This is a genomic window from Brassicibacter mesophilus (genome assembly GCF_050433385.1).
In the GTDB taxonomy this organism is placed as follows: Bacteria; Bacillota; Clostridia; order Tissierellales; family Proteiniboraceae; genus Brassicibacter; species Brassicibacter mesophilus.
Window position 1 is genome coordinate 141,422 of sequence record NZ_JBNPXI010000003.1, and the last position, 57,671, is coordinate 199,092.

Annotated in this window: 55 protein-coding genes and 1 riboswitch (1 of these 56 cut by a window edge); of the genes, 54 read left to right on the plus strand and 1 reads right to left on the minus strand. The window is 32.8% G+C overall.

Annotated elements, in window-relative coordinates:
* From cbiB to HNR33_RS05830, 39 genes are all read left to right on the plus strand, one after another.
* Window positions 1-607, plus strand: the 3' portion of a protein-coding gene (gene cbiB, locus HNR33_RS05640; protein WP_429081038.1) for an adenosylcobinamide-phosphate synthase CbiB. Its footprint begins 359 nt before the window's first position; 607 of the gene's 966 nt are visible here — the last part of the coding sequence; its start codon lies off the left edge, out of view; it ends in the stop codon at window positions 605-607.
* A 43-nt stretch (window positions 608-650) separates the two neighbouring features.
* Window positions 651-1,694 (plus strand): threonine-phosphate decarboxylase CobD, encoded by a 1,044-nt coding sequence (cobD, locus tag HNR33_RS05645; RefSeq protein ID WP_429081040.1) that lies wholly within the window; start codon window positions 651-653, stop codon window positions 1,692-1,694.
* Window positions 1,695-1,725: 31 nt separating this feature from the next.
* Window positions 1,726-2,967: a helical backbone metal receptor gene (locus tag HNR33_RS05650; RefSeq protein WP_429081043.1), complete on the plus strand. Its 1,242-nt coding sequence runs from the start codon at window positions 1,726-1,728 to the stop codon at window positions 2,965-2,967.
* Between the two features lie 21 nt (window positions 2,968-2,988).
* The gene (locus HNR33_RS05655) at window positions 2,989-4,029 is read left to right on the plus strand and encodes a FecCD family ABC transporter permease (protein WP_429081045.1); all 1,041 of its coding nucleotides are present in this window, start codon (window positions 2,989-2,991) and stop codon (window positions 4,027-4,029) included.
* A gap of 12 nt (window positions 4,030-4,041) precedes the next feature.
* On the plus strand, window positions 4,042-4,836 hold the full coding sequence (locus HNR33_RS05660; protein WP_429081047.1) for an ABC transporter ATP-binding protein: 795 nt from the start codon (window positions 4,042-4,044) through the stop codon (window positions 4,834-4,836).
* Window positions 4,837-4,859: 23 nt separating this feature from the next.
* Complete coding sequence (gene cobU / locus HNR33_RS05665; RefSeq protein ID WP_429081049.1) at window positions 4,860-5,420, plus strand: bifunctional adenosylcobinamide kinase/adenosylcobinamide-phosphate guanylyltransferase; 561 nt, start codon at window positions 4,860-4,862, stop codon at window positions 5,418-5,420.
* Window positions 5,421-5,427: 7 nt separating this feature from the next.
* Window positions 5,428-6,162, plus strand: a complete 735-nt coding sequence (cobS, locus tag HNR33_RS05670; protein ID WP_429081051.1) for an adenosylcobinamide-GDP ribazoletransferase — start codon at window positions 5,428-5,430, stop codon at window positions 6,160-6,162.
* Window positions 6,159-6,749 (plus strand): histidine phosphatase family protein, encoded by a 591-nt coding sequence (locus tag HNR33_RS05675; protein ID WP_429081054.1) that lies wholly within the window; start codon window positions 6,159-6,161, stop codon window positions 6,747-6,749. Before cobS ends, HNR33_RS05675 begins: the two co-directional genes overlap by 4 nt.
* An 11-nt stretch (window positions 6,750-6,760) precedes the next feature.
* Window positions 6,761-8,125: a cobyrinic acid a,c-diamide synthase CobB gene (locus HNR33_RS05680; RefSeq protein WP_429081056.1), complete on the plus strand. Its 1,365-nt coding sequence runs from the start codon at window positions 6,761-6,763 to the stop codon at window positions 8,123-8,125.
* A 95-nt stretch (window positions 8,126-8,220) separates the two neighbouring features.
* The gene (locus HNR33_RS05685; protein ID WP_429081059.1) at window positions 8,221-8,733 is read left to right on the plus strand and encodes an ECF transporter S component; all 513 of its coding nucleotides are present in this window, start codon (window positions 8,221-8,223) and stop codon (window positions 8,731-8,733) included.
* 12 nt (window positions 8,734-8,745) lie between these two features.
* The gene (locus tag HNR33_RS05690; protein WP_429081061.1) at window positions 8,746-9,492 is read left to right on the plus strand and encodes an AIR synthase related protein; all 747 of its coding nucleotides are present in this window, start codon (window positions 8,746-8,748) and stop codon (window positions 9,490-9,492) included.
* A gap of 53 nt (window positions 9,493-9,545) precedes the next feature.
* On the plus strand, window positions 9,546-10,172 hold the full coding sequence (locus tag HNR33_RS05695) for a precorrin-8X methylmutase (RefSeq protein WP_429081063.1): 627 nt from the start codon (window positions 9,546-9,548) through the stop codon (window positions 10,170-10,172).
* A 1-nt stretch (window position 10,173) separates the two neighbouring features.
* Complete coding sequence (gene cbiD, locus HNR33_RS05700) at window positions 10,174-11,292, plus strand: cobalt-precorrin-5B (C(1))-methyltransferase CbiD (RefSeq protein WP_429081066.1); 1,119 nt, start codon at window positions 10,174-10,176, stop codon at window positions 11,290-11,292.
* Window positions 11,285-11,908 (plus strand): precorrin-6y C5,15-methyltransferase (decarboxylating) subunit CbiE, encoded by a 624-nt coding sequence (gene cbiE / locus HNR33_RS05705; protein WP_429081068.1) that lies wholly within the window; start codon window positions 11,285-11,287, stop codon window positions 11,906-11,908. Before cbiD ends, cbiE begins: the two co-directional genes overlap by 8 nt.
* The gene (gene cbiT / locus HNR33_RS05710; protein WP_429081069.1) at window positions 11,898-12,491 is read left to right on the plus strand and encodes a precorrin-6Y C5,15-methyltransferase (decarboxylating) subunit CbiT; all 594 of its coding nucleotides are present in this window, start codon (window positions 11,898-11,900) and stop codon (window positions 12,489-12,491) included. The genes cbiE and cbiT overlap by 11 nt, the downstream gene beginning before the upstream one ends.
* A 4-nt stretch (window positions 12,492-12,495) precedes the next feature.
* Complete coding sequence (gene cobI, locus HNR33_RS05715; RefSeq protein ID WP_429081071.1) at window positions 12,496-13,203, plus strand: precorrin-2 C(20)-methyltransferase; 708 nt, start codon at window positions 12,496-12,498, stop codon at window positions 13,201-13,203.
* Window positions 13,200-13,958: a precorrin-4 C(11)-methyltransferase gene (gene cobM, locus HNR33_RS05720; RefSeq protein WP_429081073.1), complete on the plus strand. Its 759-nt coding sequence runs from the start codon at window positions 13,200-13,202 to the stop codon at window positions 13,956-13,958. Before cobI ends, cobM begins: the two co-directional genes overlap by 4 nt.
* Window positions 13,955-14,983: a cobalt-precorrin 5A hydrolase gene (cbiG, locus tag HNR33_RS05725; RefSeq protein WP_429081075.1), complete on the plus strand. Its 1,029-nt coding sequence runs from the start codon at window positions 13,955-13,957 to the stop codon at window positions 14,981-14,983. Before cobM ends, cbiG begins: the two co-directional genes overlap by 4 nt.
* Window positions 14,976-15,716 (plus strand): precorrin-3B C(17)-methyltransferase, encoded by a 741-nt coding sequence (cobJ, locus tag HNR33_RS05730; RefSeq protein ID WP_429081078.1) that lies wholly within the window; start codon window positions 14,976-14,978, stop codon window positions 15,714-15,716. The genes cbiG and cobJ overlap by 8 nt, the downstream gene beginning before the upstream one ends.
* Complete coding sequence (locus tag HNR33_RS05735; RefSeq protein WP_429081080.1) at window positions 15,713-16,465, plus strand: cobalt-precorrin-6A reductase; 753 nt, start codon at window positions 15,713-15,715, stop codon at window positions 16,463-16,465. Before cobJ ends, HNR33_RS05735 begins: the two co-directional genes overlap by 4 nt.
* Window positions 16,466-16,480: 15 nt before the next feature.
* Window positions 16,481-16,846 carry a sirohydrochlorin chelatase gene (locus tag HNR33_RS05740; RefSeq protein WP_429081083.1) on the plus strand — a complete coding sequence of 122 codons (366 nt, stop codon included), beginning with the start codon at window positions 16,481-16,483 and terminating at the stop codon, window positions 16,844-16,846.
* A gap of 41 nt (window positions 16,847-16,887) precedes the next feature.
* Window positions 16,888-17,075: riboswitch (cobalamin riboswitch) on the plus strand.
* A gap of 99 nt (window positions 17,076-17,174) precedes the next feature.
* Window positions 17,175-18,188, plus strand: coding sequence for an ABC transporter substrate-binding protein (locus tag HNR33_RS05745; RefSeq protein WP_429081086.1), 1,014 nt, complete (start codon window positions 17,175-17,177; stop codon window positions 18,186-18,188).
* Window positions 18,189-18,221: 33 nt separating this feature from the next.
* The gene (locus HNR33_RS05750; protein WP_429081088.1) at window positions 18,222-19,304 is read left to right on the plus strand and encodes a FecCD family ABC transporter permease; all 1,083 of its coding nucleotides are present in this window, start codon (window positions 18,222-18,224) and stop codon (window positions 19,302-19,304) included.
* Complete coding sequence (locus HNR33_RS05755; RefSeq protein ID WP_429081091.1) at window positions 19,304-20,089, plus strand: ABC transporter ATP-binding protein; 786 nt, start codon at window positions 19,304-19,306, stop codon at window positions 20,087-20,089. The genes HNR33_RS05750 and HNR33_RS05755 overlap by 1 nt, the downstream gene beginning before the upstream one ends.
* A gap of 12 nt (window positions 20,090-20,101) precedes the next feature.
* Window positions 20,102-20,941: an ABC transporter ATP-binding protein gene (locus HNR33_RS05760; RefSeq protein ID WP_429081093.1), complete on the plus strand. Its 840-nt coding sequence runs from the start codon at window positions 20,102-20,104 to the stop codon at window positions 20,939-20,941.
* 1 nt (window position 20,942) lies between these two features.
* A complete protein-coding gene (locus HNR33_RS05765) occupies window positions 20,943-21,677 on the plus strand; it encodes an ABC transporter permease (protein ID WP_429081096.1) in 735 nt (244 codons plus the stop codon).
* A 61-nt stretch (window positions 21,678-21,738) separates the two neighbouring features.
* Entirely contained in the window at window positions 21,739-22,470 is a 732-nt protein-coding gene (locus HNR33_RS05770; protein ID WP_429081098.1) for an energy-coupling factor ABC transporter permease, read from the plus strand.
* Window positions 22,454-22,744, plus strand: a complete 291-nt coding sequence (locus HNR33_RS05775) for an energy-coupling factor ABC transporter substrate-binding protein (protein ID WP_429081099.1) — start codon at window positions 22,454-22,456, stop codon at window positions 22,742-22,744. Before HNR33_RS05770 ends, HNR33_RS05775 begins: the two co-directional genes overlap by 17 nt.
* Window positions 22,728-23,408 (plus strand): cobalt ECF transporter T component CbiQ, encoded by a 681-nt coding sequence (cbiQ, locus tag HNR33_RS05780; protein WP_429081102.1) that lies wholly within the window; start codon window positions 22,728-22,730, stop codon window positions 23,406-23,408. Before HNR33_RS05775 ends, cbiQ begins: the two co-directional genes overlap by 17 nt.
* Entirely contained in the window at window positions 23,389-24,249 is an 861-nt protein-coding gene (locus tag HNR33_RS05785; protein WP_429081104.1) for an energy-coupling factor ABC transporter ATP-binding protein, read from the plus strand. Before cbiQ ends, HNR33_RS05785 begins: the two co-directional genes overlap by 20 nt.
* The gene (gene hemA, locus HNR33_RS05790; RefSeq protein ID WP_429081107.1) at window positions 24,218-25,468 is read left to right on the plus strand and encodes a glutamyl-tRNA reductase; all 1,251 of its coding nucleotides are present in this window, start codon (window positions 24,218-24,220) and stop codon (window positions 25,466-25,468) included. Before HNR33_RS05785 ends, hemA begins: the two co-directional genes overlap by 32 nt.
* Window positions 25,455-26,075 carry a precorrin-2 dehydrogenase/sirohydrochlorin ferrochelatase family protein gene (locus HNR33_RS05795; RefSeq protein WP_429081109.1) on the plus strand — a complete coding sequence of 207 codons (621 nt, stop codon included), beginning with the start codon at window positions 25,455-25,457 and terminating at the stop codon, window positions 26,073-26,075. Before hemA ends, HNR33_RS05795 begins: the two co-directional genes overlap by 14 nt.
* Window positions 26,053-26,958, plus strand: coding sequence for a hydroxymethylbilane synthase (gene hemC, locus HNR33_RS05800; RefSeq protein ID WP_429081112.1), 906 nt, complete (start codon window positions 26,053-26,055; stop codon window positions 26,956-26,958). Before HNR33_RS05795 ends, hemC begins: the two co-directional genes overlap by 23 nt.
* Window positions 26,948-28,477 (plus strand): uroporphyrinogen-III C-methyltransferase, encoded by a 1,530-nt coding sequence (cobA, locus tag HNR33_RS05805; RefSeq protein WP_429081115.1) that lies wholly within the window; start codon window positions 26,948-26,950, stop codon window positions 28,475-28,477. The genes hemC and cobA overlap by 11 nt, the downstream gene beginning before the upstream one ends.
* Window positions 28,455-29,438: a porphobilinogen synthase gene (gene hemB, locus HNR33_RS05810; protein ID WP_429081117.1), complete on the plus strand. Its 984-nt coding sequence runs from the start codon at window positions 28,455-28,457 to the stop codon at window positions 29,436-29,438. Before cobA ends, hemB begins: the two co-directional genes overlap by 23 nt.
* The gene (gene hemL / locus HNR33_RS05815; RefSeq protein ID WP_429081120.1) at window positions 29,438-30,739 is read left to right on the plus strand and encodes a glutamate-1-semialdehyde 2,1-aminomutase; all 1,302 of its coding nucleotides are present in this window, start codon (window positions 29,438-29,440) and stop codon (window positions 30,737-30,739) included. Before hemB ends, hemL begins: the two co-directional genes overlap by 1 nt.
* A 104-nt stretch (window positions 30,740-30,843) precedes the next feature.
* Complete coding sequence (locus tag HNR33_RS05820; protein WP_429081123.1) at window positions 30,844-31,290, plus strand: NUDIX hydrolase; 447 nt, start codon at window positions 30,844-30,846, stop codon at window positions 31,288-31,290.
* A 193-nt stretch (window positions 31,291-31,483) separates the two neighbouring features.
* Window positions 31,484-32,557, plus strand: coding sequence for an ArsR/SmtB family transcription factor (locus tag HNR33_RS05825; protein ID WP_429081125.1), 1,074 nt, complete (start codon window positions 31,484-31,486; stop codon window positions 32,555-32,557).
* Between the two features lie 36 nt (window positions 32,558-32,593).
* Entirely contained in the window at window positions 32,594-33,898 is a 1,305-nt protein-coding gene (locus HNR33_RS05830; RefSeq protein ID WP_429081127.1) for an MFS transporter, read from the plus strand.
* Window positions 33,899-34,003: 105 nt separating this feature from the next.
* On the opposite strand, the gene HNR33_RS05835 is transcribed toward HNR33_RS05830, so the two are convergent.
* Window positions 34,004-34,378: a metal-dependent transcriptional regulator gene (locus HNR33_RS05835; RefSeq protein ID WP_429081128.1), complete on the minus strand. Its 375-nt coding sequence runs from the start codon at window positions 34,376-34,378 to the stop codon at window positions 34,004-34,006.
* A gap of 301 nt (window positions 34,379-34,679) precedes the next feature.
* Here HNR33_RS05835 and HNR33_RS05840 point away from each other — a divergent pair, with 301 nt between their 5' ends.
* The 15 genes from HNR33_RS05840 (at window position 34,680) to HNR33_RS05910 (ending at window position 56,895) form a co-directional block, all read left to right on the plus strand.
* Window positions 34,680-35,627, plus strand: a complete 948-nt coding sequence (locus HNR33_RS05840; RefSeq protein ID WP_429081131.1) for a helix-turn-helix domain-containing protein — start codon at window positions 34,680-34,682, stop codon at window positions 35,625-35,627.
* A 443-nt stretch (window positions 35,628-36,070) separates the two neighbouring features.
* Window positions 36,071-37,888 (plus strand): ABC transporter ATP-binding protein, encoded by a 1,818-nt coding sequence (locus HNR33_RS05845; protein WP_429081134.1) that lies wholly within the window; start codon window positions 36,071-36,073, stop codon window positions 37,886-37,888.
* Complete coding sequence (locus tag HNR33_RS05850) at window positions 37,885-39,615, plus strand: ABC transporter ATP-binding protein (protein ID WP_429081135.1); 1,731 nt, start codon at window positions 37,885-37,887, stop codon at window positions 39,613-39,615. The genes HNR33_RS05845 and HNR33_RS05850 overlap by 4 nt, the downstream gene beginning before the upstream one ends.
* Window positions 39,616-39,656: 41 nt before the next feature.
* The gene (locus tag HNR33_RS05855) at window positions 39,657-41,045 is read left to right on the plus strand and encodes an MATE family efflux transporter (RefSeq protein WP_429081138.1); all 1,389 of its coding nucleotides are present in this window, start codon (window positions 39,657-39,659) and stop codon (window positions 41,043-41,045) included.
* Window positions 41,046-41,384: 339 nt separating this feature from the next.
* Window positions 41,385-43,301, plus strand: coding sequence for a YgiQ family radical SAM protein (locus HNR33_RS05860; RefSeq protein WP_429081141.1), 1,917 nt, complete (start codon window positions 41,385-41,387; stop codon window positions 43,299-43,301).
* A 180-nt stretch (window positions 43,302-43,481) separates the two neighbouring features.
* Entirely contained in the window at window positions 43,482-45,128 is a 1,647-nt protein-coding gene (locus HNR33_RS05865) for a sensor histidine kinase (protein WP_429081143.1), read from the plus strand.
* A gap of 169 nt (window positions 45,129-45,297) precedes the next feature.
* Window positions 45,298-47,121: a translational GTPase TypA gene (gene typA, locus HNR33_RS05870; protein WP_429081145.1), complete on the plus strand. Its 1,824-nt coding sequence runs from the start codon at window positions 45,298-45,300 to the stop codon at window positions 47,119-47,121.
* A gap of 175 nt (window positions 47,122-47,296) precedes the next feature.
* On the plus strand, window positions 47,297-48,985 hold the full coding sequence (locus HNR33_RS05875; RefSeq protein ID WP_429081147.1) for a M3 family oligoendopeptidase: 1,689 nt from the start codon (window positions 47,297-47,299) through the stop codon (window positions 48,983-48,985).
* Window positions 48,986-49,149: 164 nt separating this feature from the next.
* On the plus strand, window positions 49,150-49,755 hold the full coding sequence (locus tag HNR33_RS05880) for a hypothetical protein (RefSeq protein WP_429081149.1): 606 nt from the start codon (window positions 49,150-49,152) through the stop codon (window positions 49,753-49,755).
* Between the two features lie 47 nt (window positions 49,756-49,802).
* Window positions 49,803-51,233 (plus strand): flotillin family protein, encoded by a 1,431-nt coding sequence (locus HNR33_RS05885; protein WP_429081151.1) that lies wholly within the window; start codon window positions 49,803-49,805, stop codon window positions 51,231-51,233.
* A 104-nt stretch (window positions 51,234-51,337) separates the two neighbouring features.
* Window positions 51,338-52,207 (plus strand): hypothetical protein, encoded by an 870-nt coding sequence (locus tag HNR33_RS05890; RefSeq protein WP_429081154.1) that lies wholly within the window; start codon window positions 51,338-51,340, stop codon window positions 52,205-52,207.
* Window positions 52,208-52,717: 510 nt separating this feature from the next.
* Window positions 52,718-53,266: an HD domain-containing protein gene (locus tag HNR33_RS05895; RefSeq protein ID WP_429081155.1), complete on the plus strand. Its 549-nt coding sequence runs from the start codon at window positions 52,718-52,720 to the stop codon at window positions 53,264-53,266.
* A 136-nt stretch (window positions 53,267-53,402) separates the two neighbouring features.
* Complete coding sequence (locus HNR33_RS05900; RefSeq protein WP_429081157.1) at window positions 53,403-54,332, plus strand: DUF4349 domain-containing protein; 930 nt, start codon at window positions 53,403-53,405, stop codon at window positions 54,330-54,332.
* Window positions 54,333-54,412: 80 nt separating this feature from the next.
* Window positions 54,413-55,255 (plus strand): aminotransferase class IV, encoded by an 843-nt coding sequence (locus HNR33_RS05905; RefSeq protein WP_429081159.1) that lies wholly within the window; start codon window positions 54,413-54,415, stop codon window positions 55,253-55,255.
* Between the two features lie 380 nt (window positions 55,256-55,635).
* Complete coding sequence (locus HNR33_RS05910) at window positions 55,636-56,895, plus strand: dicarboxylate/amino acid:cation symporter (protein WP_429081162.1); 1,260 nt, start codon at window positions 55,636-55,638, stop codon at window positions 56,893-56,895.
* The last annotated feature ends 776 nt before the right edge of the window (window positions 56,896-57,671 follow it).

The following is a 57,671-nucleotide window of genomic DNA, read 5'->3' on the forward strand; positions in this document are numbered from 1 at the left end:
AAAAATGTTATCTTACCTCGTAGGAAGAGATACCAGCCAATTAAATGAAGGTGAAGTAATAAGAGGTGCAGTAGAAACAGTGGCTGAAAACACAATAGATGGTGTATTAGCTCCACTTTTCTATATAGCAATAGGCTTTTTTTTAGGAATACCAGTTCAAATGGCTTTTATGTATAAAGCAATAAATACATTAGATTCTATGGTTGGATATATACAAGAACCATATACAGAGATTGGTTTTGCATCTGCAAAGCTGGATGACATAGCAAACTATGTACCTGCTAGAATAGGAAGTTTTTTGATGTTGATAGCAGGTACGATCCTAGGCTATAACGGGAAAAATGGTCTAAAAATATTAAAAAGAGATAGAAAAAATCATAAAAGTCCTAATTGTGGTTACCCAGAGTCTGTAGCAGCTGGTCTGCTTCAGATACAGCTTGGCGGAACCAATACATATTTTGGACAGAGCTTATATAAGCCAACTATAGGTGATAGGATATCGGAACTAGAATCTAATCATATAACTGATGTGATAAAGGTAATGTACGGATCTGAGACTGTAGCAATTGGAGTGATTGTATTAGCAACCTTTATCTTTATTGCATGATATTTTGATATAGATTTGATATAGATTCGAAAGGAGGTAGAGTATGAATAAACACGGAGGATATTTTGGAGAAGAAAAAAATAAGGTCATAGACTTTAGTGTAAATATTAATCCACTAGGAGTACCAGAGAGATTGATATCAGAGTTAAAGGAAAGTTTAACAGAGCTGGTGCGATATCCTGAAATAGACGGAGAAAGCGCAAAGAGAACATTGGCTGAAAAGCTAAATGTAGAAAGTGAAAGCTTAATTTTAGGTAACGGAGCTACAGAACTGATATACCTTTTTGCTAGAGCGTTAAGACCAGAAAAGGTGTTGATAGTTCAACCTACATTTACTGAATATGCTAGAGCATTTGAATTAAATGGTGGTAGTGTAAGTAACTTTAATACAGAGCAGCAAAATGATTTTAATATAGATATTGATAGTTTGATAAACGAATTGAACAGAATTAGGCCTAAAGCTTTAGTAATATGTAATCCTAACAACCCGACTGGGGTATTTACAGATAAAGAAGTATTTAAGCCAGTTCTAGATGTGCTTAGAGAAATCGGAGCATGTCTTTTTATAGATGAGTCATTTATTGATTTTACAGATAAACACCCATATGCTTCGTTAGTAGATAGATATCAAATCTTCATCCTAAGATCAATGACTAAGACCTATGCTATACCTGGACTTAGACTAGGATATGGACTTGCTAGCAAAGAGATTGTAACAGAGATGAATAGATTAAAAGAGCCATGGACACTCAATAGCTTAGCTTTAAGTGCAGTACCGGTGCTTTTAGAAGATGATGAGTATATGGCTAAAATGAAAGAGTGGCATACAAAAGAAAATGAGTTTTTATACAACGAGCTTAATTCAATAAATGGGTTAAAGGTTTATAAAAGTGATGCTAATTTCTTTCTATGCAAACTCTTTTCAGCGAGTGCACAGTCTTTAAAACAATATATGCTGAACAGAAATATCTGTATAAGAACTTGCGAGGATTTTTATGGATTTAATGATGAGTATGTTAGGTTTGCAGTTAGAAGTAGAGAAGAAAACGAACTACTTATTAGGTGTTTAAAGGAGTATTTTAAATAGATTATTATAATTGAATTGGAGGGACTATGCTATGAAAAGGAAAATGAAAGTATTTGCTTTAATATTATTGATTATATCATTATTTGCAAGTACAGCATTTGCATCAGGTAATAGCTTAACAGTTGATGGAGTAGCTAAGAAGGCTGCTATGGAAGCAAAGCAGGGAAGAACATATATTGCAAGCAGCAGCTTAAAGAACTTTGGTCTTGAAGTATCTGTGAGTGGTAATACTGCAACAGTTAAAAATAGCAACGTAGTATTTAAATTTACTGTTAATACAAATAAGGTAAAGGTAAATAATTCAGATTTTACTTTAGATGCAAAATCATATAAAAAAGGTCAAGATGTATATCTTCCTTTAAGATTTGTATTTGAAACATTAGGCTATGAGATAAAATGGGACAATAGTACTAAGAGTATAAAAGCAGTAAAACAAGCTAAAATAACATATCCAGTTTCTTTTGAAAGTAATGGAATAAAATATACTGTATCAAAAGAGCCAAAAACAATAGTTTCATTAGCACCAGATGTGACAGAGACACTATATGCAATTGGAGCAGGCGATAAGCTAAAAGGAAGAACAAAATACTGCAATTATCCTGAAAAAGCAAAATCTTTAAAGGAAGTTGGAAGTATGAGAGACCCTAACATTGAGATTATAATGGATATACATCCAGAAATGGTTATAGCAGCTACTCACTATAAGGAAGAAGTACTTAATAAGCTTAAAGAAGGTAAGATATCAGTAGTTGCAAAAGAATCTCCAAATTCAATCGAAGAAATGTATGATTATACATTGAAGCTAGGAGCTATAGTTAATAAAAACTATGAAGCAAGAGCCTTAGTTTCAAGTATGAGAGCAAAAGTTTCATCAGTGAAAATGTATACTAAAAATGTAAGCAGCAGGCCATCAGCATATTACGTAGTTGGAACAGGACAACATGGCGATTATACTGCAGGAAAAGATACATTTATTGCTGAAGCTATAAGAATAGCGGGTGGAAGAAATGCTGCAGATGATGTAACAGGATGGAAGTATAGTATAGAAAAGCTTATTGATAATAACCCAGATATTATTTTTGGACCACAGCATGCATATGATACTATGACGTCAAGTGATAACTATAAGTCGTTAAAAGCTGTTAAAAACAAGAAATATATAGTTGTAAATAGAGATATTTTCAGCAGACCTTCACCTAGACTAATAAATCAAGGATTAAAGATACTTGTTGAAATGTTCCATAAAGATTTAGTTAAAGCTCTAAACTTCTAATAACTAAGGTAAGTGATAAAAATGAAAAAAATGTACAAAACAAAAGCTACAGTATTATTAATTTTTTTAATACTTTCCATAATAATATCTATAACACTTGGGGCTGTAAAAATACCTGTCATCGATACTGTGAAAATAATATTAAGCAGAATAGGCTTTTCAAGCTCTAAAATAGATGTAACAGGAATAAAGGAATCAAACATATTTATAGTGCTTAATATAAGGCTCCCGAGAATATTATTAGCGGGCTTGGTGGGAGCTATACTGTCCCTTGTAGGGACATCCTACCAAGCAATATTTAAAAATCCTATGGCAGATCCATTTGTCATGGGGGTATCTTCAGGAGCTGCATTTGGAGCAACAATAGGTATTGTTTTAGGATTAAACAAAGGCGTATTCGGGTTCGGATTTACATCTGTACTTGCTTTTATAGGAGCACTGATTACTACAGTTATTGTATATAACCTAGCAAGAACAGGAAATAAGATATCTACAACATCTATTCTTCTTGCTGGAATAGTGATGAGTTCACTCCTATCTGCTGGTATCTCACTAATGATGATATTTAATCATAACGAGTTAGAGAGTATAGTATCTTGGACTATGGGAAGCTTTAATGGAGCTAGCTGGAAACAAATATATGTGATTATTATTCCAACAATATTAGGATTAGTTTTCCTTTCGTCTTTAGCAAGAGAAATGAACGCTATAGTCATGGGAGAGGAAGATGCGCAAAATATAGGTGTAAACGTTGAGCTTGTTAAAAAGCTAATACTAATAACCGCATCACTACTTGCTGCATGTGCAGTTTCGGTAAGTGGAATAATAGGTTTTGTTGGACTTATAGTTCCACACCTATTTAGACTTTTATTTGGCTCGGACCATAGAATACTATTGCCTGTATCAGTAATAGGAGGAGCAACGTTTCTAATTATTTGTGATACCTTAGCAAGAACTGTTATGCCTAGTATGGAAATACCTGTAGGAATAATAACCTCTATTTTTGGAGGACCATTTTTCTTATATTTATTAAAAAAAGTTAAAACCAAAAAGCTAATATAGAGAGGTATAAAAATGAACTCTGTTGTTTGTATAGATAATCTAACCTTTAAATATGATCAAACCCCTATATTAGGGGATATAGACCTCAATATCGAGCAAGGAAGCTTTGTTAGCATACTTGGACCTAATGGCTCAGGAAAGACTACACTTCTCAAAAATATATGTAATCTGCTTAGCCCAGATAAAGGCGAAATACTAATTAAGAACAAAAGTGTTTCTAAAATAAAGTATAAGGAACTAGCAAAGGTTGTAGCTGTAGTTCATCAATCAAGTGAAGTACAGTTTGACTTTTCAGTCTTTGATGTAGTATTGATGGGGAGATTTCCATATCTTAATAAGTTCCAAAATGAAAGCAAAGCTGACATTGAGCTGGCTAAAGATGCTATGATAAGCACTGGTACATGGGAACTGAGAGATAAAAGTGTCAAAGAAATAAGTGGTGGAGAAAGACAAAGAGTGATGATAGCTAGAGCTCTTACACAGCAGCCAGAAATTCTAATACTTGATGAGCCAGTGTCTCATTTAGATATAAAATACCAGATAGGAATACTTAACCTTTGCAAAAAACTAAACAAAGAAAAAAAACTTACTATAATAACCACCTTACATGACATAAATCTGGCAGGAAGATATAGTGATTATATAGTACTATTAGATAAGGGGAAAATAAAGATAATGGATAGTCCTGAAAAGGTACTTACAGAAGAAAATATTGAAAAGGTATATGGAGTTCAGGTGGATGTATTAAGAAGAGATGGTGATGATACTCCATATATCATACCTAAGATGTTAGCTTGTACTATCTAAATAATACCAAAGAAGGTGAATGTATGAATAGCTTTATTTTGATTACGGGCGGTGCTAGAAGTGGAAAGAGCACTCTTGCAGAGACTAAAGCTAAGGAACTTGGGAAGAATGTTGTATATATTGCAACTGCTATTGCTTTTGATGATGGAATGAAGGACAGAATAAAAAAACATAAAGAGTCGCGTCCACAAAGCTGGGCTACTATCGAGAGGTATAAGGATTTTAGAGAAATGGACCAAAATGAAGATTTCTTGAACTCTGATATGGTTCTTTTAGACTGTATGACTCTATTAGTGTCCAATCAACTACTGGAAAGTGAAGTGGATTTTGATAAATGTCCTATGTCAGAGATAGATGCTATAGAAAAAAGAATTTTTGAACAGGTAGATGAATTGTTAAAGGTTATAGAAAAACATAATAAAAGCTTTATTGCTGTGACTAATGAAGTAGGAATGGGGCTTGTACCATCTTACAGACTAGGTAATATTTTTAGAGACATTTCAGGAAGAGTAAATCAACATCTTGCACATAAAGCAGATGAAGTATATATGACTGTTTCTGGAATACCAATAAGGATTAAGTGAGGATACTATGAAAAATTTACTATTGATGATGACATTTTTTACAAGACTACCTGTGAGATACAACTATGAATATGATGAGAAGGATTTAATAAAGGGGATTAAACTTTTTCCTATCATTGGACTAATAATAGGAGTCCTTATCTATGCTCCAACTTTGCTTAGTAGCTATGTTCATAAGCCTATATTAGTAATTGCAGTTTGGATAATATATATTTGGCTTACTGGAGGACTTCATATAGATGGATTAGCAGATACATTTGATGGAGTGTTTAGTAACAGGGACAGGGATAGAATGCTTGAAATTATGAAGGATAGTAGGATTGGGACCTTTGGTGTGCTTGGAATAATTATTTTAATAATATCTAATATTGGTTTATCCTATTATATTGATTACAAGGTATTTATACTTGTTCCTATTATCGGAAGAAGCTCTGCATTACTGTCAGCGTCTATCAGTGAATATGCCAGAAAAGAAGGTGGAATGGGAACTGCATTTATTGAAAACTGTGGTGTAAAAGAGGCTGGTATAGCTATAACGTTTAGTTTTATTATGGCTTCTGCAATTTTAGCCGTAAATGCTTTATTAAGTATATTAATCACATATATTATTGTAATCATGTTGACAAACTATATAAAAGGAAAGCTTGGCGGTATGACTGGAGATACAATGGGATTTATAATAGAACTGTCACAGACTTTCTTCATATTATTTGTTTATTTACTGAGAGGAATGATTATATGAGATTTATATTAGCTAGACATGGTGAAACTGAAGCAAATATAGGAGGAATATATAGTGGGTGGACTGATTATCCTCTTACTGATAATGGGAAAAAGCAGATAAGAAAGCTTGGAAAGGCATTAAAGACATATGAGGATATAGAGTGTATTTATTCGAGCCCTCTTCCAAGAACAATGAGTACTGCAAAAGCCATATCTAAGGTTATAGATAAGCAGATTTGTACAGTTGATTGCTTAAAAGAGATGAATTTTGGAGTATTTGATGGGAAAACTGGTGATGAAATTCAAAGTCAATATCAAACTGAGTGGAAGATGTGGACTGAAGACTATGTAAACTACAGGATACCAGAAGGCGAAAACTTGATTGATGTGTATGATAGAATCATTAAATTCGTAGATAGCCTAAAAAATAAAAAAGATACTTGCTTAATAGTAACACATGGGGGAATTATTCAAACAATAATAACCTATTTGCTTGACTTAGGCTTAGATAAGATGTGGCATTTTCAATGTCCACCAGGTGGATATGCTGAGATAGAATATAGTGACAATTTTGGATTTCTAAGAAAATTAACTACTAGTGAATAAAGGGGTAATATATGAATCGAATAGTAATAGCTGGGACTCATAGTGGCTGTGGAAAGACAACTATTAGTCTTGGAATAATGGCTGCATTAACTGAAAGAGGAAAAAGAGTAGCACCGTTTAAAGTTGGACCTGATTATATAGACCCAGGGTTTCATGCTTTTGTTACGGGAAATTCATCCCATAATCTTGATAGCTGGCTTTTATCTGAAGAAACAGTAAAATTTCTATTCCAAAGAAATATGAAAAATCATGATATAGGTGTCATTGAAGGCGTAATGGGACTATTTGATGGCTTTGGAACAGAGAAAGATCAGGGTAGTACAGCTCATGTTTCTAAGATAATAAATGCACCTGTAATATTAGTCATAGATGCTAAGGCGATGGCTTCAAGTGCAGCAGCAGTAGCACTGGGCTTTAAGCTATATGATGAAGGTGTTTCAGTAAAAGGAATAATACTCAATAGAGTTTCTGGTAAATCTCATTATGATCTATTAAAGACAGCAATAGAAAGAGATACAAAAATACCTTGCCTAGGATATTTGCCTTCAAATTTTGACATATCATTAAACAGCAGGCATTTAGGACTTATACCAGCAGAAGAAGTAGATAGCTTAAAAGAAAAAATAAAGATGCTTACTCAGATGATTGAGCAACACATAGATCTAGATATTTTTGAAGAAATAGCTGCAAGTCCACCAGTTCCTAGCAATGTGAAAAACCCTTGTGACGAAATCAAAGGAAATGGGAACGGTATAAAGCTTGGCATAGCAAGGGACAAGGCTTTTAGCTTTTATTATCAAGACAATTTGAAGCTACTAGAAGAAATAGGCGTTGAGCTTATTCCATTTAGCCCTCTTTATGATAAGGATATACCTGATGGAATACATGGGTTATACATTGGTGGAGGATTTCCAGAAATTTTTGCAAAAGAGCTCCAAGACAATGCTGAGTTTCGTAATAGTATAAGAAAATATTTAGAAAATGGTCTTCCTGCATATGCAGAATGTGGAGGACTGATGTATTTAACTGAAAGTATTGAGGACATGGGTGGAAATAATTATAATATGGTAGGATTTTTCCCTACTAAATCTAAAATGACAAAAAGACTTCAGAGATTTGGATATGTTGAAGTGCATACTGAATCAAGAGTAGAAATAAAGGGACACGAATTTCATCGTTCAATAATTGAAACTAAGCCTGAATTAAATTACTACTATGATGTTTTTAAAATAAGAAATAAAGAGATAGTTGATAGGTGGAAGGAAGGATTAATAAAGAAAAATACAGTTGCTGGATATCCACATGTTCATTTTTATAGTAACTTAGATTTTGTTATGGAGTTCATTGGCAAATGTAAGAAGCATATGGGCATATAAATTTCTCAAAAGCTTTATTGTATACTTATTCTTTTTTATTCATATTCAAATTTTGGTTTAGCATTACAAAATTATTGTTTGTTAGGAGGATAAAAATGAAAGCAAATGAAAGTATCGTAAGAAAAGGTAGTATTACTAGAATAACATACTGTGGAATGCTTATAGCGCTTTCAGCAGTAGGATCATTAATTAAAATACAAGGAACTATTGCATTTGATTCAATGCCAGGATTCTTTGCAGCATTATTCTTAGGACCAGCTGCAGGAGCATTAGTAGCAGGATTAGGTCATATTTTAACAGCAGTAACAAGTGGCTTTCCTCTTACAGTACCTATGCACATTATTGTAGCCTTAGAAATGGCTTTATTTGGTTATTTATTTGGATGGATATATATAAAGAGCAATGGGATATTAGCTTCTATAGCTGCAATTATACTGAATGGTCCTGTTGCTGCTTTGATTGCAGTACCAACATCAATTATGCTTGGATTACCGTTCAATGGTTGGGCATTATTCAGTGTGGTTATCCTTCCACTTACCATTGCATCAGCGGCAAATGTTATTTTAGCGTATGTTGTTCATAAGGTTTTAAATAAAAGAATGAGATAGGAAGCTGAGATAATGAAAATATCTAAATTTAGAGATTTAACACTGATAGACATAAACAAGGATCAGATTTTAGTTATATCATGTGATTCTTGTGGTGGGATTGGTGAAAAGGAAAGAGATATAGTTAACGCGCCACCAGATATCGTAGGGTATTTTACTACACAAGTTGCATTATCAGAAGTCTTGGCAGTAGGTGCTACCCCTGTGACAGTAGTTAATACACTTGCAGTTGAAATGAATGATACGGGAAAGAAAATCATAGATGGAGTAAAAAAAGCTTTACAGCCTTTATGCTTTGATGAAAATGATATAATTACAGGAAGCACAGAAGAGAATTTTCCAGTATGCCAAACAGCAATGGGAATTACAATCATTGGTATAGCAGATAAGAAGAATTGGAAGATACCTACTACTAAATCAGAAGAATTAGCTGTAGTGGTAGGTATACCTAAGGTTGGTAATGATGTTTTGGAGGATGGAGGTAAAGAGATTTTATCTATTCCCATATTGCAACAGTTAGTGAGTAATTCAGATGTTAGCGAAATATTGCCTGTAGGGTCAAAAGGTATTTTATATGAGCTTGAACAATTAGCGGCGACAAATAATCTAAGCTTTGAATTATTTGATAACTTAGTGGTTGATATTAAAAAGTCAGCCGGACCTGCAACATGTGCAATATGTTCGATAAATCAAAGATACTTTGATAGATTTAGAGCTTCAATAGGTATACCGGTTAATATAATTGGAAGATTTGCTTAATGATATAAAAGAAAAAATCGAATTTGTAAAATAATCAATAAGGAGGTATTCAGTTGGACTACGTTAAAGATCCTTTTGAAATTGAAACAAGAAGCTTTGAAATAATAACAGAAGAGCTTGGAGATAAAAAATTTGATGAAAAAGAAGCAAAAATTATAAAAAGAGTTATTCATACAACAGCCGATTTTGAATATGCAGACCTTATAGACATTCATCCTAATGCAATTGAAGCAGGAATAAATGCATTGCTAAAGGGAAGCTATATTTATGCAGATACGCAAATGATTTTTGGAGGAATAAACAAAAGAGTTCTAACTGAGCTTGGAGGAACGGTAATAAACCTTGTTCATGACGCTGAAGTAGCAAAAGAAGCCAAAGAAAGAGGCATAACAAGATCTATGGTTAGTATTGAAAAGGCTGCACACGACGAAAGAATAAAGATATTTGCAATAGGTAATGCCCCAACAGCACTTTTTGAACTCAAGAGACTAATAGAGCAGGAAGGAATAAAGCCTGATTTAATAATTGGAGTACCTGTTGGCTTTGTTGGAGCAAAGGAATCTAAGGATGCAATAGTTGAAACAGGTATACCTTATATCATAACTAGAGGTAGAAAAGGTGGAAGTCCAGTAGCTGCTGCTATCATAAATGCTCTCCTATACATGATAAAGAGGATATAACATGCTAAATCAGTATATAACAAAGGGTGGCAAAAAACTCCGTTACGGATATACAACGGGTTCTTGTGCTGCTGGAGCTGCTAAGGCTGCTACAATGATGCTTTTTTTACAGCGAGCAGTAACAGAAATTGAAATAGAAACCCCTAAGGGATGGGATTTAAGCCTTGACATACATGATATAGATATAGAGAAGGATTATGTTAGCTGTTGTGTAATAAAAGATAGCGGCGATGATCCAGATTCAACAGATGGAATCAGGATTTACGCTAAGGTAGAAAAGAATGAAGGAGATACAGTAGAATTAACTGGCGGAATCGGAATAGGAAAGGTTACTAAACCAGGTCTTTCAGTAGCTGTGGGAGAATATGCTATTAATCCTGTGCCTAGACAAATGATTATGAAAGAATTAAAAAAAGTACTACCTTCAAATAAAGGAATAAAAATTGAAATATTTGCTCCGGAAGGAGTAGAGTTAGCAAAAAAGACTTTTAACCCAAAGCTTGGAATTGTAGGAGGGATATCGATAATAGGCACTACAGGCATAGTAGAGCCTATGTCAGAGGAAGCATTAAAGGAGTCTCTCGCAATTGAACTTTCAATGCTCAAAGCTCAAGGAGTTAAAAGAGTTATTTTTTCACCTGGTAATTATGGACGAGATTTTGGTAGAACTATTCATATAAGAGAAGATATTTTAGTTAAAACTAGTAACTTTATTGGTTTTATGATAGATAAAGCCGTTGAATATGAATTTGAAGAGATATTGTGGGTAGGACATATTGGCAAGATGATAAAAGTGGCTTCAGGAATATTTAATACTCACAGTAAAACAGCAGACGGGCGAATGGAGGCACTTGCTGCATATTGCGCGTTGCAAGGCTGTTCGCAGAAACTAGTTGAAAGCATAATGAATAGTATCACTACAGAAGAAGCTATTGATTATGTATTATCTGACAACATGGAGAGTGTATTTACTTTTATAGCAGAAAGAATATCAGAAAGATGCGAAGATAGAGCTAGAGAAAGCTTGAAGATAGGGACGGTGTTGTTTTCTTTAAAGCATGGACTTCTTGGAGTTTGCTCAAAAGGACGTCGACTTATGGAGGAATTAAAAGATGAATAAGATATCTGTTGTAGGATTGGGACCTGGGCATCCAGATTATATTCTACCTATAGCTATAAAGATAATTAATGAAGCAGACATAATCATTGGTGGAAGTAGAAATCTACAAAGCATAGATACTAGTGGAAAAACAGTCTTCCCTATTACTGCTGACTTAAGCAAAGTTATAGATATTATAAAAGACAATCATTTAAGACATAAAATAGTTGTAGTAGTTTCAGGAGATACAGGCTTTTATAGCTTGCTTAGATATTTAAAAAAGCATTTAGACAACGATATGCTTCAAGTTATACCAGGTATTAGCTCATTACAATATATGTTTGCAAGGATAGGATATAGCTGGGAGGATGCATATATAGGAAGCCTTCATGGCAGAGAAAATGATTTTGTTGATATGGTTAAAAAATATAAGAAGGTCGGACTATTAACTGATAAAAAATGGACTCCTACAAATATTGCAAAAGAATTATTATCAAAAGGAGTATCTGACAGAACTATTTATATAGGAGAAAACCTGTCTTATGATAATGAAAGAATAACAAGAGGAAGCGTTGAACAAATAGTTGATAGTAACACATATGACATGTGTGTGGTGGTGATAGTTGATGGAAAATAAATGGAGGCATAAAACTCCTGGGATTCCTGACGAGATGTTTATACGTGGCATGGTTCCCATGACTAAAGAAGAGGTAAGAAGTATAACAATAGGGAAATTGAGAATCAATAATAACGACATAATAGTTGACATCGGTGCTGGAACTGGGTCCATATCAATTGAAGCAGCATTACAAGCCTTTAATGGAAAGATATATGCTGTTGAGAGAAACGAAGAAGCGGTACAGCTTATTATAAAAAACAAAGCTAAATTTGAAGTAAAAAACATCCAGATTATTGAAGGTGTTGCACCTAGTGCACTTGAAGTTGTTCCAACAGTAGATAAGGCAATAATCGGGGGAAGTGGAGGAAATCTAAACGGTATATTTGATTGGCTTGATATGAATTTAAAACAGAATGGTAGAGCTATAATCAATGCCATCACAATTGAAACTGTGTATAAATCATTAGATAACTTAAAAAGCAGAAATTATGATGATATTGAGGTTGTTCATGTAGCTATCTCTAAAAGTAGAAGCATAGCTAACTTGACTATGATGGAAGCTCAAAATCCAATATATATAATATCTGCAACAAAGAGGTGATAAAGTGGTTGGAAAATTTTATGGAATAGGAGTCGGTCCTGGAGATCCAGAGTTAATAACAGTCAAAGCGGTAAATATATTAAAGAATATTGATGTTGTAGTGTGTCCGGAGGGCAAAAAGGATACTGAAAGCATTGCTTTTAATATTGCAAAAGATTATCTATCGGATGATATGCAAACATTGAAGCTACATTTTCCAATGACATACAATGAAAACACACTTAATGAAAAATGGAAGGAAAATGCACAAATAATAGCAGATGTGCTACGCTCAGGCAAGAATATAGCGTTTCTTACATTGGGTGATCCAAGTGTTTACAGCACATATATGTATCTTTTGCCCTTCTTAAGAGAGCGTGATATTGACATAGAAACTATACCAGGTATCACATCATTTTGTGCTTCTGCAAGTAGGGTAAATATTCCTCTTGCAAGTGGAGATGAAACCTTGTGTATACTACCACTTAGGAGAGGACTAGATGGGTTAGATGAAATATTAGATAACTTTGATAACATAGTAATTATGAAGCCATCTCATGATAATAAAAAACTTGCTGACAAGATTAACGAAAGAAAGCTAAATGATAATTTTGTCATGATATCTAAATGTAGTAATAATGAGGAAGAAATATCTCACAGTGTTGGAAGATTAAGAGATCAGCAGGTTCCATATCTTTCAACAGTCATAATAAAGAAAGGCGGAATTAGATGAGAAAAGTATTTTTTATAGGAGCAGGCCCTGGAGATCCCGATTTGATTACAGTGAAGGGTAAAAAAATAGTAGAGCAGTCAGATGTAATTATATATGCTGGTTCGCTAGTTAATCCCATGATAATTGATTGTAGGAAAAAAGAAGCTGAAGTATATAATAGCGCTTCTATGACACTAGATGAAGTAATAGATGTGATAAGAACTAGTGTTAATGCTGGAAAATCTGTAGCAAGAGTGCATACTGGAGATCCTAGTATATATGGTGCAATAAGAGAACAGATAGATTTATTAGAGGAAATGGATATAGAATGTGAGGTAATACCTGGAGTAAGTTCATTCGTAGCTTCAGCAGCAGCGTTAAAAAAAGAATTTACATTACCAGCAGTTTCACAGACCGTGATATGTACTAGACTAGAAGGAAGAACACCTGTACCAATAGAGGAGAGCTTAGACAGTCTTGCATCACATAAAGCATCAATGGCAATTTTCCTTTCTGTGCAAATGATAGATGAAGTAGTTGAAAAGCTTAGAAAACACTATGATAAAGAAACACCTGTAGCTGTAGTGCAGAAAGCTACATGGAGTGACCAGAAAATAGTTCTAGGAACATTGATGGACATAAGTGAAAAGGTAAAAAAAGCTGGTATAAATAAAACAGCACAAATATTAGTCGGAAATTTCTTGGGAAATAAATATGAGCTTTCAAAGCTTTATGATAAAAGCTTTAGTCATGAATATAGGAGTGCGAAAGAGTGAGATGGGCTGTATTGACACTTACTAAAGGTGGATTAGAGCAGGCAAAAAGAATAAAAAGTATTATTTCAGAAGTAGATATATACACTCTTCCTAAATGGAAGGAAAGTCAAGTCTTTGAGATAGAGGGCAGGCTTGAAGATTTTGTTGGTAGTATATTTGATAAATATTCTACTTTAATTTTTATAATGGCTACAGGTATTGTAGTTAGAACTATTGCAACGCACATAAAGCATAAAGCTATAGACCCAGCAATATTAGTGATGGACGAAAAAGGTGAATTTGTAATAAGTCTTCTTTCTGGTCACTTAGGAGGAGCAAACAATGCAGCTAGATTGTTAGGTGAAAAAATAGGTGCAAAGCCTGTTATCACTACTGCTTCAGATGTAAATGACAGCATGGCAGTTGATACTATTGCTATGAAACTAAATTGTGTATTAGATAATTTTGATGAAGCAAAAAATATAACAGCATTAATAGTTAATAAAGAAAAAGTGGGGATAAAATCAGATATTCCGATATCTTTCAATCTTCCAGAAAACATCGTTAAAGCAAATGATGATTGCAAGGACATAAAAGGAGTAATATATATAACTAACAAAAAAGAATTTAGTTTTTTTTCATCTAAGGTTCAGATTATACCTAAAAATATAGTTGTGGGAATAGGGTGTAGAAAAGGAATACAGAAAGACCATATTGTTGAAGCTGTGAATAAATTTCTAGATATTAATAATATTCATCCTAAAAGTATAAGACATTTTGCAACTGTTGATATAAAGCAAAACGAACAAGGGATTATTGAAGCTTCAAGATACTTTAATGTGCCACTTAAGATTATAAGCAGAGAACAGATAAAAAAAGTAGAAGAAAGCTTTGAAACCTCTGATTTTGTTAAAAAGACTATAGGGGTAGGAGCTGTATGTGAGCCTTGTGCATATCTTTCATCAACGAAAGGACATTTTATTATGAGAAAAACTTCTGCACAAGGAGTGACAGTATGTTTATTGGAGGAAAATATATATGAATAATAAAGGTAAGATATTTGTAGTTGGAATAGGGCCTGGTGATGCCGAGCATATGACTCCGGCAGCTTTAAACGCTATAGCCCAATCTGATGTCATAGTTGGGTACAAAACGTATATAAAACTGATTGAGCATCTGATTACTGAAAAAGAAGTTGCTTCATCAGGAATGAAAAAAGAAGTGGACCGCTGTGAAGAAGCATTGAAATATGCAATTAACGGAAAAGCTGTTTCAATAGTAAGCAGTGGAGATGCAGGAGTATATGGAATGGCAGGTATAATGCTTGAGGTAGCAAATAAATATGAAAATGATGTAGAAGTCGAAATTGTACCTGGTATTACTTCATCGCATGCTGCTGCTACAAGTCTTGGAGCTCCAATTATGCATGATTACGTTGTAATAAGCTTAAGTGATTTATTAACAGATTGGGATTTGATACAGAAAAGGCTACATTGTGCTGGCGATGGAGATTTTGTGACTTGTATTTATAACCCTAAGAGTAATGGAAGACCAGAGCACATAAATGTTGCAAGAGATATACTCTTAAAATACAAATCAAAGGATACTCCAGTCGGTATAGTTAGAAATGCAAAACGAAAAGGTGAAACTACTGTTATTACAACTTTGGGAAAAATGCTTGAGAATGAGATAGATATGTTCACTATGGTGATAATAGGAAACTCGAATACTTACATTAAAAATGGCAAAATGCTTACTCCAAGGGGGTATAGATTGTGATACTTGTATTATCAGGTACCAAAGATGGTAGAATGATAATAGAGAAGTTGATTGAAAATAACTTTAAGGTATTAGCTACAACAGCTACTGAATATGGAGGCTCTTTAATAGATCAAGATATGAATGTTACTGTCATATCTCAAAAACTTACACAATCTGAAATTGAGGGAATAATAGATGAGGAAAAAATAGGATGTGTAATTGATGCTACACATCCATATGCAAAGCAGATATCAGAAAATGCCATTAATAGCTGTAATAATAAATCTATAACATACTTAAGGTATGAAAGAAGACCAACGAAAATTGATAATGTCAATAGATTTAAAACCTATGAAGAAGCTATAAAATTTCTCAACACTACACAAGGCAATATTCTTCTAACTACTGGCAGTAATAATATTAAGTGTTTTTCAGCTATTAACAGAAAGGATAGGATATATGCTAGAGTTCTACCTACAATAGAGGCTATTTCAAAATGTGGAGAAATAGGTCTTATTCCAAAGCAGATATTAGGATTGCAGGGACCATTTAGCATAGAACTGAACAAGGCAATATATAAAGAGTATAGCATAAAGCATGTTGTAACTAAAGATAGCGGCACAATAGGTGGTACAGATGAAAAAATTGCTGCGGCAATAAATCTTGGAATAAATATAGTACTGATTGAAAGACCACAAGTAGACTATACTAATACTTTTAATAATATAGAAGACCTAATTAATTATTTAAAAAAGGATAAAAACTAAAGGAGTGTGTTTACTATGAAAAGAGCAGTTCTAATAGTAGGACATGGAAGCAGATCAAAGGATGCACAGGATATTTTCAACAAAATCGTTCAGCTAGTAAAAGACAAATCAGACTACAGCATAGTAGAAGGAGCACACATGGAGATTTGTGAGCCTTCTATACCTAACGTAGTTGAAGAAATAATACAAAAACAGGTTGAAGAAATATTAGTAGTACCATATTTTCTGTATGAAGGCATACACATAAAAGAAGATATTCCAGAAATAATTGAAGAACTATCTAAAAAACATACTGGAGTAAATTTTAAAATGGCGAGACCTATAGGGGCAGAGCCTATGCTTGCAGATATATTAATTGAAAGAGCAAAAGAAATTGTTTAGATATTGACAATACCATACAATTCAAATATAATCTAATTGGTTAACAAGATAAAAGTAATAAGAAATACCTTGAAAAAAAAATAGTTATATATAGGGAAGCTGGTGAAAATCCAGCACGGGGCCGCCACTGTAAAGGAGAGCACATTGCTTATTGCCACTGGTATTAAAACCGGGAAGGTGCAATGATGCTATGAACCTGAGTCAGGATACCTATTATGTTTCATGCTTACGGAACCTGAGCATTAAAGAATAGTTATGTCTATTTTGCCTTGTATTCGTACAAGGTTTTTTTTATTGCTTAAAATTAAACAAAGGAAAGGTGAATTTTATGAAAAAAATACTTACTATTTTATTAGCTTTGTGCCTAGTTATATCAGTGTTTTCAGGGTGTAGTAAAACTAATGATCCAACTTCGGGACAGTCAACTGACCAGATCACTGATTCACAAGAAAATGCTAACAATAATGGAAAAGAAGACAATAAAAACAAGGATAGTGTAACATTTATTGATGGCTTAGGTGAGCAAGTTACTGTTAATAAAAAACCTCAAAACGTTATATGTTTATATAACTCTTACTTAGATTTATGGTATGAAGCAGGCGGAACAGTAATAGGAACAATAGAAAGTCGAGAAAAAGCTCCAGAAGGTGCAGAAAATGCTGAAATAGTAGGCACTATGACTTCACCAAATATGGAAAAAATATTATCAATGCAACCGGATTTAATTATCTTAAGACCTGGTATGAAAGGGCAAGGTGATATTATTCCGTTATTAAAGCAAAATAAAATACGTTATCTTGCAATTGAGTATGATAACTTTGAACAATATATAGAAACAATGAGAGTATTCACAGAATTAAATAAAAGACCTGATTTATTTGAAGAAAAAGCTATTGCAGTAAAAGAAAAGGTTGACGATATAATTGCAAGTGTACCGAAAGATAAAAAACCAACAGTTTTATTGATGTTTGCAACAGCTAAGGGAGTAACAGTTAAATTACCAAATAGTTTTGTTGGAGATATGCTTCAGGACTTAGGTGCTGAAAACATTGCCTATGATGCAAAGTTAACTGATGAGAAAATGGAAATTTTTAGTATGGAAAAAGTAGTAGAGAGAGATCCAGACTTTATACTTGTTCAAACGATGGGAGATATTGATGAAATAAAAGATAGACTAGTTAAGGATGTTGAGTCTAATCCAGCCTGGGGGTCACTAAGAGCTGTGAAGGAAGGAAGATATTTGTATTTACCAAAAGAATTATATCTTTACAAGCCAAATGCTTTATATGGAGAGGCTTACGAAGGATTAGCTAAAATATTATATCCTGAAACTTTTAAATAAAATAAATATCCTATTGTCTTTAGAAGCGGATATTTGATAACAAAACTACCAATAAAGGATGATAGTATGGAGCTCATTAAAAAGAGTGGGAAAAATAAAATGAAAAGCTTAGTTGATAAAGCCAACAAAACAAGTCATAAGAGAAAGATTACAATTCTGATTATACTGTTAGCGATATGCTTAGCAAGTTTTCTCATTAGCGTAAGTAAGGGCTCTTTAGACATCTCAATAAGTCAAGTAATTAAAGCCATATTTATGGAGAATGATACAGTTAATCATCAAATAATATGGAACATAAGATTTCCTAGGACCTTAGTAGCAGGCTTAGTTGGAATATGTTTAGCATTATCTGGTGCTATATTACAAGGAGTAATGAGAAATCCCCTTGCTGCACCTAATATAATTGGAGTTTCTTCTGGAGCAGGCTTAGTGGCCTATATCATCATGATACTCTTTCCAAGCTATTACTATCTTGTTCCGTTGGGAGCATTTGTTGGTGCATTATCATCAACTATTTTCATATATCTATTGGCTTGGAAAGATGGAATTAATCCTATGAGGCTAGTTCTCGCTGGTGTTGCAGTGTCTTCTTTGCTTGGAGCAGGGATTAATTCTCTTATGACGTTTTTTCCAGACCGTATAGCAGGCGTAATTGGATTTATGGTTGGAGGCCTTTCAGCTAGAACATGGCCACATTTTAATATGTTATGGCCATATGCAGCTTTAGGAATAGCAATAACATTTTTATTGCCAAAAAAACTGAATATATTGATGCTTGGTGATGAGATTGCTACAGGGTTGGGTCTTAATGTTGAAAGAACGAGATTGCTTTTTATAATACTAGCATCATTACTGGCTGCAAGTGCAGTAAGTGTTGTTGGTCTTTTAGGGTTTGTAGGACTTATTGTACCACATACCGCTAGACTTATTATAGGTTCAGATTATAGGTATCTTTTTCCTGCTACTGCAATACTTGGGGCAACAGTGGTTATGCTGTGTGATACAGTAGCTAGGCTGGTATTTGATCCAGTTGAAATTCCGGTAGGGATAGTGATGTCTATATTAGGAGCACCGTTTTTCTTGTATTTGCTAAGAGAAAGGAAGGCTATGGAATAATGGTTTTAAAAACAGAAGGATTATATTTGAGCTATGGGAAAAAAGAGATAGTGAAAAATGTTAACATTGGAGTTAATAAAGGTGAAATAGTGACGATAATAGGTCCAAATGGTTGTGGAAAATCAACTGTTCTAAAAGCTATTTCAAGATATTTAAAGCCATCAAAGGGCAGGATATTACTGGATGAAGAGGATTTACGTAAAACAGATGCTAAGAAAGTGGCAAAAAAAGTAGCTGTTTTGCCACAGATAAGAAACGTTCCAGGTGATTTTACTGTTGAAGTATTAGTAAGTTATGGGAGATATCCACATTTAGGATTTGGAAACAGATTAAAGAAAGAAGATTATCAAATTATTGATTGGGCTATTAGCAAGACAAGAATGACTGAACTAAAACACAGAGCTGTTAATACTTTATCAGGCGGAGAAAGACAGAGAGCATGGATTGCTATGGCTTTAGCTCAGAAGCCTGAGCTATTAATACTAGATGAGCCAACAACATTTTTAGATATTTCATACCAATTAGAAATTCTTGAATTGATTAAAGAACTGAATAGCACTTTAGGGCTTACAATAATAATGGTTTTACACGACTTAAATCAAGCTATTCGTTATTCTCACAAAATATATACTATTAAAGATGGTGAAATATATAAATATGGAAGCTCAAAAAGTATAATAAATAAAGATCTTTTAAACAAAGTATTTAGAATAGAAGCTGATGCTTATGAAGACTTAACTAATAAATGTCCATACTTTATTCCACAAAAGGTAACAACAGGTTAAGGAGAAAATCTTATGATACAAATAATGGAAACAACTAAGAGATTCAATGATTTTACTGCAGTAGATAATGTAAGCTTGACAATACCAGAAGGAGATTTTTTTGCGTTACTAGGACCTAATGGTGCAGGTAAAACAACATTGATCAGAATGCTGATTGGTCTTTTAAAGCCATCTAAAGGAAAAATCATTATGAATGGGTTGGAGATGAGTCGTAACAATAATGAGTTAAAGAAACAGCTAGGTATTGTGCCACAATACACAAATCTAGATAAAGAGCTTACTGTAAAAGAAAATCTTATTTTTAGTGCCAAGTTAAATAAATTAAGCAAGACAGAAACAGAAAGAAGAGTTAATGAGCTGCTAGAATTTGTTGAGCTCAAGGATGTAGAGAAGAGAGAAACTAAAAAGCTTTCAGGGGGAATGCAAAGAAAGCTTATGATAGCAAAGGCATTGATTAATAATCCTAATATATTGTTTTTAGATGAACCTACAGTCGGAATAGATTTAAATGCTAGAAGAAAAATATGGGATATCTTAAAAACTATGAAGAATAAAGGTAAAACAATTTTATTAACTACTCATTATATAGAAGAAGCAGAGTATCTATGTGACAAAGTTAGCTTAATGGATAAAGGTAAGATTTTCTATTATGATACACCTGAGAATTTAAGGAATAAGCTAGGTAAATTTACTGTGGAATATTTTGATGAACAACACAAAACTAAATATATGCATTTTAGCACGATAGAGGCTGCAAAAGCATATGCATCAGAATTAATAACAGCACATACCTTAAGAAATACAACCTTAGAGGATGTTTTCTATAACTTTACAAACAGGAAGGTAAAATAGCATGGAAGTTATGACAATTTTATGGAGAGAGATTATTTTTTTTAGAAGAAGGATTATAAAAATAACAGGTTCTGCTGTCATGAGTCCGCTTTTATATTTAATAGCATTTGGATGGGGATTGGGTGAAAATGTAGTAGTAGAAGGCTATAACTATATGTACTTTATCATACCTGGTATTATTGCTTTATCTACCATGAATACAAGCTTCAATGCTGTATCTATCAGAATAAACATATCTAAGATTCATGAAAAAAGCTTTGAATACTATTTAACCTCTCCAGTAAATATTTATTTACTTACTTTAGGTCATATTCTTGCTGGGACTTTAAGAGGGATGTACGCAGGTTTAATAATATTAATTATTTCTTTCATATTTGGAGTATATATCAAAGTAAATTTACTATTCATTTTGGTATGTTTTCTTAACAGTCTTTTATTTTCTGCATTTGGATATTTTGCAGCTATGATTATTAATAGTCATTATGATATGAACAGGTTTACAACATATGTAATTACTCCTATGACGTTTTTATGTGGAACATTTTTTTCTTTAAACAAGGTTCCACAAGCAATAAAAATACTAATAAATCTATTGCCATTAACTCATTCAACACACGCACTCAGAGCTATAGCACTTAATGGAGAGATGCAGATATATTCAGTAGTTATTCTTGTAGCATATTTTATTGTCTTTTATTTTCTAGGGGTAATGGCAGGCTTCAGAGAAATGGAATAGCGTGATTTTTTAAAAGCGTGCTATGAATTTAAGAAAAATAATAAAAGAGAGGGGAATGTAAATGAAAAGAAACAAACTGTCATTATTTATTATCGTCTGCTTAATACTAGTTTCACCAAGTTTTGCATCTGCAATGCATATTATGGAAGGATTTTTACCTCCTATATGGGCTGTTATTTGGACATTAGCTGCACTTCCATTTGTAATTAAAGGATTTTCAAATGTTAATAAAATTGTAAAAACACAACCAAATAAAAAGCTGCTTTTAGCATTAGTAGGTGCATTTGTTTTTGTATTATCTGCACTTAAAATTCCTTCAGTTACAGGAAGCTGTTCACATCCAACAGGTGTGGGACTAGGGGCAGTATTATTTGGTCCAACGGTTATGAGCGCTTTAGGACTAATAGTATTATTATTTCAAGCACTTCTATTAGCACATGGTGGTATAACTACATTAGGTGCTAATGCATTTTCTATGGCAGTCGTAGGACCATTAGTTTCATTCGGCATTTTCAAGTTATTAAGAAAAAATGGCGCAAATGCAAAATTAGCAGTATTTTTAGCTGCTGCATTAGGGGATTTGGCCACATATGCTGTTACAGCTACTCAGATTGCAATGGCACATCCTGACCCAGCAAGTGGATTTGCAGCGTCATTAGCAAAATTCATGTCCATATTTGCTATTACACAAATACCACTAGCAATTGCAGAAGGGTTGCTTTCAGTTATTGTTTATAATCTTATAATAGAATATAAGTCAGAGGAGGGTGATTTGATTGAAAACTTTAACTAAAAATATAGTATTATTAATTTTAGTAGGACTTATAGTGATAATTCCATTAATAATAAAAAGTGATGCAGAATTTGGTGGAGCAGATGGAATGGCTGAAGAAGCAATAACAGAGATAAATCCATCTTACGAGCCTTGGTTTGAACCTCTATGGGAGCCACCAAGTGGAGAAATAGAAAGCTTATTATTCAGCTTACAGGCTGCATTAGGTGCAGGTGTTGTTTTTTATAGTATTGGATACATGAAAGGAAAGAAAAATAGTGCTTATAATAGATAAGTATGCATATACAAATAAACTAAAAGATTTTAATCCTATGGCAAAGTTTTATTTTGCCATAGGATTATTGCTTAGTTCATTATTTATTGAGAATATAATTATTCATATCTTTATTTTTTCTACAATGCTTCTAGTTACTGTTTTTGTAGCAAAAATCCCTTTAAAAAACTATATTAGAATTTTATTAATCCCTACATCATTTTTATTATTAAGTATAATAGCAATACTTATCTCTGTTACTAAAGATGATATCCAATATATATATGGATTTAAAATATCTAATATTAATTTTGTTATAACTCAACAGTCTATTAATGCAGCTATTGTTTTATTGTCTAGGGCGTTAGCATCAATAAGCTGTACTTTTTTTTTAGTGCTTACAACGCCTATAAATGATTTGACACATGTTTTCTATAAGCTTAAGATTCCAAAGGTTTTTATAGAGATGACTGTTCTTATATATAGATTTATATTTATATTTTTAGAGGAATCTAGAGAAATATATATAGCACAAAAAATGAGGTTTGGGTATGCTGGATTAAGAAATTCATACAACTCATTATCATGCTTAATTGCAGTTCTTTTTATAAGAGTATTTAAAAGATATAAAGACATGGAAATAGCACTCCAATGTAGAGGTTTTGATGAAGAATTTCATATGTAAAGGAGATACCATGATAAAAACAGAAAATCTTACGTATAGATATGAGGATAATACTTTAGCATTAAACAATGTAAATATAGATATAAATGTTGGCAATGTAATAGGTATATTGGGAGCTAATGGTTCAGGCAAAAGTACTTTGTTTCTAAATTTAGTAGGAATATTAAAGCCAACTAAAGGAAAGGTATATTTTGATAATAAAGAAATGAAGTATGATAAAAAATCACTTCTTAAGCTTAGAAAGTCATTAGGAATAGTATTCCAAGATCCTGATAAGCAAATATTCTACTCAAAAGTTTACGATGATATAGCTTTTGGACCAAGAAATATGGGGATAGATAAAGATGGAGTTGCTACAAGAGTTAGTAATGCATTAATTAGTGTTGGAGCTGAAGGCTTTAAAGATAAGCCTGTTCATTTTTTAAGTTATGGTCAGAAAAAGAGAGTATCAATAGCAGGAATACTAGCAATGGATAATGACGTTATTTTGTTTGATGAACCAACGGCTGGACTAGATCCAAATATGACGGAATCTGTAATCAACATTTTAAAAGATATATCTGATAAAGGCAAAAAGGTTATTATATCAAGTCATAATATGGATTTGATATATAGTCTTTGCGATTATGCTTATATACTTGATAATGGAAATATCATAGCAGAAGATAAAATAGAAAATATTTTTCTAAAAGAGGACATATTGCAACAAGCTAAACTTAAAGAGCCATGGCTTGTTAAGCTTCATAAAAATATGGGCATACCTCTTTTTAGGATAGAGCAGGATTTATATGAGTATTGGAGGAATAACGTTGAAAATAGCAGTGATAGGTGTAAACCATAATACAGCACCAGCTTCGATTAGAGAAAAGGTGTCATTTGTAGATTCAAAAAAAATTGAAATAATAAATTATTTATTAGATTATGAGATAAAAGAGGTTGTTATAGTTTCTACATGTAATAGAAGTGAGATATATATAGTAGATACTAAGAAAGATATAGATAATAAGATTGAAATTGTTAAGAAACTGTATTCTAGCTTTGCTCAAATTCAATTAGCTGATGATTTTCTTTTTGTTAAAAAAGGATATGAAGCAGTATATCATTTATTTGCGGTTACTACAGGATTAAAGTCGATAGTTTTAGGAGAAGACCAGATTCTAGGACAAGTAAAGGATGCACATTTATTTTCAATGAATCTAGGAGCCAGTAAAAAAATACTAAATAAATTATTTAGGGAGGCTGTAACTACTGCTAAAAATATAAAGAACAACTTGAAAATATCAGAATATCCTCTTTCAATTAGCTATATAGGAGTCAAATTTTTAAAAGAAAAAATAGGTAGCTTAAAGGGAAAAAAAGCTCTAATAATAGGTATTGGAGAAATGGGAAAGCTTTCTCTCAAGTATCTTATGGAAGAGGAGTTAGAAAAAATATATTTAACAAATAGAACTTGTAAAAAAATTTTGGAAATATTAGATTATTATCCAAGTATTACACCTGTAGAATATGATGATAGGTATTCAATTCTAAAGGAAGTTGATATTTTGATTAGTGCTACTTCATCATCCCATACAATAATAAAAAAAGAAAACATGCTTGATTCAGATAGAGAACTTTATATAATGGATATGGCAATGCCAAGAGATGTAGATGAAAAAGTAGTAGAGATTAGTAATATAAGACTATATAATATTGATGATTTAAATAAAGTTTCAAATGATAATGAAAAAAGGCGAAGAGAGCTTTGTAATAAGGCTGAAGCAATAATAAAAAAAGATATAGATGAATTTGTTTCATGGGTCAACATGTCTAAGGTGGACCCTGTTATAAAAACATTAAATGAACAGTGTAATAAAATAGAAAATGATACCTTAGAGTATTTATATAGAAAGCTTGACCTGAATTCTAGAGATAAGAAGATAGTTCAGAAAATGGTTAATTCTGCTTTAAAACGAATCTTACGAAAACCAATTATTAATCTAAAGAAGATAGAAGACCAGATTATGTTAGAAGAGTATATTGAAGTAATAGAAGATTTATTTGACTTTGGGATGGAGTGATGACTTGTTTTATCCTGTGATGATTAACTTAGAAAATAAGAATATTACAGTTATAGGCGGAGGAAATGTTGCTTTAAGAAAGATTACTAAACTTTTGGAATACAATTTAAAAGTTAAAGTAGTAAGTCCATTTTTTGTTGATGGCTTTGATTTATTAAAAGAAAAGTTAGAGATAATAACTGATGAATTTAAAGAGGAATATATAAAAGATTCCTTTTTAGTAATAGCAGCTACTTCTTCTAAAACAGTAAATAATGGCATATTAGTTTATTGTAATAAAAATAATATACTATGCAATATAGTTGATAATTATAAAATGTCCGATTTTATAATACCTTCAAGCATAAAAAGGGGTAGTCTTGTAATTTCTGTATCTACAGAAGGCAAAAGTCCTTCATTGTCTTCAAATATAATTAGGCAATTAGAAAACAAGTATACAGAGAAATATGACTGCCATGTGGAATTATTAGGTCAGATAAGAGAGTTAGTATTAAGAAAATGTGAGGATAAAAATCGGAGAAAAACAATTCTTAATGAAATAATTAGTTTAAATATAGAAGAGCTTGAAAAAAGGAGAATGTATTATGAAAATTGTAGTAGGATCTAGAGGGAGTAAGTTAGCGATAACACAAACTGAATGGGTTATAGGCGAACTTAAAAAGGTAGCTCCAGTAGCTGATTTTGAAATTAAGATAATAAAGACAAAAGGTGATAAAATACAAAATGTAGCTTTAGATAAAATAGGCGATAAAGGACTTTTTGTAAAAGAGATAGAGTCGGAGCTTTTAGGAGGAACTATTGACATAGCAGTCCATAGCATGAAAGATATGCCATCTGTTATGCCAAAGGGACTTAAGCTTTGCAACACACCAAAAAGAGAAGATTTTAGAGATGTACTCATATTAAGAGAAGGATTAAAAAGCTTAGATGATGTACCTAATGGAGGTAAAATAGGGACAGGAAGTAAAAGAAGACAGTATCAAATATTAAGATATAGGCCAGATATTGAAATAGTTCCTATAAGAGGAAATATTGATACTAGAATAAGAAAAATTGACGATGAACATCTTGATGGTATAATATTGGCTGCAGCCGGAGTTAAAAGAATGGGATTAACCGAAAAGATAAGCTGTTATCTGTCAGAAAATATTATGCTTCCATCGCCTGCACAAGGTGCCTTAGCAATACAAATTAAAGAATGTAGAAAAGACTTAGAGGATATAATAGACAAAATAGCTGATAGAAATGCACAAATACAGGTTACAGCTGAAAGAACGTTTTTAGAGGCTGTTAACGGAGGATGTCACATACCAATAGGGGCACTATGTACTATAGAAGGTGATAGGATAAAGCTTGATGGGTTATTAGGAACAACTGATGGAGGTATAATTATTAGAAAAACTATGGATGGCATAATTGGGGAGGAAGAAAAAATAGCTAAAGATCTGGCTTATTTGATTATGAAGGAGATTGGTAGTAATGAACGGTAAGGTTTATTTAGTAGGTGCAGGCCCAGGAGATTATAAGCTATTGACTATAAAAGGTCTTGAAGCAATAAAAGCTTCTGACGTGATAATATATGATAGATTAATAAATAATAAGTTATTAAAATATGCAAAAGATAACTGCGAATTAATATATGTTGGTAAAGAGTCAAGTAATCATACATTAAGTCAAGAAAACATAAATAAGCTTATAGCAGATAAAGCTGTAGAAGGAAAAGTAGTTGCTAGATTAAAAGGTGGAGATCCTTATGTCTTTGGAAGAGGTGGAGAGGAAGGTGAGTATCTTTATAATAATGGAGTAGACTTTGAAGTAGTGCCAGGAATTACTTCTGCTATTGGTGGATTATGTTATGCAGGAATACCTATTACACATAGGGGAATTTCAACTTCATTTCATGTAATAACTGGACATCTTATGGAAGACAGTGAGGAGCTGGATTGGAAGGCTATAGCTTCTTTAAAAGGAACCTTGGTTTTTCTGATGGGTATGAGTAATCTACAGAAAATCGTGCATAATCTTTTATGCAATGGGATGAGTTCTAGTACACCTGTAGCTATTATAAATTATGCTACTTTACCAAAGCAAAAGGTGTTGACTGCAACATTGGAAGATGTATATCAGAGAGTAATTAGTGAAAATATTAAGTCTCCTAGTCTTATAGTGGTAGGTGAAGTAGTAGGACTTAGAGAGACCCTTAATTTTTTTGAAGAGAAAACTTTATTTGGGAAAAATATTGTTGTCACAAGATCAAGAACACAAAATAGTTCTTTAGTAGATGAAATAAACAATTTAGGTGGAAATGCAATAGAAATTCCTACTATAAAGATAAATAAAATTGCTTCTAACAAAAGATTAAAAGATGCTATTGATAACATTGAAAAGTATAATTATATATTGCTAACAAGTGTAAATGGAGTAGATATATTCTTAAATACTCTTTTTGATATGGGGTATGATAGCAGAAGACTTGCACATTGTAAGATAGTATCTATTGGACCTGCTACATCTGAAGAGTTGAAAAAATGGGGAATAAGAGCAGATTTTACTCCTGAGAAATATGTAGCTGAATACATTTATGATATGTTGAAGGATGAAATAAAGTCAACTGATAATATACTAGTTCCTCGTGCTAAAGAGGCTAGAAAGTATCTTGTAGATTCTCTAAAAGAAATTTGTAGTGTTGATGAAATACAGATTTATTGCACAGATATTGAAAATACTGATATTGAGCTAGAGAATTTGATAGACTCTGATGAAGTTGACTACATTACATTTACAAGCTCATCTACAGTAAAAAATTTGCTTGCTATATTGGGTAGTAAAAATATTGAAAAGTTAAAAAAGGTAAAGCTTATTTCAATTGGTCCAGTTACTTCTAAAACCATAAAGTCTTATGGATTAGAGGTGTATAAAGAGGCTGAAGTTTATACAATAAATGGGATATTAGATTGTATTATAGATGACATAAGGAGTGGTGCAAATGCAAATGATAAAAAGGCCTAGAAGATTAAGAACAAATGAAGCAATAAGAGCTTTAGTAAGAGAGACAAAGCTGAGTATAGATGATTTGGTATACCCCTTATTTGTAGTAGAAGGTGAAGGAATAAAAGAAGAGATAAAATCTTTACCAGATAATTACCATTTCTCTATAGATAAATTGATTGAAGAGATTAATGAGGCAAAAGAATTAGGAATTAAAAGTTTCTTAATATTTGGTGTTCCTCAAAAAAAGGACAAGCTTGGCTGTGAAGCATATACAACTGATGGAATTGTCCAAAAAGCAGTAAGAGAGATAAAAAAGTATTGTCCAGATGTATTAGTAATAACAGATATATGCATGTGTCAATATACTGACCATGGTCACTGTGGTATTCTTACAGAAAAAGGAATTGTCGATAATGATGAAACATTAAAGTATCTTGCTGACATAGCTATAAGTCATGTTGAAGCAGGAGCAGACATGGTTGCACCATCAGATATGATGGATGGAAGAGTTGGATATATTAGAAAAAGATTAGACGAGAAAGGATATAGTAATGTTTCTATAATGGCATATAGCGCAAAATATGCATCTGCATTTTATGGACCCTTTAGAGAAGCTGCTCATTCAGCACCTTCGTTTGGAGATAGAAAGACTTATCAGATGGACCCTGCTAACAGTAAAGAAGCCTTAATAGAAGTTGGTTTAGATATAGAAGAGGGTGCAGATATAGTTATGGTAAAGCCGGCACTTTCTTATCTTGATGTTATTAAAAGTGTAAAAGATAATTTTAATGCACCTGTTGCAGCATATAATGTAAGTGGAGAATATGCTATGTTGAAGCTTGCTGTAGGCAATGGATTGCTTTCTGAAGATGCTATTATGGAAGCAATATTGTCTATTAAAAGAGCAGGGGCTGATATAATAATAACTTACTTTGCAAAGCATATAGCTAGAAAATTGAATGAGAAGGAGAAATTTTAATGGGAAACGCTAAATCTCAAAAAATATATGAAGAAGCAAAAAAATATATACCAGGAGGAGTTAATAGTCCTGTTAGAGCATTTAAATCTGTTGGACTAGATCCTATTTTTATAGAAAAGGCTAAGGGAAGCAAAATATATGATGTTGATGGGAATTGCTATATAGACTATATTTGTTCTTGGGGCCCATTGATTTTAGGACATAGCAACGAGGAAATATTGCAAGGAGTAGACGAAGTAATCAGAAAAGGTACAAGCTATGGAGTACCTTCAGCAATAGAGGTTGATATGGCAAAGCTTATAGTTGAAGCATATCCATCGGTAGAAATGGTGAGGATGGTTAATTCAGGAACAGAGGCTACTATGAGTGCATTAAGAGTTGCAAGAGCATACACAAACAGAAGTAAAATTGTAAAATTTGAAGGCTGTTATCATGGACATTCTGACTCACTACTAGTAAAGTCAGGTTCGGGAACTATTACGTTTGGAGTACCTACAAGTCCAGGGGTGCCACAGGACACCATTAAAGATACCATTGTTTGTAGATATAATGATTTAGAATCGGTAAAGAGTGTATTTGAGCAAAATGGTGATGATATTGCTGCTGTTATAGTTGAGCCGGTAGCAGGAAATATGGGACTTGTTCCAGCAGATAAAGAATTTTTACTATTCTTAAAAGATATAACAGAAAAGCATGGTTCAGTATTAATATTTGATGAAGTAATAACTGGATTTAGACTTGCATATGGAGGAGCACAGCAAGTTTATGATATACAGCCTGATATGACATGCTTTGGCAAAATAATAGGAGGAGGCCTTCCTGTTGGAGCTTACGGTGGTAAGAAGGAAATAATGGAAATGGTGTCACCTGTAGGTCCAGTATATCAAGCAGGTACACTATCAGGAAATCCACTTGCTATGTATATGGGTTATAGAACTATTAATATTTTAAAAGATAATAAGGATATTTATCAGCAGCTGGAGCAGAAAGCTAAGAAGCTAGAGGGAGGCTTTAATAAAAGTATTAGTGAGTTAGGAATAAATGCTATAGTAGTTAGAGTTAAAGGTATGCTTTGCTTATTTTTTGCAGATACACCTTTAAGAAACTATGATGATGTTTTGAAATGCGATACAGAAATGTATGCCTTGTTTTTTAGAGAAATGTTAAAAAGAGGAATGCTGCTTCCTCCAGCTCAATTCGAAGGTATATTTTTATCTACTGCTCATACAGATGAAGATATAGAAAAAACAATAGAAGCAGCTCATGAAGTATTAACATATATAAGAGAAACACTTAAGTAGCTGTATCTCTAAAGCTCTTATGAACAGGACTGATATTTGCCCCTTTATAGTAATTGAAAAAAATGTCTAAGAATGCTACTATGATTATAAGGGGGTAATAGTATATGGATAATATTTGGAGTATAGTTATTGTTCAAGGAGCTATATATAAAGAAGATAAATGGCTTATGATAAAAAGAAGTGAAAATGAAGAGCATGCCCCTGGAATAATCTCTTTTGTTGGAGGAAAGCTAGAGAATAAAGGAGACGAACAGGATGTTCTTGAAAAGACATTGAAAAGAGAGATTATGGAAGAAGTAGGAATAGAAATAAGTAATGATATAAGGTATATAGAGAGTAAATCTTTTGTTTCAGATGGTGGGGATCCGATTGTGGAAGTAATTTTTTTATGCAGATATAAAAGTGGACAACCTTATTGTGCTGATACTGACGAAGTAGCAGAGATTTACTGGATGTCGATTGATGAAATTATTCGCAATGAAAAAACACCTATATGGGTAAAAGAAGGCATACAGAAAGCGGAGCAACTGAGATTAAATATTATAGCCTGACAGAGTGATTCTGTCAGGCTTTTTCTATAAAATTTTCCAAAAAACTATTGACTTAGAAGATTATCTAATCATATAATGATGTTAGAAGGTTATCTAATTGTCATTCGGATTAGATAGTCATTAAATTATTGTTTAAATCAACAATATATTATTAAAAATTATATACAATAAGTAGACTTTAGGAGGGTATGCGTTGAAAATAAGGTTTGATCCAAAGATAGGAGAAGTAAATGATTTCTTTTCATTTTTGTATTGGGTATATAATTCTGATGAGATTAATAAACAATTTGAGGAATATGAATTAGAATCAAATGAAGATTATGAAAGCTTTATAAGAAAGGTAAAGCAGGATGAATATGTACAGAATGAAAAATTGAAATCGTACTACAGTATGGAAATTGGATTAGCTGATGTTTTTTTATTGTATTCTGAAATATGGGAGTATCCAGAAATAGATGAATGTCTAAACTTTATAAAGAAGTTAGATAAGAATACCCTAAGATTTAGATTAATAAGAGAGATAATTAGATGTGGAAAAAATGGTAATGAGCTAGAAGAGATTAATAAGCGAGCAAAAGAAATTGCAATAGATGAGCATAAGAGTATCACTTTTATTAAGGATTTAGATTATGATTCAGGTTTAAAATGGGACTTATTTTGTTTCTTACAAGAGCCTGAGAAATACAGAGATGATTACGTCAGCCTTATGCAGAATTTAATACCGGTGTTCTATAAGTATTATGAGCCAGAAAGAAAAGAGATTAATGCGTTTAATAAACATATTGAAAAGAATTTTAATGACAAAGGAATTAATTTTCTTAAACAATTCACTGGTAAATTTTTTAAATACGAAATATATGAAGAAGTTTTTATAACTACTAGCTACGTTAACTACTATTCACTTATGTTTAAGGTCTCAGGTCATTCGAGCTATATTTATCTAGGATTAGGCTTTGAGGAATCTATCAAGCAGTATAAGGGAGGAGAAGAAGATAAGCTAAAAAAATATGTTAATATATTTAAAAACTTTTCGGATACTACTAGATTTCAAATACTTAAGCTTATAGTTGAGGATGAAGAATACTGTAGTAAAGATATTGCTGAAAAGCTTGGAATTACTGGAGCCACAGTTTCATATCATATCAATAATCTTTGTTCTGCAGAATTAGTTATAATAGATAGGAAAGACAGGAAAAATATCTACACTGTAAATAAAGACGTTATTAGAGATGGAATAGAGTTTTTAATTAAAGAGCTTAAGCTATAAGCTGTTATTTCATTATAAAGTCAGGGAGGCTATAACATGGGGGATAATGTTCAAGATTTAAGAATGAAAAAATCTAAGATTATGTCAAATATGGTGTTATTACTTTTAGGAAGGCTAGTATCTTTATTTGGTACACGGATATACAGCTTTGCAATAAGTCTTTATGTATTAAAAACTACTGGTTCAGGAACTACTTTTGCACTATCATTAGTTTTTGGAACACTTCCAGCAGTAATTTTTGGACCTATAGCAGGTGTTATCAGTGACAAAATTAACAGAAAAAGAATAGTTGTAGTTATGGACATTTTAAGCGGGATCGTCGTGTTATTGCTGTTTAGTGTAGCAATAATAGATGATTTAAGATTATCTTATATATACATCACATCTTTTCTATTATCTACATGTAATACTTTCTTTAATGTTCCTTTCCAAGTATCTATACCTAATATAGTAGATGAAAAAAATCTTATGAGAGCTAATTCACTAAATCAAGCTATAACTTCAATTACTTCTATAGCAGGACCATTTTTAGGAGGTCTTGTATATGCATTTATTGATATTAAGCTGTTTCTTATCATAAATGGTATATCCTTTATAGCTTCTGGAATCACTGAGATGTTTATTGACTTTAATTTAAATAAACCTGAATTAAATGAACAAACGTTAGAGGCAGAAAATATTGAAGTAGGCAAGAACTCAATCATTGAAAACTTCTTGCGTGATTTTATAGAAGGGTTCTCGTATCTTAAATCTACAAGGTCTATGTTTATGTTATTTATTTCAGCAATATTTATAAATTTCTTCATGACTCTAGGAATAACAGTTCCATTTCCTTATATGGTTAATGAGATACTTAAGATGTCATCAAAACAATTTGGTGTTTTAGAAGCTATATTTCCATTGGGAATGCTTGCGGGATCAATTGCTTTATCAGTAATGCCTCAGAGTGAAAAGAACTTCAAGAAAATTATATTTGGATTACTAGTTACAAATGCTGGTATTATCTTGATGGGAGTTTCTGTTGTACCTGAACTGTTGATATTTAGTAAGAACACATATTTTATTGGATATATAATAGTTTCATTCATCATATCTATAGCGATTGTTGTTATAAACATACCTATCGAGGTAACTCTTCAAAGAGAAATTCCTGATAATATCAGAGGAAGAATATTTGGACTGATTAGTACCATTGCTATGTCATGTACGCCAATAGGTATGATACTTTCAGGCGTACTAATTGATTTGATTCCTGTATGGATATTGCCAGTACTTTCTGGGCTTGTTCTTCTAGGATTGACAGTAACTATGGCTAATAATAAAGATATTAGAGAGTTATAGGAAAAATAGTATAGGATCGTTAGAAGTGCAAGAATTATATATTATTTTGAAAACAATGTTACAAAGGATTCAAAGTAATACCAAATGGAAACAAAGGCAGGTTGTTCACCTGCCTTTAGTCTGTTTAAAATGTTTCTTTATACATTGATAACTTTCATCGCTGATATCGTGCTCAATTTTACAGGCATCTGCTAGAGCAGTTTTTTCACTAACACCTAATGCCATTAAAAACTTAGCAAGGGTTTGATGCCGATCATACATTCGAGTTGCAATTTCAAGACCGTCACCTATTAATGTGATATACCCATCAGAATCTATATTGATATATCCATTTTCCCGTAGTTTCTTCATAGCGACACTGATGCTGGGCTTAGTATATCCTGTTTCGTTCACTATATCAATAGAACGTACCTGGCCAATATGCTCCTTAAGCATCAGAATAGTTTCCAAATAGTCTTCTGCCGACTCTTGTATTTTCATTTTCTCACCTCACAAAATTTATTTATATATCTATGTTAGTATATACTAACTGTTTTTTCAAGGACTGCTTTTTACCGATTGACAAATCAGTATTACAATGATAACGTAATATTTTGGTAGGTTAGTTAACGCTAACCTACCAAGCAGTAGACATGATTATTAATTGCCAATATAAATTATTAGTATTAAGTAGAGAAAGCGTGATAGTTTGTTTTTTATTTATGAAGTAACAATGTAAGGAGGGTAAAAACACGTGAGTATGTTATCAAAAGATAGAGAACTATATGGTCCTGAAGTGAAAGTGATTTCACAGTCCGAAGATTGTGTGGTATACAAAATGAAAAACGATAATGGGGAAGGTATAATGACCAGCTATCAAGTATTTCCAGGGATTGTATTGGTTTATAATGACTTTCATATGGGGAGCTGCGTTTATAATAAACAGCCATGTGCTGATATTATGGAAATCAATCATTGCCGTCAGGGACGATTTGAATGTGAATTTTTAAATGGGGGCTATGTATATCTAGAAGAAGGTGATCTTGCTGTAAATATGCTAAGCAATAGAACTACAAGATCTTGTTTTCCACTGGAGCATTATCACGGTGTCTCTGTGATAATATGTCTTTATGAGGCTGAAAAATCAATTTCTTCTGTTTTAGATGATATATCAATTGACCTATATTCTTTACGTGATAAGCTATGCAGTAAAGATAAATGTTTTATCATGCGTGCCAAGAATTCTATAGAGCATATTTTCTTCGAGCTTTATACAGTGCCGGATGAAGTCAAGCATGGATACTTTAAACTGAAGGTACTGGAACTTCTATTATTTCTTAGTATTGCAGATGTTTCAGAACAAAGAGAAGAACGACAGTATTTTCACAAGAGTCAGGTCGATATTGTTAAAGCAATTAAGGAACACATGACACAGCACTTGGAGCAACATAATACACTGGAGGAATTGTCCAACCGTTTCAAAATACCTCTAACAGCTATGAAGCTTTGTTTCAAAGGAGTCTATGGAACATCGATTTATGCCTATATGCGTTCCTATCGAATGCAGGCTGCTGCTGTAATGCTACGCCAATGCAATGATAGTGTTACTGACATTGCAGGCAAGGTCGGATATAGCAATTCTAGTAAATTTGCGTCGGCATTTAAAGCTGTTATAGGGATGTCACCATTGGAATACAGGAAAACAAGTCGTCTAAATGGAGCATTTTTGACCGTTCGGAGTAGAAAATAAGCGTAAAAAAAACTATAATAGTGCGTATCAGTGATCGACTTAAGGTGCCTAGAAGTGTATTTTTGGCAGCGGGTTAGTTGAAACTAACTAAAATCATTTATGTTAGGAGGGTAATTTATGAAGAGAAGCAGTGTGCAATATATATGAAGTGCGTGTTGCAGAAATTTTTTGACTATCTAATCAATTACAACAATGACAACGTGCCCAATACTCCTCTTACTTATGTCAAAGACATGATCGTGTATAATACTGACAAAATCAAAGACTATACCTTCAACAACACTCCAAAGTTCTTTGATATTAGACAATTATATGTTAAATAAATTGTTGTCCGATTGGAGTCGAATTGACTTTACGGAGTAGAACAGAAAAATAAAAGAGCTTAAAATAGAGGTTGGTTAGCTTTAACTAACTAACCTCTATTTTTGAAAGGAGCATTTATTATGAAACAAAAATCTAAAAAAAAGAATGGTTTCTCCCGATTATTTGAAATAGCGGGTGAAAAAAAGATGCTGCTGATCGCCTCAGGATTTTTATCGGCGCTTAGTGCAGCATGTATGCTTGTTCCGTTTATATCTGTTTATCAGATCCTGGGAGAATTGTTGCAAAACGGAGGTAGCATTGTCTTGGTGAACAGTACCATGATGATTAGGTGGGGCTGGATAGCTTTTGCGGGATTAATTGCAGGATTGCTGTTTTTGTACGCTGCAATCATCTGCTCCCATGTAGCAGCTTTCCGAATTTTATACGGGCTGCGAATGGGGCTCGCAAAGCATATCGGTAAGCTATCGCTTGGGTATTTGAACAGCACTGCAACAGGTGCTGTAAAAAAGAATTTGGAGCAAGATGTGGAACGAATAGAGTTGTTTGTTGCTCACACAATTCCAGACCTTGTGAATGTAGGGGCAACGGTTGTTGTGATGTTTGTTATATTCTTCAGCCTTAACGGTTGGATGGCGCTTACCTGTGTCATCGCCTTTGCCATCAGTATAGCTATGCAGGCTTCAATGATGTTTGGTAAAAAAGCACAAGGCACAATGAAAGCTTATTTTGATTCACAAGAACGTATCCATTCTTCAGCCATACAATATGTCCGAGGTATACCAGTAGTTAAAATATTCGGACAGACCGTTTTTTCTTTTAAAAAATTTCATGCAGATCTGTACAATTACAGAGACTGGGCAGTTGCTTATTGTGATAAATTCGAAAACGGTATGGCTGTTTTTACAGTAATACTCAACTCGTTTTTGACGTTTATCCTGCCTGTGGGCTTGCTGATTATGAGTGGAGACCCAAATAATATTTCCTTTGCCCTCGTATACTTGTTTTTTATTATCATGGTTCCAGGTGCATCCTCTCCGCTGTATAAATTGACTTTACTCGCTTCGGGGACAAGAGAGATTTTTGAAGGCGTTTCACGCATTGATAAAATCTATGATGAAGAGCCAATCAAGGAGACTTCAAGTCCTAAATATCCTAACAGTCATGATATTACCTTTGAAAATGTGACCTTTGCTTATGAAAATAAAGCAGAAGCAACAAGAGTTGAAGCTCTGACCAATATCAGCTTTACTGCCAAAGCTGAAGAGATAACTGCTTTGGTAGGACCGTCGGGCTCCGGGAAATCTACCGTGGCCAATCTAATTCCTCGCTTTTGGGATGTCACAACTGGAGAAATCAAAATCGGGGGAGTGAATATAAAGGATATTTCTACAGAAGAACTTATGAATACAGTATCATTCGTATTTCAGGATACATTTCTTTTTTACGATACGTTGTTTGAGAACATTAAGGTTGGCAGACCTGATGCCACTGACGAGGAAGTCTATGCAGCTGCGAGAGTAGCACAATGTCATGAATTTATTGAAAGCTTGCCAGATGGTTACAATACACTCATAGGTGAAGGTGGTGTGTTTCTTTCTGGAGGTGAAGAACAGCGTGTTTCAGTTGCTCGTGCTATTCTCAAAGATGCACCTATTCTCGTTCTTGACGAAGCAACAGCCTTTGCTGATCCTGAAAATGAATACAAGATGCAGATTGCATTGAAAGAACTCATTAAAAGCAAAACGGTTATTGTTATTGCTCACAGACTATCCTCCATTAAAACTGCTAATCAAATTATCGTGCTAAAAAATGGGAAAATTGAACAAATCGGTACCCACGATAATCTGACAGCTATGGAAGGTCTATATCAGCGAATGTGGAAAGCCTATACCAGTGCTTACGACTGGACACTGAAAACTGGAGGTGTGAAAGCATGAGAATCTTTCAAAATATTACTGTTGGACAACCGAAAAGACTGGTTAAGCCTATCGGATTTACTATTTTGGCTAATTTGGTTAATGTCATTCCGTTTATGTTTTCCATTGAAGCGGTAAGAATTATATTCAATGCTTTCAATGGTTCTGGCACAGGTTTGGATACTACTCACCTTTGGATGATTATTGGGAGCTTGTTTGCTTATATGATAGTGATGTTTATCGCAGAGAAGCCTGCATACCGCCATAGTTATCGTGATGCTTATGAACTCTCTGCAGACGGCAGAGCAAATCTAGCCGAGCACCTGAGGAGGCTTCCACTAGGTTATATTATAAGCCGTGATCCAGGTGATCTAGCAAATATGATGATGGGTGATTTTACATTGATTGAAACAGGTGTATCTCATATTGTTCCACAGCTATTTGGCGCACTAGTTATGCCGTTGATTGCCTTTGTTTCTCTTTTGTGGATCGACTGGCGTATGTCTATTGCTATGTTTGTGGCACTTCCCCTTGCCATACTTTTATTGTGGACTTGTTCCAAAATTCAGAAACGTATGGCAGACAGGCAAATGAAATTCAAGCTTGATGCAGGTAACCGCCTGCAGGAATATCTGTTTGGTATTCGTGTTATGAAAGCCTATAATCTGGTAGGTGAGAGATTTATCCGTCTTGATAATGCTTTTAAAAAATTAATGAAAGAGTGTATTCGCTTTGAAGCCTTAACAGGTCCCATCGTGCTTACCACTATAACGCTTATTCGAGCAGGTTTGACACTAATGATTTTGACAGGCTCTTATCTGTTGGTAGGGGGTTCTTTAGATGTACTAACCTTTGTAATGTTTTTAGTCATTGGCTCCCGGGTATACGATCCTCTTACCTCTGCTTTGATGAAATATGCAGAACTTCGTTATGATGAGCGAGCAGGCGAACGTATTTTGAATTTAATGAATGAACAGGAAATGGGTGGTTATAAAGAACCTAACGGTAGTACTGATATTGTGTTTGAAAATGTTTCCTTCGGCTATGGAGACAAGGATGTCTTGCATAATGTTTCTTTGACAATGAAGCAAGGAACATTAACAGCACTTGTAGGACCATCGGGAAGTGGTAAAAGTACGGTACTGAAGCTGTGTGCAAGATTCTATGATCCAAGTGATGGAAAGGTCACTTTCGGAGGAATTGATGAGTCAATCCTTGACCCTGAAAAGCTAATGAAAAAGATTTCAATGGTATTTCAGGATGTCTATTTGTTTCAAGATACTATCGGCAATAATATTCGTTTTGGGAAAGAAAATGCTACAGATAAAGAGATGATCGAAGCTGCTAAGAAAGCCTGCTGCTATGATTTCATTATGGCGCTTCCCAAAGGCTTTGATACTATGGTTGGAGAAGGTGGTTGTACTCTTTCTGGTGGTGAAAAACAACGTATTTCCATTGCACGTGCTATGCTAAAAGATGCTCCTGTTGTTCTTCTTGATGAGGCAACAGCTTCACTTGATCCCGAAAATGAAGTTGAGGTGCAAAGGGCGATCAGTGAGCTGATTGCAGGCAGAACAGTTATTGTAATTGCTCATCGACTTAAAACCATCAAGGATGCAGACAATATCGTTGTTATGGAGGATGGAAAAGTTGCTGAGCAAGGTACACATGATGAGCTAATCTGTAAGGATGGGCTTTATAAAAAATTATGGACGATCCAGACCGAATCTAGCGGATGGGAATTATAACTATTGTACAGGATTAACTATAAAGACTTTGGAGGTTCTACATGGGAGAAACAATGATTGATCAGAAAGAAAAACAAAAGCAATTTATATTGAACGGTAACCTATGGAAGGTCATGGTTGATTTATCGTGGCCTGCCATTTTAGCCATGGTGCTGTATGGACTGAATTCAGTTTTGGATGCTGTCTTCATCGGAAATTTTGTAGGGGAAACTGCTTTAGCAGGGGTTTCTGTAGCGTACCCACTTTCCCAAATAAGCGTAGCGTTTGGCTCCTTAATTGGAGTTGGTGCAGGTTCAGTTTTAAGTATAGCTCTAGGCAGTCAAGACAAAAAAACACAAGAACGGTTATTAGGAAATGTTAACTGGCTGTCTCTTGCTACAACAGTCATTTATATGGTTCTAGGGCTGCTCTTTTCAACTAAGCTAGTACAGATTATGGGAGGAAAGGGTGAAGCCTTAGTTTTAGGAGATAGTTATTTTAGAATCACTATTTTGGGAGCATTTTTTTGGATTTACGGATTAGCTGGAAATATGATCATACGAGCCGAGGGAAAAATGAAATCAGCAGCCGCTATGATGGGAATAGGTCTAACTGCCAATGTGATTGCTAATTATGTATTTATTGTGCTCTTTGACTTGGGTGTGGAGGGTGCCGCATGGGGCACTAACATTGGAATGTTGGTATATACCCTACTTGGGTGGATATATTTTGGGAAAGGCTATGCTTCATTTAAATCGAAGATTTTTTCTTTGCATCGAGATAAGGATATTATAAAATCCATTTTAAGCTTGGGGATGTCTGCTCTAATTATGAGCATTATGAACCTGATGCAGGCCATCGTTGTTTTTAATGCATTATCAAAATATGGTACAACGGCAGACGTTGCTTTTTACGGAGCAGTATATCGTATATTCACATTCCTACTTACTCCAATTTTTGGATTGATGCGTGCGCTGCAGCCTGTGATTGGAATCAATTATGGAGCAAGGCAGTATAACCGTGTTATTCGCTGCTATAAAATATTTGCTATTGCTTCTATGGTACTGACGTTGCCTTTTTGGATTGTTTCCATGATAGCTCCTAGATCAGTTTTGGAATTGATGCTGGCGGAGCAACTTTTTACAAAAACACAATTCTTGTACTTTAGGACCTATATGGGGACTTTGCCAGCATTGTCAATTATCTTTATGGCAATGACATTTTTCCCGTCTATCGATAAAGGAAAGCCTGCTGCTCTCATCGGTATCGTAAGGCAACTAATTTTTTATGTACCAGTCATGTTGATTTTGCCCAAAATGATTGGCATATCAGGAATATATTATGGCTCCTTTGCAATTGAGGTGGTTATTATCCTATGGACAATTATTATGGTAAAAAGAGAATTTTCTGTGCTTCGTCTAAAAGACTCAAGTTCAACGCTTAGGGTATGATCGTTGCCAATGCAAAGAATCGGATAATAGGAAGGATTAAAATCATTGACTAATGACGAATTGTACTAATAGAATTTTTTCAGGGCTAAGTGTCTTTTATCAATAAATATTGAAAAGGCACTTAGCTTTTTTATACTCTCCAAAATCTTTTAAAACACAACAGCATCATATAAAAATTTATAAAAAGAAAGGGGATGTAAAACAGTGATGATGACTATGGAAGAAAGAGTGATTTGATCATCAACATTTGCCCTCTTGTTTATAAAGATCAAATATAATAATATATAGATTATTAGAAACACTAAATATGCAAAGCATTAAACAAAAAGGAATGATAAGATGTTAAATTTTTTACCTATAAATAAACAAGATATGAAAGAACGAGGATGGGAACAGCTTGATTTTGTATTAGTTACAGGGGATGCATATGTTGACCATCCTTCATTCGGAGTTGCAATAATAGGAAGATTTCTAGAAAGTAGAGGATATAAAGTTGGGATTATTGCTCAGCCTTGTTGGAAGGACGCTGAGGACTTTAAAAAATTAGGAAGACCTAGACTAGCATTTTTAATAACTGGTGGTAACATAGATTCTATGGTCAATCACTATACAGTAGCAAAGAAAAAGAGGAGAGAAGATGCATACTCACCTGGGGGCAAAGCAGATCTTCGTCCGGACAGAGCTTCCATAGTTTATAGTCATAGAGCTAAAGAAGCCTATAAGAATATTCCGGTTATACTTGGTGGAATTGAAGCAAGCTTAAGAAGATTTGCACACTATGACTATTGGGATAATAAAGTCAGAAGATCAATACTTCTAGATGCAAAAGCTGATATTATAGTGTATGGAATGGGAGAAGGTCAAATAATTGAAATTGCAGAAGCATTAGAAAGTGGACTTCCTATTGAAGAAATAACATTCATTAAAGGAACCGTATACAAAACAAAAGACATAGATAGACCATATAAACCAATTATACTTCCATCATATGATGATATACTAGTATCTAAGGAAAAATATGCAGAAAGCTTTATGACTCAATATGAGAATATGGATGCAATTACTGCTAAGCCGTTAGTAGAGCCATATAGAAATGTATATGTTGTACAAAACCCTCCTAATGAACCATTATCTCAATCTGAGCTAGATAGTGTGTATGCATTGCCATATATGAGAACATATCATCCTATATATGAGAAGGATGGTGGGGTTCCTGCTATAGAAGAAATAAAGTTCAGCGTTATAAGTAATAGAGGTTGTTTTGGAAGCTGCAATTTCTGTGCTCTTGCATTTCATCAAGGCAGAGTTGTTCAATCGAGAAGTCATCAATCCATCGTATCAGAAGCAGAAAAAATTGTATGGGATCCAGACTTTAAAGGTTATATCCATGATGTAGGTGGACCGACTGCAAACTTCAGAGATAGGGCATGCGAAAAACAAGTCAAGTTTGGCGTTTGTAAAAATAAGCAGTGTCTTTTTCCAAAGCCTTGTAAACAGCTTAAAATAGACCATAAAGATTATCTTAATTTACTACGAAAGCTTAGAGACCTTCCAAATGTGAAAAAAGTGTTTATCCGTTCAGGTATAAGGTATGACTATTTGATACATGACAAGGATGATGAGTTTTTCAGAGAGCTTTGTGAGCACCATGTAAGTGGACAGCTTAAGGTTGCACCTGAACATGTATCATCAAATGTCTTGGAGAAAATGGGTAAGCCGGGAAGAGAAGTATATGAGAGATTTGTAAATAAATATAATAAGATAAATAAAGAGCTTGGAATGAACCAATTTTTAGTTCCATATCTTATGTCAAGTCATCCAGGATCTACACTTAAAGACGCCATAGAGTTGGCTGAATACTTAAGAGATTTAGGATATATGCCTGAGCAGGTACAAGATTTTTATCCGACGCCAGGGACGCTATCTACATGTATGTATTATACAGAACTTGACCCTAGAAGCATGAAAAAGGTTTATATACCAAAGTCACCTCATGAAAAGGCAATGCAAAGAGCATTAATTCAGTATCGCAAGCCGCAAAATTATGAATTAGTTTATGAGGCACTTCAAAAAGCAAGCAGAATGGATTTAGTAGGCTTTGGAACTAAGTGTTTAATACGTCCTAGGAAACAGCAAAGAAATACAAAAAATACAGATAATATAAACAAGAAGAATGATAAATCTAGAAAGTTCTCGCGTTCACAAAAAAATCAAAAAAATAAATCTATAAAAGGTAAATCAAAAAAACAAAGATAAGTGTTCATTTTAAGCCTACTGTATTTGATACAGCAGGCTTAATTTTTTTAAAAATATGAGACCATTAATTTTTTTACGGAGGAAAAAAACATCTTATGTAGAAATATATGGTTATATTACTTTTAACAAAATTCACAATATCATAACTTGATTTTTAACGTCATGTTGGAGGTGTGATACTTGCCAAATCTTCATATTTCATACATAAAAGAATCCATTTGTGGTTTATGTAGAAATATTCCTGACAAATATAAAAAAGAATTCTCTGAAGAGATTCTTGAAGCCAATTTGATCAAAGAAGGTAAAATTTCTATTATTCTTCTATTTCTAAATATCCTATTGATAATTTTTGATTGTACTTTTCTAATTGATGAATGGTCATATAGACCAGCATACAAATATTTATTCTATTCTCATGTATGTATAGTAGTGTTCTTATCACTATTCATTTTATTATTTCACTTAAGAAATAAAACAATATTTACAAGAATTAGTTGCTTTACAAGAATATTAGAGCTAGGATGTATTGTCATTAATCTAATGTGGTGTGTCTTTTTATCAGTTAATGCTCAGCTTATACATAATCAGATATCGGCATATATTATAGGTGTATTTTATGTAGCTTCTGCTTTAACAATCAATCCTTTTTACAGCTTAATTATTTATGTTTCAACCTATCTATTTTTTATAATAGGCCTTTTACGTGTTCAAGATGACCCGGCACATTTGATAGGTAATATAGTAAATTCATTGTTTATTTTAATACTTGCATTTACTATTTCTAAGTTTAGATATAATGCATATATTACGGATTTTATTAATAGAAAGATTATACGAGAAAATAATAAGGATTTAGATAACTTTGCAAAAGAATTAGAATACATGGTAGAAAAAAGAACAGTAGAATTAACTGAAGCTAACGAACGTTTGATTAAAGAGATAAATATGAGGCATGAGATTGAGTTACAAGCTATGAAGGCAAGACTTCTTTGTGAAGAAAAAACAAGAATACTAAATGAAGCTTTAGAGTATGACAAGCTTAGGACATCATTTTTTGCGAACATTTCACATGAATTAAAAACACCTTTAAATGTAATATATTCTACCCAACAAATGTTAGCGAAAATATTAATAGATGACAAAAGTAAATATGATGAATACAAAGCTAGTAAGTATATAAACTTAATTAAGCAAAATTGTTACAGATTAGTACGACTAATAGGTAATCTTATTGATATAACAAAAATTGATGCAGGCTATTTTGATGTAAATTTTGGAAACTATGATATTGTTAAATTAGTTGAAGACATTGCTTTGTCAGTAGCAGAATATGCTGAGAATAAGAATATAAATCTAATTTTTGATACAGAGATTGAAGAAAATTTGATCGCTTGTGATCCTGATAGAATAGAACGTATTATATTAAATTTATTGTCAAATGCAATAAAATTTACCCCTAAAGATGGATGCATTTATGTAAATGTACATACAAGTATAGACTATGTAGACATATCAGTAAAAGATACTGGAATAGGCATACCAAAAGATGTACAAGATATAATATTTGGCAGGTTTATTCAAGCTGATAATAAGAATAAAGATGTAAAGGAAGGTAGTGGAATAGGATTAGCATTAGTAAAATCTCTGGTTGAAATGCATGGTGGCTATATATCACTTATAAGCGATATTGGAAAAGGAAGCGAATTTATAATACATTTACCCAATCATATATTAGAAGTTAGTGATACTGAAAAGACAGATTCCGATTACTATAGAGATCAAAAAATAGAAAATATCAATATTGAATTTTCTGATATATATTCCTGAAAAAGGCAGAAATAATTTCTGTCTTCTTTATTTTAAAAATTTATTTTGGTTAAAATAAAAATACACTAATATACTAGAAGGATTAAGTTTCACTTTATATTTGATTTTTAAGCTGAATGTGATAAAATAAGCCTTGTTGAAAAATTCTAAAAAAGAAAGAGGAATTACATTGAATAAACAAAGGAACGATATTAGAAATATAGCAATAATTGCCCACGTAGATCATGGTAAGACTACATTAGTGGATGAATTATTAAAGCAAAGTGGAACTTTCAGGTCAAATCAAGTAGTACAAGAGAGAGTTATGGATTCGAATGACTTAGAAAGAGAAAGAGGAATTACAATATTATCAAAAAATACTGCTGTTCACTATAAAGGTACGAAGATAAATATAGTAGATACTCCAGGACATGCTGACTTTGGCGGAGAGGTTGAGCGTGTTTTAAAAATGGTTAGTGGTGTTGTACTTGTGGTAGATGCATTTGAAGGTCCAATGCCACAGACAAAGTTTGTTTTAAAAAAGGCATTAGAACTAAACCTTCCAGTTATAGTATGTATCAATAAAATAGATAGACCAGAAGCTAGACCTAATGAGGTTATAGACGAAGTTCTAGAATTATTCATAGAGCTAGGAGCTAATGATGATCAGCTTGATTGTCCTTTTGTATATGCTTCAGCTAAAAACGGAACTGCATCGTTATCACCTGATAAGCAGGATGAAAACATGGAGGCACTTTTTGAAACTGTACTTGAGTTTATACCTGCACCACAAGGTGATGAGAATTATCCTCTACAGGTATTAATTTCAACTATAGACTATAATGAATATGTTGGAAGAATAGGTGTTGGGAAGATAGAAAGAGGTACTATTAGAGTAAATCAAGATGCAGTTATGATTAATGCAGAAAAGTCTGATGAAGTAAAAAAAGTAAGAATAACAAAAATTTATGAATTTGAAGGATTAAATAGAGTAGAGGTACAGGAATCTAAGATAGGAAGTATAATTGCAGTTTCAGGTGTAGAAGGAATCCATATAGGAGATACAATATGTGATGTATCTACACCAGAGGCTTTACCATTTGTCAAGATATCAGAGCCAACTATTGCTATGACATTCTCTGTAAATAACAGTCCTTTTGCAGGTCAAGAGGGTAAATTTGTTACATCAAGACAAGTAAGAGATAGATTGTTTAAGGAACTTAATACAGATGTAAGCTTAAGAGTAGAAGAAACAGACTCTACAGATGCATTCAAGGTATCAGGAAGAGGTGAGCTTCATTTATCTATTCTAATTGAAACAATGAGAAGAGAAGGATATGAGTTCCAAGTATCAAAGCCAGAGGTATTATTTAAAACTATAGATGGTAAAAAATGTGAACCTATGGAAAGAGTTACTATAGATGTACCTGAAGAGTTTGTTGGATCAGTTATAGAAAAGTTGGGAAGAAGAAAAGGCGAACTTGTTAATATGACAAATTCAAACGTTGGGTATACTCGTCTTGAATTTTCGATTCCAGCTAGAGGACTTATTGGTTATCGTTCAGAGTTTATGACCGATACTAAGGGTAATGGTATATTAAACTCTATATTTGATGGATATGAGGATTATAAGGGAGATATATCTACACGCTCACAAGGTTCATTAGTTTCATTTGAAACTGGAGAGGCTGTTGCTTATGGACTTAGTGCAGCACAAGAAAGAGGATTATTATTTATTAGTCCTGGAACAAAGGTATATGCAGGAATGGTAGTTGGTCAAAATGCTAAAATTGATGATATAGATGTAAATGTATGTAAGAAAAAACAGCTTACGAATACTAGAGCATCAGGTTCTGACGATGCATTAAGATTAACTACTCCAAAAACATTAAGTTTAGAGGAAGCATTAGAGTTTATCGAAGATGATGAGCTTGTGGAAGTTACTCCGAAAAGCTTAAGAATACGTAAGAGAATTCTAGATAAAAGCTTAAGATATAAGGCTAAGAAGAAATAAGATTAATTAGTTTAGCTAGATAAACAAGAGTCACTATCTCTATAAAATAACAATGTAGAGATAGTGACTTTCTGTTATCTAGAAAAAATTAAGTTATTAAAACCATTGAAGGAAATCAAAAAAATATATAGAACATTTATAAAGCAAGTACTTTAGAAAAATAGGAGGAATTACAATGACTGATATTTGCAAAGAAAAAGTATCTTTTGAAAATGTCGTGGCTTTAGAAGAACGCTTTAAAGATATGCTTAATAAAAAAATAAAAGGAGTAAAGGATTTAGAAGATTGGCTTATACAAGAAAGTCGGATTTATGATGAAATAAAAGAGATATCAGATAGGAATTACATAGATTTTCAGTGTCATAATGATGATGAGGATATCAAGAGTAGATTTATTTACCAGCAGGAAACTGTAATGCCTATAGTGAAAAAATATCAGGCTTTATTTGATAAGTTTTTTTATGATAACCAATATAGAGAAGAACTAGATAAGGAAAAATATGAACACTTGATTAAGAGTAAAATAAACTCTATTGAGATTTTTAGACAAGAAAATATAGAGTTTGAAGTCCAGCAAGATAAATTAAGCACTGAGTATTTTGATATCACAGGAAAGATGACTGTATATTGGGATGGAGAAGAAAAAACATTTCCTCAGATGTCTATATTTCTTAAGGATCCTGACAGACATATAAGACAAAAAACTTGGGAACTGATTAATACAAGAAAACTTCGTGATTCTGAGAAACTTGATGAAATAATGAATGAGCTTATAAAAATAAGAAAAAAGGTCGCACAAAACGTTGGGTTACCAAATTTCAGAGACTATATGTTTAGAAAATATGAGAGATTTTCATACACTCCTGAACAATGCTATGAATTTCATGACTCTATTTTGAAATATGTTGTTCCACTTAAAGTGAAAATAGAAAAACAACATCAAAAAGAATTAGAAATTAATGACTATAGACCATGGGATGTAGATGCTGTACCTAAAGATATTAAACCTTTAAAGCCTTTTAAAGAGATTGATGAGCTGATAGAAGGAGTTATTAGAATATTTAATAGAACTGATAAGGAGTTTGCAGAAGTACTACAAAGGATGAGAGATAACGAACTTTTAGATCTTGAGAGCAGAAAAGCAAAATCACCAGGTGGATTCTGCACGTATCTTCCAATATCGAAGCTCCCATTTATATTTATGAATGCAGCAGGAACTCACGATGATATGACTACTCTTGTTCATGAAGGTGGACATTCTATACACGATATACTAAGTTCAAATATAGCTATTTCAAAATATAGAGATACACCTATGGAGGCCGCAGAGTTTGCTTCTATGGGTATGGAACTATTAAGCATGGATAAATGGGATGAATTCTATCATAATGAGGACGAACTTAAGCAGGCTAAAAGAGAGCACCTTGAAGGTATAATAAAATTTCTGCCATGGGCTATGACTGTAGACAAGTTTCAACATTGGATGTATTTAAATCCAAATCATACTTCAGAACAGAGAAATAATGAGTTTATGAGAATTGCAAAAGAATTTATGTATTCGCATATCGATTGGACTGGGTATGAAGAGGAATTAAAGCATAGATGGAAATTACAGCTTCATATATATGAAGTTCCATTCTATTATATTGAATATGCTATAGCTCAGCTAGCAGCACTCCAGATATGGAAGCAATACAAGGAAAATCCACAAAGTGCTATTAAAAATTATAAGAAGGCGCTATCTCTTGGAAACTCTAAATCACTTCCAGAAATATATAAGACGGCAGGTTTTGAATTTGATTTTTCAGAAACAACCATTAAAGAACTTATGGATTTTGTGTGGAGTGAGATAGAAAGACTATAATGATATTTTTTTTCACATTATTACAAAATGGTTAAATTTATGACAAAAAAAAGGTGTTTCCAAAATATTGTAGAAATGTTTATATTATTAATGCTACTCACTTATCATATAGTATAATAATGCCTATTTTATCTGATAAATGTTAATGAAAGGGGGGATATAGATTGACAGAATGGTGGAATAGCATCCCTGCATTTGAAAAAGTATTTTGGTATTTTGCAGTTCCGTTCTCTGTTCTCTTTTTGATACAACTTATATCAACGTTTATTGGAATGAATGATGATGTTGATATACCAGGGGATGATGGAGGTTTCGATACTGGAACTGACTTTGATGGTGATGGAGCTGATATAGATGGTTCATCAGCTTTTAACTTATTTACGGTAAGGAATTTCATTATTTTCTTTACAGTGTTTGGATGGACTGGAATAGTAGGTGCTAATGCAAACATGAACAAAACACTGACAGTTATATTAGCAATGATACTTGGGTTGATAGTAATGGCAATTGTATCAGGAATATTCTATTTTATGAGTAGATTAACTGAGAGTGGAAACATGGACTTAAAAAATGCAATGTACTGTATTGGAGAAGTGTACATAACAATACCAGCTAAACGTAGTGGCTTAGGGAAGGTACAGATGACATTACAAGGCTCTATAAGGGAGTTAGAAGCAATGACCGATGGGAAAGCCATATCTTCAGGAGACATGGTTAGAGTTATAGATATCATTAATAATCAGATATTATTGGTAGAAAAGCAGGGATAAAGTGAAATATATAAAATTATTATAAGAAAACAAGGAGGCATAAAATTATGGAGTCTTTCTATCCTGTAATTCTCATTACTGTTATAGTAGTAGTAATTTTTAGTACTATAGCAGCTATATTTTCTAGATACAAGAAGTGTCCATCAGATAAGGTATTAGTTGTATACGGAAAGATTGGCAAAGGAAATGATGGAGGATACCGTTCTGCAAAGTGTATTCATGGTGGAGCTTCATTTATTTGGCCAGTTATTCAAAGCTATGAATTTTTAGATTTAACACCTATATCAATAGAAGTTAACTTGACAAATGCACTTAGTAACCAAAACATAAGAGTAGATGTACCTTCAAGATTTACAGTAGGTATAAGCACTGAGCCTGGTATTATGACCAATGCCGCAGAGAGACTGCTAGGCTTACAGCTAAAAGAGATTCAAGAGTTAGCTAAAGATATTATATTTGGCCAATTGAGACTTGTAATAGCTACAATGGGCATAGAAGAAATTAATTCTGATAGAGATATGTTCTTAGCAAACGTATCAAAGAATGTTGAGGCCGAATTAAAGAAAATAGGATTAAAGCTTATAAACGTTAACGTTACTGACATAAGAGATGAATCAGGATATATAGAGGCTTTAGGTAAGGAAGCAGCGGCAAAGGCAATTAACGATGCTAAGAAGAATGTTGCTGAAAAAGACCGTGACGGTGCAATAGGTGAAGCAAATGCAAAACGTGATGAAAGAGTTCAAGTTGCAGAAGCAAATGCAACTGCAGTTGAGGGAGAAAATAGAACAAAAATCACAATAGCCAATTCAGAAGCAGAGAGAAGAGAAAGAGAAGCTGAAGCAGAGAGAAGAGCAAGTGCAGCAGAGAAAGTGCAATCTGCTAAAGCGCTTGAAGAAGCTTATTCTGCTGAACAACAAGCAGAAAAAGCAAGAGCTAACAAAGAGAGAGCTACAAAAGAAGCTGACGTTATTGTTCATGCTCAAATTGAAAAAGAAAAGGTTGAAATTGATGCAGAAGCTGAAGCTGAAAGAATTCGTCGTCAAGCAAAAGGTGAAGCTGATGCTATACTATTCAAAATGCAAGCAGAAGCTCAAGGTATCATGGAAATACTCAGTAAACAAGCTGAAGGTTTTGAGAGACTTGTTAAGGCAGCCGGTGGAGATTCTAAAGAAGCGGTTATGCTTATGATAGCTGATAAGCTCCCTGAATTAGTTAAAACTCAAGTTGAAGCAATCAAAAATATCAAGATTGACAAGGTTACAGTTTGGGATACAATGAATGGAAGTAATGGAGCACCTTCAACAGCTAACTTTTTATCAGGAATGCTAAAATCAATTCCTCCTTTTGAAGAACTATTTAATATGGCTGGAATGGAGCTTCCAAAATATCTTGCTGGAGATAGCAAGCAGGCTAATGATACTGAAATAGTACAGAATGAAGAAATAGAAGAAAAACAAGAAAATATTGAATCATAGATTTTGAGATTATTTTAAAGCCTTATAAAAAATTTTTTATAGGGCTTTAACTATGTTTACTTAAAAATAATCATCTTGGATATACTAAAATTGAGGTGATTACTGTGAATATTAATTTTAAGCTGTTTAAAAAGATAAATATAGTACTAGCAATCCTATTAGTTTTAATTGTTTCCACATCATGCAGTAAAAAACAAGAGAAGCCGATGACTAGCAGTGAAAAAGAAAAAATTCCTGAAGGTTTAGGTGCAATGGCAGATAAAAGTGATAGTATAATAGAGGATATTGAGAAAATCATGGAAGAAATGAAGAAACCGGAAGAAAAAGAGGAACAGCAAAATAAGCAGAGCAATCAATCAAGCGAAGGGAAAAGCCAAAGTGATAATAAATCATCGGAAGGAGAAAAATCAGAACAGCAAAAACAAACAATGACAAAGAAAGAAAAAATAGATACAATGTGGGAAAAAGTAGGAAAGACCGTGGAAGAAATACATGCTGGATGGAATGATTATGAGCTTAAGGCTTTAGAAATGGGTGCTAAAAATGAAGATACAACAAAATTTGAAGATGCCCTTGACAATCTTACAATTGCTGTGGAAAAAAAAGATAGTTTAGAATCATTACATCAGACAAATAGAATGAATTACTATATGTCAATATTTTTTGATCCATATAAAGGAAATCCAGACGGGGAAATAATGAGATTAAAATATTTTGTAAGGCAAAGTCATCTATTTGGATTATTAAATGATTGGGCAAAATCAGAAGAAAGTATTAAAATGGGTGAAAATTCAGTAAATACACTTAGACCTAAAGTAAAACTTGATAAAAAAGATGAAAACCTTATGGAAAAATTAAATCTATCGTTACTTAACATGAAGTCTGTTATAGAAAGAAAGAACGCAGAACTGCTTAAAATAAAAAGAGACATTGTATTAAAAAACCTTGAACAACTAAAGGAAAAGGCTAAATAGGCAATGGTAAATACCTGCCTATTTTTTACTGTCGTTTTGCAGGAAGATTCATATTGCTTGGAGAATAAAATCATGATTTAGAAATATATAATAAAACTATATATGAGCACTAAGCTTAATTTTTTATTAACAAAGAATGATAGACAGATGTTTTTTCAAAAGTGGAAAGAAATATTATAATATCTAGTATTGAATAATCATAAAGAATATTTTTGTTAAAGGCTAAAATCATACAATATGTAGCAGAAGAGATCAAGATAATAATAGAAAAAACAATGATATATAGTTACTGATAGTGAAACTATTAGTATAGGGATAGCTCGTATCCTTAAGATGCTTTAGTTGTGAATAAATTAGTAGAAAAGGAGATGAAGCTATGCATTTTTTAAAACATAATGGAAGGAACCAAGTCGCTATCTATAATAACAGTATTGATATTTCCTAGGAAATATCTTGTTTATTTATATAGATTATAGTCGAAAAATGTTAAACAATAGGAGGGCAAATGACATGATTGAATTAGCTATACAAGTAGCAGCCAAAGCTCATCAAAATCAGAAAAGAAAGGGTACAGATATTCCATATATAACTCATCCATATATGGTTGGTATGATTCTACAAAAAGAAGGATGCTCTGATGAGCTTGTAGCAGCAGGGATTTTGCATGATACTGTAGAGGATACATATGTGACACTTGACTATATCAGAGATACATTTGGACAATATGTAGCAGAAATCGTAGGAGGATGCTCAGAACCTGATAAGTCACTCTCATGGGAAGAGAGAAAGACTTATAAATTACATGCACTTAAAACTGCTTCATTAGATATACGGATAGTTACCTGCGCTGATAAACTTCATAACATAAGAACTACAATTAAAGAATACAATAGAGTTGGTGAAAAAGTTTGGGACAGATTTAACAGAGGTAGAGAGAAGCAATCATGGTATTATAATGAGCTGATTAAGGTTTTATGTGACAGAGAAGACAATCCTCCTGAAATGAGAATATTTAGTGAGCTGAAAAATGAAATAATACATTTGTTTTTTGAAAAATAGAATTAGAGTAGAGAAATATCTATAAAAGAATATTTTTTTATAATAGTTTCTTTTTCTATATTATAATGGAACATTTTCCCTTAATCATCGTCAAAATAGTATATAGTTACTAAAAAGATTAGGGGAGGGATTTAGGATGATTAATAAAAGAAAAAGAGGATTTTCATTATGTGCATTATTATTGATGCTAGTATTAATTCTTTCTGGTTGTGCAAAAGGTTTTATGACTGAAGACAAAGCTTTACAAGAACAAGCTACATCTACAGAAATGCAGAAAACATCTGATGTTGGATTTAGTAACCAGGCTCCAAGTGAAAACAATGCAGATAGAGGGCAAACTATTGAACAGACGTCACTTACTGAAAACAATAGGAAGATTATTAAATCAGCACGAATTGAGTTGGAAACACTTGAGTTTGATAAGACGACAAGTGCTATAGTAGAAAAGACAAAATCTATAGGGGGATACGTAGAAAGCTCTAACATTTCAGGAAGCAGAATAAGTGAAAAACAAAGCTTTCAAGACAGATATGCATCGTTTAATTTAAGGATTCCAGAGAAATATTTTGAACAATTCATGCTTGACTTCAATAATATTGGAAATGTAATAAACAGCGAAAATAGCGGAACAGATATAACAGGTGAATATTTTGATTCTGAAGCGAGATTAAAATCTTTACAAATTCAAGAAGAAAGACTCATAGAAATTCTTAAAAAAGCTGAGAGTGTGAAAGATATTATTGAGCTTGAAAGAGAATTGTCAGATGTAAGATATCAAATAGAAAATTTTACAGGGACATTAAGGAAATGGGATAATATGGTTAATTTTGCAACTATACAGGTTTCTGTTTATGAAGTTCAAGAAATAAAAGAGCCAAAGCCAATTTCTCTTATAGATAGAGTAGGAGATGGATTTAGTAGCTCAATAAAAGTATTGATAAAGCTTGTAAAAGACTTAACTGTATTAATAGCGATATTATTACCGTTTGTTATTATAGCTTTGATAATATTTTTAATTGTAAAATATATTCTAAAGAAAATGAAGAAAAATGATAAAGAAATATAATTAAAATATTTACCTAAATAAGCTATAATGAATATTATAGGTTGCTTTAAAAAACCTACAATAGAACACGAGGTGAATTTATGAATAACGAAGCAATACTTAACTATTATATTTTAAATGGTAGCTTATGCTCGGTAAATAATGATGAAGGATTTATTAACGCATCCAGTCCATTAATTTATGAGGTAATAAGAGTTGTTGATGGAATTGCTTTATTTATGGAAGACCATTTATTTAGAATGAGAAAGTCAGCTGAAATAATTGGTTATACCATAGATAAAAAAGATAGTGAAATAGAAAAGGAGATTTATCAGTTAATAGCTGTAAATGAAACAAATAATATGAATATAAAGCTACTATGCTATAATTTAGATAAGGAAACGCAGACTTTCATGGCTTACTTCATTAAAAGTAATTATCCTGAAAAAGTAGTTTATCAAAAAGGTATTCATACTATTCTCTTTAACTCTGAAAGAAAAAATCCTAATGCAAAGGTAATCAATACAGATTTTAGGCAAAGGGTTAATGATGAAATAAAAAAGCAAGATGCTTACGAAGCTCTACTGGTAAATGAACAAGGGAATATAACAGAAGGCAGTAGATCAAACATGTTTTTTGTAAAGGAAGCTAGTGTCTATACAGCTCCATCAGGAGAAGTACTCCTTGGAATTACCAGAAATGAAATAATGAAGGTATGTAAAGCAGAAGGAATAGACATAGTTGAAAAAAACATCAAAGTAGATGAACTGGAAGAATTTGATGGAGCTTTTATGACTGGTACTTCAGTAAATGTACTTCCCATAAAGACAATCGATGATATTGAATATGACTCTATGAATAATCGAATAATTAATACTATTAGTAAAGAATATTTATACAATATTAGACAGTATATAGAAAATAGAAAAAACTGTGCCAAATAGGTACAGTTTTTTCTTGACCATCCATTATTTATACAGCCAAATAGCTATGTTAACAAAATTTTAAAATTATTATCATTTAATCTAAGTTACACAGGTTGCTTATAGAATAAGAGACTCAACTTTGAGTGGACGATACTATTAATAATTTAGCATATTACAGATATTCCTATCGGGGCAGGCGCATATATTCACTTACTAATGTAATAGAAGATTAAAAGGCATCTAGTAGATGTCTTTTAATTGTTTTTGGATAATAAAGCATTAGGCATATGGCAAATATTACAAAAGGGAAAAGAAAATATTGCATTTTTGTAACAATATGATATATAATATAACAATACCAATGTCGAAAAAACGTGAAATTACAAAGGAGGAATGGCATGAAAGGAAGAAAAATTGGATTAACAGCTAAAATTCTTATTGGTCTTATTTTAGGTTTCATAACAGGTTTGATACTAAACAAGTTGGGACCTTCTTATACTAGAGATACTATATTAGTAAATGGTTTGTTTGAGCTATTAGGTCAGATATTTTTAAGAGGAATTAAAATGATGGTTGTTCCCTTAGTTTTCGTTTCTTTAGTTAATGGAGCAGCTTCTATGTCTGATATTAAAAAGTTAGGACGAGTTGGATTTAGAACAATGCTATTTTATATTGCAACAACGGCGATAGCTATTACTATAGCTATAATAATAGCTTCTCTTATTGATCCAGGCGTTGGACTTGATATGTCTGATTTAATTAAGACTCAGCCGACCATTGGAGAAACTAAGCCACTTATACAGGTAATATATGAGATGGTTCCTACCAATCCAGCAGAATCAATGGTACAAGGTTCAATGCTTCAAATAATAGTATTTTCTCTTTTAGTAGGAATTGCGCTTTCTATTCTAGGTGATAAAACGAAAATTATTACTGACTTTTTTAATCAATTAAATGATTTAGTTATGAAGATAGTTGAGTTAATAATGCTTTCTGCACCATATGGTGTATTCGCACTAATAGCTAAGACATTTTCTACTTTAGGGTTTGATGCTATGGGCTCATTATTAAAATATATGATATGTGTTCTTTTAGCTTTGTTAATACATGTTTCTTTTACTTATTCAGGATTGCTTATGATATTTGCAAAGCTAAATCCAATAAGGTTCTTTAAAAAGTTTGCACCTGCAATGGGAGTTGCCTTTTCAACTTCTAGCTCTAATGCAACTATTCCTGTGACTTTAGAGGTAATTGAAGAAAAAATTGGTGCTTCAAAAAATATAGCTTCTTTTACTATACCATTAGGTGCAACAATAAATATGGACGGTACTTCAATAATGCAAGGAGTAGCCACTGTTTTTGTAGCTCAGCTATATGGGGTTCCGTTATCAATTCAAGCAATACTGACAGTGATTTTAACTGCTACAATAGCTTCAATCGGTACAGCTGGTGTTCCAGGAGTTGGACTTATAATGCTGTCCATGGTATTTCAAGCTATTGGACTACCAATTGAAGGAATAGCACTAATAATAGGAATAGATAGAATACTAGACATGACAAGAACTGCTGTAAATATAACTGGAGATGCAATATGTACCGCCATAGTTTCAAAGGCAGAAGGCGAATTTGATGAAGAAATATTTAATTCTAATGATTAAATAGTAATAAAAAAATACATCTAGAAAATTTAAATTTTCTGGGTGTATTTTTTATAGAAAAAAATTTCACAAAATTTTAAAAAATGTATTGCAGTTTAAAAAATATGGTGATATAATTAAAATGCAGTAAAAGTGGCAAACAATGTTATAAAAAAAGGAGGCCGTGAAGTGATGATTACTATGTTAGGTATTACCAATTTAAACAAAATTGAATATACAGCAAAAAATAACGGCCTGCGAATAGGTGTAAAGGTTAATCTATAATTGTTTTAATTTTTATTATAATTATGATTTTACAGTCGTAGGTACATAGTCTGCGATTTTTTGATTTATATTTTAATGCACTTTTTGTGTCTTTTGGAATAATATAGTCGTGGGCTTAATGCTTACGACTTTTTTATATGTTTTCTTGTATACAATAAAGTAATAAAAAGTCGTAGAGTAGCTATCTGCGGCTTTTTATTATGCCTTTGATTCAAGAAAATGTAACTAATGTAAAAAAATAAAGGAGGTGATATAATGACTGATTTATTGATGAAATTTCTATTTTTTTCTAATTCAAAGAGAGACTTTGGTTTTGAAGAGTACAGCAAACTAGAATTAAGAAGATAGGTAACATTATACTTTAGGAGGTGATAAATATGTTGTATTTAGTTGATCAGTTGGTAAAACAATCATCAAACAAAAAAGATCATGGATATGAATTATTTGCAAAGTTAGAATTAAGATTATTCTAAGGAGTTTGTACTACAAGGTAGGTGATAGATATGCTAGGG

What these genes read in the sequence shown, in the direction of transcription:
- HNR33_RS05860 (WP_429081141.1), top strand. Translation starts at nt 41,385, where the DNA reads ATGTTAAATTTTTTACCTATAAATAAACAAGATATGAAAGAACGAGGA.
- HNR33_RS05910 (WP_429081162.1), top strand. Translation starts at nt 55,636, where the DNA reads ATGAAAGGAAGAAAAATTGGATTAACAGCTAAAATTCTTATTGGTCTT.
- HNR33_RS05845 (WP_429081134.1), top strand. Translation starts at nt 36,071, where the DNA reads ATGAAACAAAAATCTAAAAAAAAGAATGGTTTCTCCCGATTATTTGAA.
- HNR33_RS05905 (WP_429081159.1), top strand. Translation starts at nt 54,413, where the DNA reads ATGAATAACGAAGCAATACTTAACTATTATATTTTAAATGGTAGCTTA.
- HNR33_RS05745 (WP_429081086.1), top strand. Translation starts at nt 17,175, where the DNA reads ATGAAAAAAATACTTACTATTTTATTAGCTTTGTGCCTAGTTATATCA.
- HNR33_RS05690 (WP_429081061.1), top strand. Translation starts at nt 8,746, where the DNA reads ATGAAAATATCTAAATTTAGAGATTTAACACTGATAGACATAAACAAG.
- HNR33_RS05675 (WP_429081054.1), top strand. Translation starts at nt 6,159, where the DNA reads ATGAGATTTATATTAGCTAGACATGGTGAAACTGAAGCAAATATAGGA.
- HNR33_RS05855 (WP_429081138.1), top strand. Translation starts at nt 39,657, where the DNA reads ATGGGAGAAACAATGATTGATCAGAAAGAAAAACAAAAGCAATTTATA.
- HNR33_RS05820 (WP_429081123.1), top strand. Translation starts at nt 30,844, where the DNA reads ATGGATAATATTTGGAGTATAGTTATTGTTCAAGGAGCTATATATAAA.
- cobD (WP_429081040.1), top strand. Translation starts at nt 651, where the DNA reads ATGAATAAACACGGAGGATATTTTGGAGAAGAAAAAAATAAGGTCATA.
- cobM (WP_429081073.1), top strand. Translation starts at nt 13,200, where the DNA reads ATGAGAAAAGTATTTTTTATAGGAGCAGGCCCTGGAGATCCCGATTTG.
- hemC (WP_429081112.1), top strand. Translation starts at nt 26,053, where the DNA reads ATGAAAATTGTAGTAGGATCTAGAGGGAGTAAGTTAGCGATAACACAA.
- HNR33_RS05765 (WP_429081096.1), top strand. Translation starts at nt 20,943, where the DNA reads ATGGAAGTTATGACAATTTTATGGAGAGAGATTATTTTTTTTAGAAGA.
- HNR33_RS05685 (WP_429081059.1), top strand. Translation starts at nt 8,221, where the DNA reads ATGAAAGCAAATGAAAGTATCGTAAGAAAAGGTAGTATTACTAGAATA.
- HNR33_RS05835 (WP_429081128.1), bottom strand. Translation starts at nt 34,378, where the DNA reads ATGAAAATACAAGAGTCGGCAGAAGACTATTTGGAAACTATTCTGATG.
- HNR33_RS05900 (WP_429081157.1), top strand. Translation starts at nt 53,403, where the DNA reads ATGATTAATAAAAGAAAAAGAGGATTTTCATTATGTGCATTATTATTG.
- cobU (WP_429081049.1), top strand. Translation starts at nt 4,860, where the DNA reads ATGAATAGCTTTATTTTGATTACGGGCGGTGCTAGAAGTGGAAAGAGC.
- cobS (WP_429081051.1), top strand. Translation starts at nt 5,428, where the DNA reads ATGAAAAATTTACTATTGATGATGACATTTTTTACAAGACTACCTGTG.
- HNR33_RS05785 (WP_429081104.1), top strand. Translation starts at nt 23,389, where the DNA reads ATGAAGAATTTCATATGTAAAGGAGATACCATGATAAAAACAGAAAAT.
- HNR33_RS05655 (WP_429081045.1), top strand. Translation starts at nt 2,989, where the DNA reads ATGAAAAAAATGTACAAAACAAAAGCTACAGTATTATTAATTTTTTTA.
- cbiE (WP_429081068.1), top strand. Translation starts at nt 11,285, where the DNA reads ATGAATAAGATATCTGTTGTAGGATTGGGACCTGGGCATCCAGATTAT.
- HNR33_RS05770 (WP_429081098.1), top strand. Translation starts at nt 21,739, where the DNA reads ATGAAAAGAAACAAACTGTCATTATTTATTATCGTCTGCTTAATACTA.
- cbiT (WP_429081069.1), top strand. Translation starts at nt 11,898, where the DNA reads ATGGAAAATAAATGGAGGCATAAAACTCCTGGGATTCCTGACGAGATG.
- HNR33_RS05830 (WP_429081127.1), top strand. Translation starts at nt 32,594, where the DNA reads ATGGGGGATAATGTTCAAGATTTAAGAATGAAAAAATCTAAGATTATG.
- HNR33_RS05895 (WP_429081155.1), top strand. Translation starts at nt 52,718, where the DNA reads ATGATTGAATTAGCTATACAAGTAGCAGCCAAAGCTCATCAAAATCAG.
- HNR33_RS05885 (WP_429081151.1), top strand. Translation starts at nt 49,803, where the DNA reads ATGGAGTCTTTCTATCCTGTAATTCTCATTACTGTTATAGTAGTAGTA.
- hemB (WP_429081117.1), top strand. Translation starts at nt 28,455, where the DNA reads ATGCAAATGATAAAAAGGCCTAGAAGATTAAGAACAAATGAAGCAATA.
- HNR33_RS05755 (WP_429081091.1), top strand. Translation starts at nt 19,304, where the DNA reads ATGGTTTTAAAAACAGAAGGATTATATTTGAGCTATGGGAAAAAAGAG.
- cbiD (WP_429081066.1), top strand. Translation starts at nt 10,174, where the DNA reads ATGCTAAATCAGTATATAACAAAGGGTGGCAAAAAACTCCGTTACGGA.
- HNR33_RS05660 (WP_429081047.1), top strand. Translation starts at nt 4,042, where the DNA reads ATGAACTCTGTTGTTTGTATAGATAATCTAACCTTTAAATATGATCAA.
- HNR33_RS05760 (WP_429081093.1), top strand. Translation starts at nt 20,102, where the DNA reads ATGATACAAATAATGGAAACAACTAAGAGATTCAATGATTTTACTGCA.
- HNR33_RS05875 (WP_429081147.1), top strand. Translation starts at nt 47,297, where the DNA reads ATGACTGATATTTGCAAAGAAAAAGTATCTTTTGAAAATGTCGTGGCT.
- HNR33_RS05850 (WP_429081135.1), top strand. Translation starts at nt 37,885, where the DNA reads ATGAGAATCTTTCAAAATATTACTGTTGGACAACCGAAAAGACTGGTT.
- HNR33_RS05740 (WP_429081083.1), top strand. Translation starts at nt 16,481, where the DNA reads ATGAAAAGAGCAGTTCTAATAGTAGGACATGGAAGCAGATCAAAGGAT.
- cobJ (WP_429081078.1), top strand. Translation starts at nt 14,976, where the DNA reads ATGAATAATAAAGGTAAGATATTTGTAGTTGGAATAGGGCCTGGTGAT.
- hemL (WP_429081120.1), top strand. Translation starts at nt 29,438, where the DNA reads ATGGGAAACGCTAAATCTCAAAAAATATATGAAGAAGCAAAAAAATAT.
- cobA (WP_429081115.1), top strand. Translation starts at nt 26,948, where the DNA reads ATGAACGGTAAGGTTTATTTAGTAGGTGCAGGCCCAGGAGATTATAAG.
- HNR33_RS05650 (WP_429081043.1), top strand. Translation starts at nt 1,726, where the DNA reads ATGAAAAGGAAAATGAAAGTATTTGCTTTAATATTATTGATTATATCA.
- HNR33_RS05680 (WP_429081056.1), top strand. Translation starts at nt 6,761, where the DNA reads ATGAATCGAATAGTAATAGCTGGGACTCATAGTGGCTGTGGAAAGACA.